Source organism: Cellulomonas sp. P5_C6 (genome assembly GCF_054049635.1).
Genome location: NZ_JBFULZ010000008.1, coordinates 1 through 42,492 on the forward strand (window position 1 = coordinate 1; position 42,492 = coordinate 42,492).

Consider the following 42,492-nt stretch of genomic DNA (forward strand, 5'->3'; position numbering starts at 1 on the left):
ATCGCGCAGGCCGTCGCCGCGTGCGTGCTCGGTGGTCGCGGGGCGCTCGTCGTGGTGCCCGACGCCCGGGACATCGACCGGGTGCTCGGCGCGCTCGAGGACGTCGGCATCCCGCGCTGGGCACCCGGGTCGGTGGGGGGAGCCGTCCGGCTCGCCGCCGACGACGGGCCCGCCGCGCGCTACCGGTCGTTCCTCGCCGCGCTGCGCGGGCAGGCGCGCGTCGTCGTCGGCACGCGCGCGTCGGCGTTCGCGCCGGTGCAGGACCTCGGGCTCGCCGTCGTGTGGGACGACGGCGACCCGCTGCACGCCGAGCCGCGCACGCCCTACCCGCACGTCCGTGAGGTGCTGGCCCTGCGTTCGGAGCTCGAGGGCTGCGCGCTCCTCGTGGCGGCCCACGCGCGCAGCGTCGAGGCACAGGCGCTCGTCGAGTCCGGCTGGGCGAGGGAGGTCGCCGCCGACCGGGCGACGACGCGCGCCCGGTCCGCACGGGTGCTCGCCCTGACGTCCGTGGAGCTGGCGCGCGAGGGTCCTGCCGCTGCGGCGCGCCTGCCCGCGCCGGCGTGGAAGACCCTCCGCGACCGCCTGGCGGACGGACCGGTCCTCGTGCAGGTGCCCCGCGCCGGGTACGTGCCGGCGGTCGCGTGCGGCCGGTGCCGGGCGGCAGCGCGCTGCGGTGTCTGCCACGGTCCGCTCGGGCTGACCAGCGCCTCCGGAGTCCCGACCTGCGGCTGGTGCGGCCGGCTGGCCACCGACTGGCGGTGCACCGAGTGCGGTGCCGGGGCCCTGCGGTCGGTCCGGGTCGGGTCGGAGCGGACAGCTGAGGAGCTCGGTCGGGCTTTCCCGGGCGTCCCGGTGCGCGTGTCGGGCGCACGCGCGGCGGGCGGGGTGCTGGCCTCGGTCACGGACGTGCCGGCGGTCGTGGTCTCGACCCCCGGGGCGGAGCCGGTGGCGCCCGGCGGCTACGCGGCGGCCCTGCTGCTCGACGCGGCGGTCAGCACCGCGGGCGCGTCGCTGCGCACGGGGGAGGACGCGCTGCGCCGGTGGCTCACGGCCGCGGCGCTGGTGCGGTCGGCGTCCGACGGCGGCGTCGTCGTGCTGGTCGGGGACGCCGAGGAGCGGGCCACGCAGGCGCTGGTGCGCTGGGACCCGTCCGGGTACGCCTCCCGGGAGCTGGCGGAGCGGGCCGAGCTCGCGCTGCCGCCGGCCGTGCGGATGGCCGCCGTGACGGGGCCGCGCGACGCCGTCGACACCCTGCTGGCACGGCTGGACGTGCCGGACGCGGAGATCCTCGGTCCGGTCCCGGCCGGGGAGGCCGAGGCGGGTGCGCTGGAGCCGGACGTGCGGGCGATCGTCCGGGTGCCCCGTGCCCACGGTGCCTCGCTCGCCCGGGCCCTGGCGTCCTCGCTCGCGGTCCGCAGCGCGCGCCGCGAGGGCGGGTCCGTGCGCGTGCAGCTGGACCCGACGGAGCTGGGATGAGCGACCGATGAACGGGCGGATCGACACGGTCGTCTTCGACCTCGGCAACGTGCTGGTCCGGTGGGACCCGTACCGACCGTTCGCCGGGCGGCTCCCCGACCGGGAGGTCCAGGCGTTCTTCGCCGACGTCGACTTCATGGCGTTCAACCACCACCAGGACGCGGGCCGGTCGTGGTCCGACGCGCGGTCGGCGCTCGCCGCCAGCGACCCGGTGCACGTCCCGGCGCTCGACCTGTACATCGAGCACTTCGCGGACACGCTGGTCGGGCCCGTGCCGGGCTCGGCGGAGCTGGTGCGCGACCTGTCGGCCCACGGCGTGCGGCTGCTCGGGCTCACCAACTGGTCGGCCGAGACCTTCCACCTCGCCGAGCCGGCCGCTCCCGCGATCGGGCTGCTCGAGGACGTGCTGGTGTCCGGCGAGGTCGGTGTGGCGAAGCCCGACCCCCGGGTGTTCGCGCTGCTCACGGAGCGCTTCGGCCTGGACCCGCGCCGGACGGTGTTCACCGACGACTCCGCCACGAACGTCGCCGCGGCCGCCCGCGCGGGCTTCGACGCCGTCCTGTTCACGTCGGCGGACCAGCTCCGTGCGGACCTCGCCGCGCGCGGGGTCGGGCTCGCCCGCACCTAGGATCGACGCCATGCGACTGCTCTTCGCCGGAACTCCCGCGGCCGCGGTGCCGTCGCTCGAGGCGCTCCTCGCGTCCCGCCACGAGGTCGTCGCCGTGCTCACGCGCCCCGACGCGCGGTCGGGCCGCGGCCGGGCGTCCGCGCAGAGCGAGATCAAGACGCGCGCGCTGGAGGCCGGGCTCGAGGTCCTCACGCCGCAGCGCCCGCGCGACGCCGACTTCCAGGCCCGGCTGGCCGAGCTGGCCGTCGACGCGGCACCCGTCGTCGCGTACGGCGCCCTGATCCCGCCGGCGCTGCTCGACGTCCCGGTGCACGGCTGGGTGAACCTGCACTTCTCCGTGCTGCCCGCCTGGCGCGGTGCGGCGCCGGTCCAGCACGCGATCATCGCCGGGGACGAGGTCAGCGGCGCCTCGACGTTCCGGCTCGAGGCGGGTCTGGACACGGGCCCGGTGTTCGGGTTCCTCACCGAGACGATCCGCCCCCGCGACACGTCCGGCGACCTGCTCGGTCGGCTGGCCACCGCCGGGGCCGGGCTCCTGGTGCAGACGCTCGACGCCCTGGAGGACGGGATCCTCAGCCCGGTCCCGCAGACCACGGACGGGGTCAGCCTCGCGCCCAAGATCGAGGTCGAGGACGCCCGGGTGCGCTGGTCGCACCCGGCGCACGCCGTCGACCGGCGGGTCCGCGGCTGCACCCCGGCGCCCGGTGCCTGGACGACCCTGCCCGACGGGTGCCGGCTCGGACTGGCGCCGGTCGTGCCCGTCCCGGACGTCGACGACCTCACGCCCGGCGAGCTGCGGGTCACGAAGCGCGAGGTGCTGGTCGGCACGGGCGGGCACGCGGTCCGGCTGACCGAGGTGACCCCCCAGGGCAAGCGCGCGATGGCCGCGCCGGACTGGGCCCGGGGCGCGCGGCTCGACGACGCCACGGTGCTCGGGGGTGCGGCATGAGCGGTGAGGACCGGCGCGACGCGAGCGGTCGGCAGCGCGGCGCGGCCCGGTCGCAGGGCCGCACGCAACGCTCGGCCGCGGCGCCGTCGCAGCGCCGCCGGGGCAGCGACGCCGCGCGGACCGCGGCCTACGACGTCCTGCGGGCGGTCGACGGCTCGGACTCCTACGCCAACCTCGTCCTGCCGCCGCTGMTCCGGGAGCGTCGGATCACTGGCCGCGACGCCGCGTTCGCCACCGAGCTGGCCTACGGCACCCTGCGCCTGCGCGGCCGGTACGACGCCGTGATCGCGCAGGCGGCAGCCCGCGCGGTCGACACGATCGACGCACCGGCGCTGGACGTGCTGCGGCTCGGCGTCCACCAGCTGCTCGACATGCGGGTGCCCGCGCACGCCGCGGTCTCCGAGACGGTCGGGCTCGCCCGCGAGCAGCTGGGCACCGGACCGTCCCAGTTCGTCAATGCCGTCCTGCGCGCCGTCGGCCGCGAGTCGCCCGAGGTGTGGGAGCAGCGGATCGCCGACGCCGCGGGCGACGACGTGCTCGCCCGGCTGGCCGTCGTCGAGAGCCACCCGCTGTGGGTGGTCCGCGCGCTGCGCGAGGCGCTCGTGGGCAACGGTCGGTCGGCCGACGAGATCGGCGCGCTCCTGGCGGCCGACAACGTCGCCCCCCGCGTGACCGTCGTCGCGCGTCCGGGCCTCGCCGGGACCGCCGAGGTGGTCGACGACGCCGGAGACGGGACGGGGACACCCGGAGTCCTCGCGCCGACCGCGGTCATCCTGTCCGGCGGGGACCCGGCGGCGCTGCCCAGCGTCCGCGACGGTCGCGCCGGCGTGCAGGACGAGGGCAGCCAGCTGGTCGCCCTGGCGCTCACGGAAGCGCCGCTCGACGGTCCCGACGAGCGGTGGCTCGACCTGTGCGCCGGACCCGGCGGCAAGGCGGCGCTGCTGGCCGCGGTCGCGGGGGAGCGCGGCGCCCGGATCGTCGCCAACGAGGTGCAGCCGCACCGCACGCGCCTGGTCGAGCAGGCGCTGCGCGCGGTGCCGGCCGACGCGGTCGAGGACGTCCGGACCGGCGACGGTCGCACGGTCGGCACCGACGAGCCCGGGTCGTACGACCGCGTGATGGTCGACGCGCCCTGCACCGGGCTCGGGGCCCTGCGCCGTCGGCCCGAGGCCCGCTGGCGGCGCACGCCGGCCGCCCTCGCCGGGCTCAGCGCGCTGCAGCGCGACCTGCTGGTGTCGGCCCTGCGGGCGGTCCGGCCCGGTGGCGTGGTCGCGTACGTGACGTGCTCGCCGCACCTCGTCGAGACGCAGCTGGTGGTCAAGGACGCTGTCCGCGCCGCGGGCCGGGCGGGCATCGAGGTCGAGGCGGTCGACGCGCGGGCCGTCGTCCGCGGCATCGCGCCCGGCGGTGCGGTCGAGCTCGACGACGCCCGCACCGACGTGCAGCTCTGGCCGCACGTGCACGGGACCGACGCGATGCACCTGACGCTCCTTCGCCGCACCTCCTGAGCCCTCTACGCTGGCCGGGTGCCTGCGCTGATCAACCCGAGCATCCTGTCCGCCGACTTCGCCAACCTGGAGCGAGACCTCCGGGCGATCTCCGCCGCCGACTACGTGCACGTGGATGTCATGGACAACCACTTCGTGCCGAACCTGACGCTCGGGCTTCCGGTGGTGAAGCGGATCGCCGAGGTCTCGCCGATCCCGCTCGACGTGCACCTGATGATCGAGGACGCCGACCGGTGGGCCCCGGAGTACGCCGCCGTCGGCGCTGCGTCCGTCACGTTCCACGCCGAGGCGACGCAGGCGCCGGTCCGGCTGGCCCGTGAGCTCCGCGCGCGGGGGGTCCGGGCGGGGATCGCGCTGCGGCCCGCCTCGCCGGTCGAGCCGCTGCTCGACCTGCTCCCCGAGTTCGACATGCTGCTGGTGATGACCGTGGAGCCGGGCTTCGGCGGGCAGTCGTTCATCGAGGGCATGCTCCCCAAGATCCGCCGCGCCCGGGCCGCGCTCGACGCGTCGGGCGGCAAGACCTGGATCCAGGTGGACGGGGGAGTCGCGCGCGACACCGTCGGCCGGATCGCCGCCGCCGGCGCGAACGTGTTCGTCGCCGGCTCGGCCGTCTACGGCGCGACCGACGTCGGCGCCGAGATCGTGGCCCTCCGCACCCTGGCGGACGCGGGCGCCTGACCGGCGGGAATGCCCGGCGGGAATGTGCCGTGTGGCATGATCGTTGGCGCAGTACGAACACATACACGTGCTCCGGGGTCGGTGTAATTCCGAGCCGGCGGTGACAGTCCGCGACCCGCACGATCCGCAAGGATCGGGCGGTTGACCTGGTGGAACTCCAGGACCGACGGTGAAAGTCCGGATGGGAGGATCACGTGGCGGCGCCGTCGCGCCGTGGTTGCGGGACTCTTCCTGCCGCCCTCACCCCGGAGCCCTGGCGCCTGGAGGTGACGCATGGCCAGCACCGACCGCGAGCTGACGGCGATGCGCCGCGCTCTCGAGCTCGCCCGCCGCGGTCCGGCCAACGACCCGAACCCCCGCGTCGGCTGCGTGCTGCTCGGCCCGGACGGCGACGTCCGCGGCGAGGGCTGGCACCGCGGCGCGGGAACGCCGCACGCGGAGGTCGCCGCACTCGCCGACGCCGCCGCGCGCGGCGAGTCGACGCGGGGTGCCACCGCCGTCGTGACGCTCGAGCCCTGCAACCACAACGGCCGCACCGGGCCGTGCTCCGAGGCGCTGATCGCGGCCGACGTGGCGCGCGTGGTCGTCTCGGTCGACGACCCGAACCCCCTCGCGGCTGGCGGCGCGGCACGCCTGCGGTCCGCCGGGGTGGACGTGCAGACCGGCGTGCTCACGGACGAGGGACGCGCGGTGCTCGGCGCGTGGCTGCCGTCGATCGAGCGCGGCCGGCCGTTCGTCACCCTGAAGCTCGCCACGTCGCTGGACGGCAGGATCGCCGCCGCGGACGGCTCGAGCCGGTGGATCACGTCCGAGGTCTCGCGGCACCACGCCCACGACCTGCGCGCGGAGGTCGACGCCATCGCCGTCGGCACCGGCACCGCCCTGGTCGACGACCCGTCGCTGACCGCGCGGAACGCCTCCGGCGAGCTGCACGGGCACCAGCCGCTGCGCGTCGTCGTCGGCCACCGCGACCTGCCCCCGGACGCCCGCCTGCACGGCCCGGGCGGGGAGCTGCTCCACCTCCGGACGCACGAGCCCGCCGAGGTGCTGGCCGTGCTCGCCGAGCGGGAGGTCCGCCACCTGCTCGTCGAGGGCGGGCCGACCCTCGCCGCCGCGTTCGTCCGCGCCGGACTGGTCGACGAGGTGCACGCCTACGTCGCGCCCGTCCTGCTCGGCGCCGGGCCGTCCGCCCTGTCCGACCTCGGCGTGCTGAGCATCGGAGACGCCGTCCGACTGACCACCCGCTCGATCATCCCGCTCGGCCCCGACGTCCTCGTCGTCGCGACCGTCGACCCGCACAGCACCACGGAGGCGCACTGATGTTCACCGGAATCGTCGAGGAGATCGGCACGGTCGAGGCCTTGGAGAACGGCCCGGACGGGACGGACGCGCGCCTGCGGGTCCGCGGACCGCTCGTGGTCTCCGACGCCCACCTGGGCGACTCGATCAGCGTCTCCGGCGTGTGCCTCACGGTCACCGAGCTGCCCGGCGACGGCACGTTCTTCGCCGACGTGATGCCGGAGACCCTGCGGCGCAGCGCGCTCGGCGACGTGGGCGTCTCCAGCCCGGTCAACCTCGAGCGGGCCCTGGCCGTCGGCGGTCGCTACGGCGGCCACGTCGTGCAGGGTCACGTCGACGGCGTCGGCACGATCTTGAGCCGCACGCCGGGACCGCGCTGGGACGACATCGAGATCGGACTTGCCCCGGAGCTCGCGCGGTACGTCGCCGAGAAGGGCTCCATCGCCGTGTCCGGCATCTCGCTCACGGTCACGCACGTGACGGACGAGTCGTTCGGCGTCTCCCTCATCCCCACCACGCTCGAGGCGACGACCCTCGGCACGCTCGCGCCGGGCGCGCGGGTCAACCTGGAGGTCGACGTGCTGGCCAAGTACACCGAACGGCTGCTCTCGGCGGCGGGGGTGCTGCGATGACCGCCCCCGCGGGCGTGCGGCTCGGGACCGTCGAGGACGCCCTCGAGGCGCTCCGGGCCGGCCGTCCCGTGCTGGTGGCCGACTCCCCGGACCGGGAGAACGAGGCGGACGTCATCCTCGCCGCGCAGTCGGCGACGCCCGAGTGGATCGCCTGGACCATCCGGCACTCGTCCGGCTACCTGTGCGCACCCATGCCGGCGTCCCGCGCGGACGCGCTCGACCTGCCGCTGATGGTGCCGAGCAGCCAGGACCCGCGCCGCACGGCCTACACGGTCACGGTCGACGCCGCCACGGGCGTGACGACCGGCATCTCGGCGTCCGACCGCGCCCGCACCCTGCGCGTGCTGGCCGATCCGGCGTCGGGCCGCGAGGACCTGATCCGGCCCGGGCACGTGCTGCCCCTGCGCGCCGTGCCCGGCGGCGTCCTGCACCGCACCGGCCACACCGAGGCCGCGGTGGACCTCTGCCGCCTCGCGGGTCTCGAGCCCGTCGGCGCCATCGCCGAGCTGGTCAACGACGACGGCTCCATGACGCGGCTGCCCGCGGCGTCGGCGCTGGCCGAGGCCGAGGGGCTCGTGCTGCTGACCATCGAGGACATCGTCACCTGGCGCATCGAGCACGGCGACGACGTGACCGCCGAGGTCGCGGTCGCCGCGCCGCCGAAGGACCGGGTGCACGCCACGCACACCGCGTACCTGCCGACGAAGCACGGCGACTTCCGGATCCACGGCTACCGCGACCTGCGCACGGGCGCCGAGCACGTCGCGCTCGTCCCGACGGCCGGGCTCGCGGCGGCACCCGTCGTACGCGTGCACTCGGAGTGCCTCACGGGGGACGCGTTCGGCTCGGCCCGCTGCGACTGCGGGCCCCAGCTGGACGCCGCGCTCGAGCTCGCCGCCGAGCAGGGCGGCGCCGTCATCTACCTGCGCGGGCACGAGGGCCGCGGCATCGGGCTGCTGGCCAAGGTCGCGGCCTACGCGCTCCAGGACGAGGGCCGGGACACCGTCGAGGCGAACCTGGACCTCGGCTGGCCCGCCGACCGGCGGGAGTACGGGGCCGCCGCGGCGATCCTCACGGACCTCGGCGTCGAGCGCATCAGCCTGCTGACCAACAACCCCGCCAAGGTCGCCGGCCTGCGCGCCCACGGGATCGACGTCGCGGAGATCCACAGCCTCGAGGTCGGGCTTACCCCGCAGAACGAGGCGTACCTGCGGACCAAGGCGACCTCCATGGGCCACCTGCTGCACCTGCCCGCGGGGACGGAGCGGGAGCCCATCGCGGTCGCCCCCGTGCACGCGACACCGGCGACACCCGGCGCCGACCACGACGACCACGCGTTCGAGAACCTGGAGGACCTGGCATGAGCGGTGCTGGAGCACCCACCCTGACCGTCGACGGCACCGGCCTGAAGGTGGTCGTCGTCGCCGCGAGCTGGCACACCGTCGTCATGGACGGGCTGCTGGCCGGTGCGCAGCGCGCCCTGGCCGCCGCGCACGTCGAGGACGTCACGGTCGTCCGTGTGCCGGGCACGTTCGAGCTGCCCGTCGCCGCGCAGGTCGCCGCAGCGGGCGGTGCCGACGCCGTCGTGGCGCTCGGCGTCGTGATCCGGGGTGGCACGCCTCACTTCGAGTACGTCTGCCAGGGCGCGACCCTGGGCCTGACGGACGTCGGGATCCGCACGGGTGTGCCCGTCGGGTTCGGCGTGCTCACCTGCGACAACGAGGAGCAGGCGCTCGACCGCGCCGGGCTCGATGGCTCCCACGAGGACAAGGGCGCCGAGGCCGCGGAGGCCGCCGTCGCCACCGTGGTCGCGCTGCGCGCGCTTCGTCCCGACCCGTCTAGAGTGCCCGCGTGAAGACCTTCGACACCCTGTTCGCCGAGCTCTCGGAGAAGGCTGTGACCCGCCCCGCGGGCTCCGGCACGGTCGCGGAGCTGGACACCGGCGTGCACGGCATCGGCAAGAAGGTCGTCGAGGAGGCCGCCGAGGTCTGGATGGCCGCGGAGTACGAGTCGCAGGAGCGGACGGCCGAGGAGATCTCCCAGCTCCTCTACCACCTGCAGGTGCTGATGATCGCGCGCGGCCTGACGCTCGCCGACGTCTACACCCACCTCTGAGGAGACCGACCGTGCTGAGGATCGCCGTCCCGAACAAGGGCTCCCTGTCCGAGCCCGCCGTCGAGATGCTCAAGGAGGCCGGGTACCGCCAGCGTCGCGACTCCCGCGAGCTCGTGCTGCCCKACCCGGACAACGACGTCGAGTTCTTCTTCCTGCGCCCGCGCGACATCGCCGTGTACGTCGGCGCGGGCACCGTCGACGTCGGGATCACCGGCCGCGACCTCATGCTCGACTCGGAGTCCGCGGCCGTGGAGCACCTGCCGCTCGGGTTCGCCCGCTCGACGTTCCGGTTCGCCGGCACGGCGGGGGAGTGGACCGACGTCGCGCAGGTCGGCGGCCGGCGGGTCGCGACGTCCTACCCGGTGCTGGTCGGCTCGTACCTGCGGTCGCTGGGCATCCACCCCTCGGGCGTCGTGCGCCTCGACGGCGCCGTGGAGTCGGCCATCAAGCTGGGCGTGGCGGACGTGATCGCGGACGTCGTCGAGACCGGGACCACCCTGCGTGCCGCGGGCCTGGAGATCTTCGCCGAGCCGATCCTGCGCTCCGAGGCCGTGCTGGTCCGCCGCTCCGACRGCGACGAGCCCGCGGGCCTCGACGTCCTCACGCGCCGGATCCAGGGCGTCCTGACCGCCCGCGAGTACGTGMTCATGGACTACGACGTGCCGCTCGAGCTGGTGGACGCGGCCGTCGCGATCACGCCCGGCCTGGAGTCGCCGACCGTGTCCCCGCTGCACAACCGCGACTGGGCGGCCGTGCGGGCGATGGTCCGGCGCGACCAGACCAACCGCGTCATGGACTCCCTGTACGACATCGGTGCGCGCGCGATCCTCGTCACGTCGATCCACGCGTGCCGGCTCTGACCGGCACCGCCGTGGACGATCTCACGGCCCCGTTCCGGCCCCGGCTGGCGCGCGTCGTCACCCTCACCATGGCGGTCGTGGTGATCGCCCTGACCGTGGCGCTCATGCTGGCGCTGCCGATCCTCACGGCTGGTGACCAGCTCGGGTTCGCGATCGTGGGCGGTCTGATCGCGGGGTTCCTCTGGCGGCAGGCCTCGGTCGTGGCGCGGGTGGACGACGACGGTCTGACCGTCCGCAACCTCGTCTTCACGCGCCGGCTCGAGTGGGCCGAGATCGTGTCCGTGCGGTTCGGGTCCGGACGGCCGTGGGTGCAGCTGGACCTCGCCGACGGCGACACGCTCGCCGTCATGGGCATCCAGCGGGCGGACGGCGCCCGCGCCGACGCCGAGGCCCGGCGGCTGGCGACGCTCGTCGCGATGCACACCGGCACGCCCCGGGACGACTAGAACCCGCCGCTGAGGAAGTTGAACGGGCCGAGGTCGATGTTGTGGGTCCGCACGTAGGCCTGGATGTCGTCCCAGAGGTCGGCGGTGACCCCGGAGGCCAGGTCGACGACGACCGTCTGCGCGACGACCGAGCCCGTGAACCCGGCGACGGCCTGGGCGACGTGCGGGAGCAGGGCCCCGGCGAACTTGCCGGCCAGTCCTCCGCCGGTCGCGCCCAGGGCCTGGCCGACGCTGTTCACCGGCGGAGGCGTCACCAACGGGGGCGGGGGCGGGTTCGGGTCCGCGCGGGCGGCGTTCCTGAGCGAGTCCAGCGGCCCCTCGCCCGCGGGAGGCTTCAGGCCGCTGAGCGCCCCGAGCGCCGCGCCGACCACCAGCCCGATGATCGCGCCGACCAGCACCTTCTCCATGATGTCGCCGATGCCCCCGTTGCGGCCGCCGGCGAAGCCGCTGGCGAAGCCCATCGCGGCGCCGTTGATCGCCCCGGTGACGGCACCCGCGACCGCACCGGCGGCCACGCTTCCGCCGGTGAGCCCGAGGCCGCCCGCGACGGCCGGACCCGCGATGGCCGCCCCGAAGGCTGCCCATCCGCCGACGGCACCGCCGACCAGGACTCCKAGGACGACGTCGCCGGCGTCCCCGCCCGCCCGGGCCGCCGCGATGCCCCCGATGACGCCACCGGCGACGACGCCGATGACCGTCGCCGCGAACACCGCGGTCCACGTCACGGAGATGCCGGTGGCACCGAGAGCGATCGACGGCGCCGCCCCCGCGCCGAACGTGAAGACGGAGACGACGACGATGACCGCGATGATCGCGATGGTGGCCACGACGGCGGCGAAGATCTTCCAGAACTCGCGCCCGCTCGGGTCGATGTAGCTGGTCGGGTTGTCCCGGCAGTAGGCGTAGGAGTTCCAGGCCAGGGGATCGGCGGCGTCGGTCACCATCGGGTCCGGGGAGAGGAACCTCCCGAGCGCCGGGCAGTACCACCGGGCACCGAGCAGGACGAGCGGTGGCGCGTCGACGCCCGACGCGGGACCGGCCAACGCGACGGGGGCGAGCCCGGTGCCGAACGACTGCGGCACGGCCCCGACGCCGGTGCGCTCGAGCACCTGCCCGTACGGCCCGTACCGCACGCGCAGCACCACCTGTCCAGCGCCGTCCGTCAGCGCCACCACGGAGCCGAGGTGGTCGCGGTGCAGCCACGTCGTGCGGGTCCGCGCGGGCGTGGCCGGACCGCCGGTCGGAACCGCGCGGCGCCGCGCGACGATCGCCCGGCCGTCGGTGACCTGCAGGACGAGACCGTCGTCGTCCACGCTCACCAGACCGTCGGGCGACCAGGTGCGTGACGTGGCGCCCGCGCCCGACACCTCGTGGAGAGCCAGCCGGCCGGCGTGGTCGTACCCGTACCGGTGGACCGTGCCGGTGCTGAGCGCGACCCGGCGCAGCATCCCGCGCGCGTCCAGCGTGTGCGTGCCCCACGGCGCGCTGGTGACGTGCCCGGTGTCGTCGTACGCGTACCGGCCGCCGCCGGCCGAGGTCACGCAGCTGGGGGCCGCGCCGTCCTGGCCGTACAGGTACTGGCCGACGTCCGAGGCCGTCGTGAGGTTGCCGGCGTCGTCGTACGCGTAGCTCCACACCTGAGCCACCGGCGGCACCACGCCGTCGGGCGCCCCGAGGCCGTCGGCGTGCACGAGCCGCGACAGCTCGTCGTACGCGTACGCCCAGGTCTGCGCGGGGGTCGGCCCCGTGATCGACGCGACGTTGCCGAGGGCGTCGTGGGTGTACGTCACGTCCCGCACGTCGACGATGGCGCCGGCGGTGACGGCGAGCCGCGACGTGGCGCGCCAGCCGGTGAGCGGGTCGTGGGAGTCGGTCTGCTCGACACCGTTGGCGTACCGGACCCGGGTGCGGTGATCCATGAGGTCGTAGTCGACGGCCACGATGACGTCGTCGATGCCCGTCAGCCGACCGGCCGCGTCGTAGCGGTACCCGACCACCGAGCCGTCGGGGTACGTGACCGCGGAGGTGAGCCCGTCGGGCCGGTACGCCGTCCAGATCGTGAGGACGTCGGAGCCTGGCCTGGTCATCGTCTTGCGGGCGACCCGGCCGCGCTCGTCGTAGTCGAGCGCGGTGCTGCCGACCTCGTCGTCGACGCGGAGCAGGCGACCTCCGGCGGTGTGCGCGCCGGCGTCGGCCGGGGCGGGCGCGGCCGCGTCGTGGTACGTGAAGGTCGCGACGGGGACCGCCGCGGGGTCGTCCTCGCGGATCGCGACCAGGCGGTCGCCGGCGTCGAAGCTGCGCAGCACGCGGTGCGCCCCGGCCCGCGTCTCCACGGTCCGGCCGGCGGCGTCCAGCACGATCACCGAGGCGGCCTCCGGGCGCTCCGTGGCCAGCACGCGACCCAGCAGGTCGTAACGGAACGCCGTCCGGGCGCCCGTCGGACCCTGCTCGACCAGCAGCGACCCGCTCAGCGCGAACGTGAACGTGCTGGTCAGCGTCCGGCCGTCGAGGTGCTGCTCGATCGCGACCGCCTGACCGGTGGCGTCGAGGCGACGGACGGTCAGGTGGCCCGCCTCGTCGGTCTCCTCGACCCGACCGGGCAGGTACCGCACCGTGGCGACCTCACCGTCAGCCCGGGTGGCGCGCAGGAGCCGACCCAACGGGTCGTACTCCATGACCGAGTGCGGCCGCGCCGGGTCGGGCGGGTCGTAGGCCGGGCCCGCCGCGCGGTACGGCAGGTAGGACTCCGTGACCAGCCCCCGGGCGCCGTACGCGTGGGACACCTGGACGATCTCGGGGTCGGCGCCGGCCCCCGCCGGGGCGGACGCGTCGAGCACGCGGCGCTGCAGCAGGCGGCCCTCGCCGTCGACCAGCTGACGCTCCCGCAGGCGCGGCAGCTCGCCGCCCGCGTCCGTGCCCGCCCGCCTGGTGAGCGACACGCTGACGGGCAGTGCGGACGTGTCGTAGGCGTGCGCCGTCGTCGGGGTCGCGGGGGAGTCGCCGGGCTCGATCAGGTGCACCGGCCGGGCGAGCGCGTCGAACGTCGCGACCGAGACCGCGCCCGAGGGCTCGACGACCTCGAGCGGCTGGTACGTGCGCAGGTCGAACGTCGCCCGGACCTCGTTGCCGACGGCGTCGCGCACCCGCGCCGGATAGCAGGCGGTCGGGTCGAGCTCCAGCTCGGTCATCGCGCCCAGCGCGTTGCGGACGGTCCCGTGCACCACGCCGTCGGCCGCCACCGTCCGGGTGTACTCCGCGGAGCGGACCCACCAGCCGGCGGGTATCGCGACGGACTCGATCCCGGTCGCGCCGGCGGTGGGGACGGACGCGGCCCGGTGCTCGTACCCGAGGGCGGCCCAGTCCGGCTGCGCAGCGCCGTAGACATCGCCCACGAGCTCGTCGGGGAGCGCGAACGAGGACCGCCCGGTCGTCAGACCCTGCGCGCCGACCTGCCCGAACGGCCGGCCGTCGTACTCGGTCCGGGTGTCGGCGAGCAGCGCGCCCGCACCGTCGGTCTGGACGATCCGGCACGCCCGCTGGGCGAACCGCCCGGTGGGGTCGACGGCGTACTGCGTGTACGTGTGCAGCTGCCCGGTCGGCGCGGCCCCGGCCTCGAACGTGGACTCGACGGCCTCGGCGACGTTGCCCACGGCATCCCAGGCCAGCTGCTCGGTCACGACGCGGCCGACCGGCACTGCTCCGCCCTCGAGGACCTCGCGATCGGTCCGCACCAGCCGGGGGACCACCGTGATCGCGTCCGGGCTGTCGTCCACGCGCCACGTCTGCTCGATCCGGTGCAGCGGGAGCCCGGCGGCCAGCGGCGTGGAGGGCGCGGCGTCGTCCAGGCCGGCGGCGACCTCGAGCCGGAAGAGACGCCCGCGCACCGCGCGCAGCCGCCGCCGCTCCGCGGCCGTCCCGGGCTCCGCGCCGGTCGACGGGTCGACACCGGTGTGGAACCAGCGGGTGGTCAGCGCGGCAGCCACCCGGGCGTCGCCGTGCGTCAGCTCCTCGACGCGCCCGAACCCGCAGACCTCGCGCAGAACGGGGTCGTAGCGGCCCTCGTGGTACCGGAAGTCGGTGTCCGTCGCCTCCCCGGTGGTCGTCTCGGCGACGCGCACGCCGGCCACCACCGGCAGCACCAGCGGGAACGAGCTCGTCCACGCCTGCCCGGCCACTCGGTCGCGCTCCGACTCGCGGGCGGAGGTCGTGTACCGGATGGACGTGACCCGGCCCACCGAGTTGTCGATCGAGGTGAGCAGCCCCGGCCGGGCGCCCCCGAGGAGGTCGAGCGCGAACCAGCGGGCCCGTCCGGACGGCAGCGGCGTGCTCCACACGACGGCGGGGACGCCCGTGCCGAGCAGGTCCGCCACCCGGACGTCGTCCATGGCACCAGTCGGCAGGTGGCGCACCGTGCGCGGCGACTCGAACCCGTCGCCGGACCGGTTCGGCCACCAGGTGAGCGTGCCGTCGCCCAGCACGACGACGTCCGCGGACCCGTCGCCGTCGACGTCCACCACCAGCACGCGGGAGGGGTCGACGTCGAAGGGGAGCGTCGGTGCACCCGTCATCCGGACCGCGTCGCCGAACGTGCCGCGGCCGAGGTGCGGCCAGTAGGTGACCCCGGCGCCGTCCACCCGGACCACGTCGGGGGTGCCGTCCCCGGTCATGTCCGCCAGGTGCACGTGGGGGTCGGCGAGGTCGGCCGGGGGGCCGTTGGGAGTCTGCGGGACCACGTCGGGACGCTCCACCCAACCCGCCGCGTCCTCGGTGCGCCGGGCCAGCAGCAGCGCGCGCCCGTTGCTCCAGACCAGGTCGCCGAGACCGTCGCCGTCGAGGTCGACCAGGCGGGCCTGCGCCGCGCCGATCGCGACCGACGGGCCGCGCGTCCACGTGACGGGCCGCCCGAGGCCGTCGGCGCCGCGGGGCTGGTAGCCGCGGGCGGGGACGTCGGAGCGGACCAGGTCGGCGAACCCGTTGCCGTCCAGGTCGACGAGCGCGATGCCGGCCGCCGCGTCGGCGAGCTGCGGGAGCTCGCCGACCAGCCGGGGCCGTCCCCACGTCCCGGCCTCGTCGGGCCAGACGCGCGTGACCCCGCCCGGCGACACCTCGACCAGGTCGGGCAGACCGTTGCCGGTCCAGTCGAGCAGCTCGACCCGCGACCGGCGGTCGCCGGCGGCCCCCAGCCCGGGAGGTGCGGACCTCTCGTCGCGGCAGGGCACGGCGGTCAGCCTCGGGGCCGACGCCCCCGCGTACGCGAGGCGCAGCGGCGGAGCGTCCAGGCTGGAGGAGTCCGCCGCGACGCCCGTGAGCGTGACCGAGGCGAGCAACGACACGCCGCTCGGGTCGGCGGCGACGTACCCGAACGACCAGCGGCGCACGAGGGAGGCCTCGCCCGCGGGCGGCGCGGCCAGGTGCAGCTCGACGCTCGCGCAGCGTCGGTCGGTGACCAGCACGAACCCCGCGCGCGACCATCGCAGCACGTCGGGCCGCGGCTCGTGGTCGAGCCGCACCTCGAACGGGCCGTAGGCGACGGAGGCGAGGTACCGCTGCGCGCCGTCGGCCTCCCACGTGAGCTCCGCGGACGTGCCGAGGTTGTCCTCGATCCGCGCGAGCAGCCAGGTCAGAGGCACGCCGCCGACGCCGGGCACCCGGGACTCCGCGGACGTGCCGAGGTGGAAGCGCGTGCCGGACCGGTCGGTCGCGACGAACCCACCGGCGTCACCGGCGGCGGGGTCGGCGTGCGCGACGCGCCACTCCCCGGACTCCACCTCGGGCCGCAGGCCGGCCGCGGTCCGGAGCAGCGGGCCGGCGCCCGCGAGCACGAGGGTGTCGGTCTCGTCGTAGCGCGGCAGACCACCGGTCGTCGACCGGGTCAGGCTCGGCAGCGCGAGCGCCCAGCCGAGCCCGAAGGGACCGTTCGCCGCCGACGAGTCGTACCGCAGGGACAACCGGGGGCCGATGTCGTTCGGGCCGTTGGGCAGGTCGATCGGGACGACGAGCCCGCCGGTGCCGCTGGAGAGGTCCGGCGTGAAGGTCTCGCCGAGGCCGCCCGTGCCGCCCCCCTTGGGCAATGACGGGGTCTGCGTGGAGAAGCCGATCTCGGTGGGCATGACGGCCCCTCAGGCGCGCGGCGTGAAGGAGTAGCCGAGGACGAGCGCGATGTTGTCGACGGCGTCCAGGTCCAGCTCGCCGTCGACGACGAGCGCCGGGTTGTCCGCGGCGGTCACCTGGACCGACCACGGGCCGAGCGCCGAGGAGCCGATCGCCGCCCCCTGGCCCGCAGCGGTCAGCGCGGCCTGGAACGCGTCGGAGTCGACGACGCCGTCCGCGTCGCAGGTCACGGTCACGGGCTGACGTCCCGGGGGAGCGACCCGGAGCACCAGGCCCCCGGCGACGGCGTGCGGCGTCGACGCCACCGTCAGGCCGAGGCTGAGCAGCGTGGGTGCGTCCTCGGTCGCCGCGAAGTCCCCGCGACCCAGCTCCACGGCGAGCGTGCCGGTCTCGTAGAACGAGAAGAACGCGTCGGCGAACAGCCAGCGCAGCGGGAACGGACGCTGCCGCTCGTGCACCGCGGGAGCGGCCTCGAGCTCGGCGACCACCCGCTCGCGCAGGTCGAGGTCGAACCGCGCCTGGTAGGTGAACGTGAGCCGCACGTCGAGGATCGCCGCGAAGTCGAGGTCGTTGGCGGCCGGCGGGATGTCGAGCTCCCAGCTGGACGCGACGCCGGCGCCCTCGAAGACCGCACGGCGACGGGGGTCGGGAGAGACGATCAGGGCGTCGAGCCGCCGGTCGTAGTCGCTCAGCACCAGCGACTCCCGGTTCTGCACGCGGTGCTTGACCCCGTTGCCGCCCACGGGCCACAGCACCGACGGGACCCGGTAGTGCGAGATCCCGCTGTTGGTCAGCGTCCCGCTGAGGCCGCGCGCCGGCACGATGCCGTCGACCTCCACCTCGACCGCCACGATCCGGCCCGCGTAGGTGCCCGGGTAGGCGGAGTCGAAGTCCGCGAGCGCCGTCTGGAACTGCATGTGACCGGTGCGCCGCAGCTGCGTCTCGAACAGGTACGGGTAGCGGCTGGACAGGGAGATGGTCTGCCGGACGGGCTGCGGGTTCGGTGCGGTGGAGGTGATCAGCTGGTAGGTGAAGGACTGCACGTCCGCCAGGAGCGAGTCGGCGGCCAGCAGCCCGTGGACCGTCTGCGCCTGGTAGTCCGGCCGGATGATCGAGAGCTGCACGTCGTTCTCGAAGTTGTACGCGCGCTGCATCCGCTTGGCGATGTCCAGCGCCATCACCAGGTACCGCTGGGAGAGGTTGTTCATCGTCTCGCCCATCGCGTTCCAGACGTCGGGCGTGAACCTCTGCTGGTCGAAGGCGAGCAGCAGCTGCTGCGCCCCGGCCACGCGCACGCCGGCCGCCGCAGCACCCGCGGAGAACGCGGCGACGCGGGCCTGACCGGCGGCCCGCTCCTGCGCCGCCTGCACCCGCGCCGCGTCGAGCTCGTTCGCCTGCCGGTTCATCGAGTCGATCTCGTACTGGCGCTGCTGGCGCGCGGCCGTCAGGCTCTCCGCCGCGGCGAGCGTGCCGCGGTCGCCGGAGATCGAGTACGAGCCGGACATCATCTGGTCCGCCAGCTGGTTCAGCTGGGAGGCCTTCCCGTCCTGGCCGCCGGACAGCTGCGTCGAGAGCGCCTGGTGGACCACCCAGCTGGCGGACTTGCTCGCGTACTCGGCCGCGTTGGCCCGGGCGTCGGCCGCCCGCAGGTTCGCGGCGGCCTCGGCCGCCTGGTAGGCCGCGAGCTCGGCGCGCGCCGCATCCACCTGGCGGTCGGCCGCCTGCTTCTCGGCGGCGGCGAGCTGGACGTTCGCGGTCAGCTGCGTGCGCGTGAGGGTGCCGGAGTCGGCCTTCTCCCAGAACGAGATGGCGTCGCGCTCGGCGCCGATGGCCAGCTGGCTGAACGTGCCGGCCACCTGCTGGAGGTAGTCGAAGGTCCACAGGGGGACGTTGGCCGCCCAGTGACCCCAGAAGTCGAGCCCTCCGGCGATCTTCGCCAGCTGCGCCCACACGTCGAGGACCACGGCCGCGATCGCCGGGCTGACCGCGGCGGCGTCGATGTCGTCGGGCGCGTCGAGGTGGGCGATCACGGCCCGGGCCTGCGTCGCCGCCGGGGCCAGCCCCGCGACCGTGTACAGCGACGTGGCCGGCGCGGTGCCGTCCGAGCCGAGGACCTGCTGGTAGACGTCGAGGGCCCGGACCGGGTCGTCGGCGCGGAACAGCACGTTCCCCTGGTCGAGGTAGCACGTCGCCAGCCGGGCCCAGACGTACGGCGCCTCGGTCGTGGGGTTGAGGTACCGGTAGCCTGCCGCGGCGAGGTACCAGGACTGCGCCTGCTCGAACTCGCCCATCGCGTGGTGCGCCTCGGCCAGGCCCAGGGTGGTCTCGTAGTACCAGGCGTGCGCCAGCCCGATCGCGACGTCGGCCGGTCCGGCGGGCTGGATGAGCACGTCGTGCAGGACGTCGATGGCCCGGCGACCCTCGTAGACGGTGGCGAGGATGTCGGCGCCGTCGAGCGCCTTGCCCTCGGCCCACTTGAGGGTCTTGACGTCGTCCCCGACCTCGACCGCATAGAACCGGCGCGCCGCGGTCAGCTCGTCAGGAATGTCGACCACCGGGGTCGCGCTGATGACGTCCTTGACCTGCAGGTCGGTGCGCTCCAGCCGCAGCGCGACGGTGGGTGCCGCCTCCGCCCCGACGGCCCGCACGCGGCGCAGGCCCGGCACGTCGACGGCCGGCGCGGGGGCGTCCTTCTCCCCGAGCTGCTTGACGAAGTCGGCGTCGAGGCCGGCGGCGCGCTCCCGGAAGAACGTGGCGGACTTCGGGTTGCCGACGGACTCCAGCTGCCGGGCGACCTCGAGGTCGGCGGCGGCGAGGCTCGCGTCCCGGCCGACCTTGGCGGAGTGCAGCCCGAGCACCGGGCCGTCGTCCACCTCGGGCACCACGCGCGGCCGTACCCCGGCCGTCGGTTGCTCGACGGGGAGCAGGTTGAGGAACTCCGCGGCGTACGACGCCAGCGACGGCACCAGGTCCACCGCCAGCACGACCTGCTCCTCGTACGTCACCAGCGGGGCGAGCTGCGACCAGATGAGACGCCGGGCGGCCGTGTAGCCGTCGACGGCGTCGGTGTAGCGCCGTTGCCGGTGGGCGGTGGCGGCGGCGACCAGTAGGTCCTCGATCTGCCCGAGCACCGCGGTCGCGCCGGTCCGGACGCCGACCACCGCCTTGTTCCGCCGGAACGAGTAGGCGAGGTCGGTGTGCAGTGCAGCCATGACGGTGCCCCCTGGTTCACGGTGGTGGCGACGGTGCCACCGGTGATACCTCCAGGATCCTCGCGAGGCGGGCAGTGATACCCGCCTCGACCGAGTTCACCCCCTAGGCGAGCAGGTCCGCCGCGTGCACCCCCGCCGCGGCGGCCGCGAGGAACGCGGCGGGGTCCTGCTCGAGGCCACGGCCCATCGTCGACAGCCGCACCGGGCTGCCCGCGAGCGCGCCCAGCAGGTCGGCCCCGGCGGGGACCTCGACCAGGCGGTGCCGCGACCGCAGCGTCGCCGCCTGGTCCCGGACGCGCTGCCCGAGCTCGCCGTCGAGCAGCGGGACCACCACGTCCGCCGACGCCAGCGCGACGCGCCCGTACGCGGTCAGCGAGTGGTGCGAGACCCCGAGGTGCCGTTCGCGGGCGTYGGCGCCCGAGACCCGCAGCGAGGCGACCGGTCGGCCCCCCAGGGCGGCGGCGGCGTTGACCGCCTCGCCCGCGGCCACGCCGGAGAAGCCCCAGCGGGTCCCGGTGCCGAGGTTGCCGGGCCCCTGCGCGACCACCACGAGGTCCGCGCCGACCACATGCCGGGCCGCCAGCAGCCCGGTGTGCACCGTCACGGCCTCGAGGTCGCCGCCGAACGACTGCCCGGTGGTCACGCAGGCGTCGATCCAGCCGGCCGAGCGCATGCCCGCGACCGTCCGGGAGAACCACGCCGGCAGCGCGCCTCCGTCGGTCATCACGTAGGCGACCCGCGGGGGCACGCGACCGGCGCGCGCGGCGGCGGACCGCGCGCCGGCGACGATCGCGGGCAGCGCCGAGTGCAGGTCCGCGACGACGACGGGCAGGCCGTCGAGGTCGTCGGCGTCGCGCAGCAGCTCGTGGTGCGGGGACTCCTGGTCGTCGACGCCCAGGACCATCGCCTGCAGCGGGGTGTACCGGGCCTTCACCAGGTGACCGGGCCCGGCGGGCGGGTCCGCGGGCGGTCGGTCGGGCAGGGCGATCACCAGGGCGTACCCGCCGGTGCCCAGCCCGCGCGCCAGGGCGGACACGTTGAGCAGGACCCGGTCGCCGATCTCCGGGCTGCCGACCAGCGACGGGAACGCCAGCGCACGGACGGTGTCGCCGGCGGTCGCCGTGCCGACGGGAGCCTCGAGCTCCACCGTCACCTCGGCCGCACCGGGCCACGTGGCCCCGAGCGACACCACGACACCCGCACGCCACGTGATCACGCGACCACGCTACCGGCCACTACGGTGGTCCCCGATGGCCGTCCAGATCGCCCCCGCCGAACGCCTGCTCAACCTCGTCATCGCCCTGGTCAACACCTCGGGCCGGATGACGAAGGAGCAGGTGCGCACCAGCGTGGCCGGGTACCAGGAGGCGCCGTCCGACGACGCCTTCGAGCGGATGTTCGAGCGTGACAAGGACACCCTGCGCGACCTCGGCATCCCCATCCTCACGGTCACCGACGCCGGCCACGGCGACGACATCGGCTACCGCGTGGACCTCGACGCGTACGCGCTGCCGCCGCTGGACCTCACGGCGGCCGAGCTCGGCGTGCTGGCGATGGCGGCGCAGGTCTGGCAGGACCAGTCCGTCCGCGCCGACACGACGCGCGCGCTCACCAAGCTGCGCGCGGTCGGCGAGGCGCCGGAGTCCACCGACCTGGTCGCCGGGCTCGCGCCGCGGGTCCGCGCCGGCGGGGGAGCGTTCGGCCCGCTGGTCGACGCGGTGCAGGCGCGCCAGGCCGTCCGGTTCACCTACCGGGCGGCGACCACGGGCGAGGTCCGCGAGCGCACCGTCGAGCCGTGGAAGCTGCTCGCGCGCCGTGGCGGCTGGGTGCTCGTCGGCCGCGACCGGGACCGGGGCGCCAGCCGGTCGTTCCGGCTGAGCCGCGTCGAGGGCGCCGTGCGCACGGTCGGCGAGCCGGGGTCGTTCACGGCGCCGAGCGCGCAGGAGCTGACGGACGCGCTGCGGACCTGGGGGAGCGGGCCGGAGCGCATCGCGACCCTGGCCGTGCTCCCCGAGCGCGCCAGCGCCCCCCGGGCGCGTGCCGTGCCGCAGCCCGCCGACGACCAGGACTGGTCGACCGAGCCCCTCCTGGCCCATCGCGACCTCGTGCACGTGCCGTTCCGCGCCGAGTGGGAGCTCGCCGAGGAGCTGGTCGGCTACGGCGACGCGGTCGTCGTCCTCGCCCCCGCCGGCCTGCGCGACTCGGTCCTGCACCTGCTGCGCACGGCCGCGACGCTCGACCAGGGGGTGCGGACCGATGCCTGAGCGCGCCAGCGACCGGCTCCTGCGGATGCTCGGAATGATCACCTACCTGGACCGGCACGACGACGTCTCGGTCGAGGCGATCGCGTCGCAGTTCGGCGTGAGCACCCGGCAGGTGATGGACGACATCGACACCCTGTGGGTCACCGGCACGCCCGGCTACTACCCGCACGACCTCATCGACTTCGACGCTGCCTCGTACGAGCAGGGCGTGGTCCGCCTCACCGAGTCCCGCGGGATGACCCGGCCGCTGCGCCTCGGGGCACGGGAGGCCGTCGCGCTCGTCGCCGCCCTGCGGGCCGTCGACGCGGCGCTCGGGGACGCGCTGGACCCTGAGCGCGCCGCGGTGCTGCGCTCGGCCCTGGCGAAGCTCAGCGCCGCCACGGGTGACGCGGCGGCCGCCGTCGACGTCCAGCTCGCGGTCGACGCGGCTCCCGACGTGGCCGCCGCGGTCGCCACGGCCTTGCGGCACGGTCGCCGGCTCCACCTGCGGTACGTGAACGCGTCCGACGTGACGACCGAGCGCGACGTGGACCCGATCCGGCTGGTCACGGACGACGAGCGCTCGTACCTGCTGGCCTGGTGCCTGCTCGTCGACGGGGAGCGCCTGTTCCGGGTGGACCGCGTGCTCGCGGCCACGGTGCTCGACACGCCGAGCGTGGACCACCAGGTGCCCGAGGGCGCCGACGTCTTCTCCCCGGGCGCCGAGGGCGAGCTGGTGACCCTCCACCTGACCAGCCGCGCGCGGTGGGTCGCCGAGACGACGCCGGTCGACGCGGTGCGCAACCTCGACGACGGCTCGTTCGAGGTGGACCTGCGGGTCGTGCAGCACGCGTGGCTGCGGCACCTGGTGCTCCAGGTCGCCGACGACGTGCTCGACGTCCGGCCGGCACGGATCGCGCAGGAGGTGGCGGCGGCCGCCCGGGCGGCGCTGCGCGCGTACGGGGAGGTGGGCTGACCGTGCTGTGGTTCTCGGTCTGGACGGTCCTCGTCCTCGCGACCCTGGTCGGGGCGTTCCTGCTCGGCCGGCGGCTCTGGCGGTCGGGCCTGGCGCTCGGCCGCGAGCTCTCGCGCGCGGCGGACGTCGCGGCCCAGCTGGCGGACCGGGTGGACGAGCTCAAGGCCGCGCGCGGCGAGGTCGAGACCGGGCCGACCCTCTTCGCCGACCCGGAGCCGCTCCAGGCCCGGGTCGCGGAGCTGCGCGCCGCGGCCGCCGAGCGCCGGGTCGAGCGCGAGGTACGGAGGACCGCGACGCGGCTGCGCTGGCGCGCCTACTGGAGCTGACGTGGTGAGCACTCGACACCCAGGTGGCGCGGGTAGGATCGCACGGTCATCGACAATCCGACGGAGGACCCCGACGTGATCCGAAACCTGAGCGCATGGCACGTGCTGATCGTGCTGCTCGTGGTCGTCCTGCTGTTCGGCGCGAAGCGGCTGCCCGACCTGGCCAAGAGCGTGGGCCAGTCGATGAAGATCTTCAAGCACGAGGTCCAGGACCTGAAGACCGAGGACGCCCCGGCGACCACCACCCCCGTCGGCGTCCCGCCGGCCGGCGTCACCCCCGTGGTCGTCACCCCCGTGGTGCCGACCGTGGCAGAGCCGCAGCTCAGCACCCCCGTGCGGCCCGTCGACGAGCCGTCCGAGGGCAACGCCCCGCCGAAGGCCTGACCGTCCTGTGAATGCCCGCCGCGGGGATGAGCCCGGCGGCCGGATGCCGCTGCGAGCACATCTGGTCGAGCTGCGCCGCCGCGTGTTCCTCGCGGCCATCGGCGTCGTCGTCGGCGCGGCCATCGGCTGGTTCCTCTACGACCCGGTCTTCACGGCCCTGCAGCATCCCCTGGTGAACGTCGCGGAGCAGCGCGGCAGCCTCATCGCGCTGAACTTCTCGGGCATCGCCACGTCGTTCGACATCCAGGTGAAGGTCTCCTTCTTCCTCGGCGTGATCCTGTCCAGCCCCTGGTGGCTCTACCAGTTCTGGGCCTTCGTCACGCCCGGCCTCAACCACAAGGAGCGGGTCTACGCGTTCGGCTTCCTCGGGGTCGCCGTGCCGCTGTTCCTGGCCGGCGCCCTCGTCGCCTGGTGGGCGCTGCCCAACGCCGTCCGGCTGCTGACCGAGTTCACGCCGACCGGCGCCACCAACCTCATCGACGCGCAGACGTACCTCGGCTTCGTCATGCGGCTCATGCTGGCGTTCGGCATCGCGTTCCTGCTGCCCGTCGTGATGGTCGCGCTGAACTTCGCCGGCATCGGCACCGCGGCGACGTATCGAAAAGCATGGCGGTGGGCCGTGATGATCGCGTTCGTGTTCGCGGCCGTGATGACGCCGACGCCCGACGCGATGACGATGCTCGCGGTCGCGCTGCCCATCTGCGGCCTGTACTTCGTCGCGCTCGGCGTCTGCGTGCTGCACGACCGTCGGGTGGACCGGCGTCGGGTCGCCGCCGGCTTGCCTCGCCTCGACGGGACGATGGACGACGAGCCCGGCGGGGCGACCGCGTGATCCACCTGGGCGTCGTGGTCAACCCGACGGCCGGCCGGGGTCGGGGGACGCAGGCGGGCCGCCGGGTCCACGAGCTCCTGCGGGAGCGCGGGCACAAGGTCGAGGACCTGTCGGCGGCGACCCTCGCACAGGCCACGGACCGCGCCCGGGCCGCGGCGGTGCAGGGGCTCGACGCGCTGGTCGTGGTCGGCGGCGACGGCATGGTGCACCTCGGCGTCAACGTCGTGGCGGGCACCGGTCTGCCGCTGGGCATCGTCGCGGCCGGCACAGGCAACGACATCGCCCGCACGCTCGCGCTGCCCCGCGGGGACGTCGAGGCGTCGGTCGCCGCGATCGAGCACGGCCTCCTGGACGGCCCGCGACGGGTCGACGCGGTGCGCGTGGGCTCACCGGAGCACGCGGCGCACGAGTGGTACCTCGGCGTGCTGAGCTGCGGGTTCGACGCCGCGATCAACGCGCGCGCCAACGAGATGACCTGGCCCAAGGGCTCCGGACGCTACGTGCGGGCGCTCGCCGCGGAGCTCGGCCGGTTCCGCCCGTTCGGCTACCGGGTGACGCTGGACGACTCCGTCTGGGAGTCGGCGGGGACGCTGGTCGCGGTCGCCAACATCCCCTGGATCGGTGGCGGCCTCAAGATCGCGCCGGACGCGCAGGTCGACGACGGTCTGCTCGACGTCGTGGTCGCCGGCCCGTTCAGCAAGGCGGGMGTCGTGAAGATCTTCCCCGGCATCTACCAGGGCAAGCACGTCGGCCACCCGTCGGTCGAGGTCCGGCGCAGCCGGTCCGTCCTCATCGAGCCGGTCACCGAGCTCGGAGCCGTCCCGCCCGCGGCCTTCGCCGACGGCGAGCGCATCGGACCCCTCCCGTTGCGGGTCACGGTCGACCCCGGGGCGTTGTCCGTCCTCTGCTGAGCGCGGCGCGCCCGCCACCTTCCGACGGTGTGCCTAGGGTGTGCCTGTGGTGTCCCGCTCCCGCAAGACCGGCCCGCCGTCCCCGCCCGAGGCTGAGCCCTCGCCCGCCGAGCGGTTCGCCGCCGCCCGTCGCCGGGCCGAGGTCGACCGCAGCGAGCTCGGCCAGTTCCGGGAGCTGCTGGGCTTTCCCCTCGACGAGTTCCAGGTCGAGGCGTGCCTGGCGCTCGAGCGGGGGAGCGGCGTGCTGGTGGCGGCCCCGACGGGTGCCGGGAAGACGGTCGTCGGGGAGTTCGCCGTGCACCTGGCGCTCGCGTCCGGCCGCAAGGCGTTCTACACGACCCCCATCAAGGCGCTGTCCAACCAGAAGTACGCCGACCTCGTGCGCCGCTACGGCGCGGACAAGGTCGGGCTGCTGACGGGCGACACGACCATCAACGGGGAGGCCCCGGTCGTCGTGATGACCACCGAGGTCCTGCGCAACATGCTCTACGCGGGCTCGCCGACGCTGCAGGGGCTCGGCTTCGTCGTGATGGACGAGGTGCACTACCTCGCGGACCGGTTCCGCGGACCCGTGTGGGAGGAGGTGATCATCCACCTGACCGACGACGTGCAGCTGGTCTCCCTGTCCGCCACCGTGTCCAACGCCGAGGAGTTCGGGGACTGGCTGGCCACCGTGCGCGGCGACACGACCGTGGTGGTGAGCGAGCACCGCCCGGTCCCGCTGGGGCAGCACGTCCTGGTACGCGGCGAGCTGCTCGACCTGTACGCCGGGCACGTGGATCCCACCGCGCCGGGCGTCGACCCCCCGATCAACCCGGACCTGACGCACCTGCTGCGGCGCAGCAACCGCGAGGAGCAGGGTCCGCCGCGCCGCGGCCCGCACGACCGGGGTCACCGCGGCCGACCCGGCGGCGGCAGGCCGGGCGGCGGGCGCCCGACGCCCCGGTTCGCGGTCGTCGACGCGCTCGACCGCGACGGGCTGCTGCCGGCGATCGTGTTCATCTTCTCCCGTGCCGGCTGCCAGGGCGCCGTGCAGCAGTGCCTGGCCGCCGGGGTCCGGCTGACCACACCCGCGGAGTCGTCGGAGATCCGGCGGGTCGTCGAGGAGCGGTGCGCCGCCGTGCCGCCCGAGGACCTCGACGTGCTGGGGTACTGGGAGTTCAGCGACGCGCTGTCGCGTGGGGTCGCCGCGCACCACGCGGGGATGCTGCCGCTGTTCAAGGAGACCGTCGAGGACCTCTTCTCCCGCGGCCTGGTCAAGGTGGTGTTCGCCACCGAGACGCTCGCCCTCGGGGTCAACATGCCCGCGCGCTCGGTCGTCATGGAGAAGCTGGTCAAGTGGGACGGCTCGAACCACGTCGACGTGACGCCGGGGGAGTACACGCAGCTCACCGGGCGGGCGGGGCGCCGGGGCATCGACACCGAGGGCCACGCGGTGGTCGTCGCCCACCCGGGCCTCGACCCGGTGCAGCTGGCCGGCCTCGCGTCCAAGCGTCTGTACCCGCTGCGGTCGAGCTTCCGCCCCACGTACAACATGGCCGTCAACCTGGTCGCGCAGGTGGGCCGGGACCGCGCGCGCGAGGTGCTCGAGACGTCGTTCGCGCAGTTCCAGGCCGACCGGGGCGTGGTGGGCCTCGCCAGGCAGGCACAGGGGCACGCGGAGGCCCTGGAGGGGTACGCCCGCGCGATGGTGTGCCACCAGGGCGACTTCGCCGAGTACGCCGCCCTGCGCCGGGAGATCGCGGCCCGGGAGAAGGACCTCACCCGCGCCGAGGCGTCGGCCCGCCGGGCCGAGGTCGCGCGCACGCTCGAGGGGCTGCGCGTCGGCGACGTGCTCGAGATCCCCGTCGGTCGGCGCTCCGGCCATGCGGTCGTGATCGACCCGGGCGGCGAGCCGGGCTTCGACGGTCCGCGCCCGACGGTCCTGACCGTCGACCGCCAGGTGCGCCGGCTCACGGTCGCCGACGTCGGGACGGGCGTGAGCACGGTGGGGTTCCTGCGCGTGCCCAAGGGCTTCACCGCCCGTGTCCCGTCGGCTCGACGGGACCTGGCCGCGGCTCTGCGGTCGGCCGTCGGCGCCGACCGGGGACCCACCCGGCGCGACCGGCCCAAGGGCGGCCAGCGGGCCGCCGCCGACGACGCGGAGATCGCCGCCCTGCGCCGCCGGCTGCGCGCGCACCCCTGCCACGACTGCCCCGACCGCGAGGAGCACGCCCGCTGGGCGGAGCGGTGGGCGCGGCTGGCGGGGGAGCACGACGCGCTGGTCGCCCGGATCGCCGGGCGGACCGGCTCCATCGCCGCCGTCTTCGACCGCATCTGCGACGTCCTGCAGCGCCTGGGCTACCTGGAGCAGACCGACGACGCCGGCCGCAGCGCGCTGCAGGTCACCGACGACGGCCGTTGGCTGCGCCGGATCTACGCGGAGAACGACCTGCTCCTGGCCGAGTGCCTGCGACGGGGCGTGTTCGACGAGCTCGACGTCCCCGGCCTGGCCGCCGCGGTCTCCACGCTCGTCTACCGCTCGCGTCGGGACGACCAGGGCGAGCCGCGCATCCCGGGCGGGCCGAACAGCCGCCTCGGGGTGGCCCTCGACGCGACGGTGCGGGCCTGGTCGGAGCTGGACGACCTCGAGACGGCGCACAAGGTCGAGACGATCCAGCCGCTCGACGCGGGCCTGGTCGAGGCCGTGCACAGGTGGGCCGCCGGACGCAGCCTGGACGTCGTGCTCAAGGGCAGCGAGCTGTCCGCCGGCGACTTCGTGCGCTGGTGCAAGCAGGTCATCGACGTGCTCGACCAGGTGTCCCAGGCGGCTCCGCACCAGCGTGTCCGGGACACGGCACGGCAGGCCGTCGAGGCGTTGCGGCACGGGGTCGTGGCCTACTCGTCGGTCTAGCGCGGTGACCTGGCCCGGTGTGGCGGCCTGACCTGCCCTATCGTGTGCCGATGTGAGCTCGACCCTCTATCGCCACGGCGCCGTCCACACCTCCGCCGACCCGTTCGCCGAGGCACTGCTCGTCGAGGACGGCACGGTGGTCTGGCTCGGGGCGGACGACACGGCCGACGGGATGGTCTCCCGGGCGGACGAGGTGATCGACCTCGACGGCGCCCTGGTGGCTCCTGGCTTCGTCGACGCGCACGTCCACGTGCTCGAGACCGGGCTCGCCCTCGAGAGCGTCGACCTGACGCCCGAGGGCGGCGTGCACTCGCTCGCCGACGCCCTCGAGGCGGTGCACCGCGCAGCCCGCGACGTGCCGGACGGCTCCCCGGTCCTCGGCTTCGGCTGGGACGAGCTGCGCTGGCCCGAGGGTCGACCGCCGACGCGCGAGGAGCTCGATGCCGCAGCCGGCGGCGCGCCCGTCTACCTGGCGCGCGTCGACGTGCACTCGGCCGTCGTCTCGAGCGCCCTGTCCCGCGACGCCGGGCTCGATCGGCTGCCGGGCTGGAGCTTCGACGGCCGCGTCGAGCGCGACGCCCACCACGCCGCCCGCGAGGCCGCCCGCACGGTCTCCCCGGAGCGCCGGACCGCCCTGTACCGCCGTGCGCTCGAGCACGCCGCGGCGCGCGGGGTCGTCTCGGTGCACGAGCACAGCGCGCCCTCGATCGACACGCGCGCCGGCCTGGTCGAGCTGCTCGAGCTCACCGCCGACCCGCGCGACGGGCTGCCGCACCTCGCCGCCTACCGTGGCGAGCAGTGCGTGACGGTCGACGACGCGCGGGAGATCCTCGCGGCGATCCCCGGGCTCACGGGGATCGGCGGCGACCTCAACGTCGACGGCTCGCTCGGCTCCCACACCGCCGCTGTCCGGGCTCCCTACGCCGACGCCCCGGGCGACGACGGCGTGCTCTACCTGACCGCCGAGCAGATCTGCAACCACCTCACGGCCGTGACGCGCGCCGGGGTGCAGGGCGGCTTCCACGTCATCGGCGACCGCGCCATGGACGAGCTGCTGCTGGGGCTCCGGGCGGCGGTCGACGTCGAGGGTCCCGACGCCATCGCGCGGATGGGCCACCGCCTCGAGCACGCCGAGATGGTCGACGCACCGACGCTCGCCGCCCTCGTGCTGCTGGGCGTCCAGCTCAGCGTCCAGCCCGCGTTCGACGCGGCATGGGGAGGGGCCGACGGCATGTACGCCACCCGCCTCGGGGCAGGCCGTGCCGCGGCCCTGAACCCGTTCGCGGACCTCGCCGCCGCCGGCGTGCCGCTGGCCTTCGGGTCCGACTCGCCCGTGACCTCCGTGGACCCGTGGGCCGGCGTCCGGGCGGCGGTGCAGCACCACGCGAGCGACCAGCGGATCTCGGCGCGGGCGGCCTTCCGCGCCTCGACGCGCGGCGGCTGGCGGGTCGCGGGACTCGACCACACAGGCGCCGGCGAGCTGCGGGTGGGCTCCCCGGCGCACCTGGCCGTCTGGCGCGCGGAGCGGCTGACGGTCCAGTCGGCCGAGGGCAGCTTCTCGTCGTGGAGCACCGACGCGAGGGCGGGCATCCCGCTGCTGCCGGACATGTCGCCGGACGCGCAGCCGCCCACCTGCCTGCGCACGGTCCGCGGCGGAGTCGTCCTGCACGACACGTTCTAGTTCTGGACGCTCGTCCGAGTGGGTGAATTCCGCGAGCTCCGCGGAGTGCTCGTGAGCGACCGGAACCGCCCGCTTCCACCTGTTCCCACGACACGCGCGACGACACGCCGAGCCGAACGGTACAGACAGGACCGATGGTGCGCGGGTGACCTGCAGGGACGGCTCCGACCTGCATCGACGCGACCTTGACAGGCCTGTGGATCTCGGTAGGTTCCTCAGGAGATCCACCGCTGAGACATGCCCACCGACGACGTCGGGCCTGTCGGATGCGGTCGGGGTAGGGCTCCGACCGGGCCCGCGTGTTCAGTAGACAACGGTCCGTGCGCCTGCACGCCGACCGGTACGAAGGACACGCGGGCCRGTCGGTCGGACCTCAGCCGGCTGACGTACCCTCCTGGGGTGCCCGCCCGTGAACCCGCCCGCTGGTGGACTCTCGTCCTCGCCGTCGCGGGCGGCGTGCTCACCCGCCTCGCGTTCCCCGCACCCGGCTGGTGGGGTGCCGCCTTCGTCGGCGTCGCGCTCCTCTTCCTCGCCTTCCGCCGTGACAGCGCGCGCTGGAACGCCCTGGTCGGGCTGGTCTGGGGACTGTCGTTCGTCGCCCCCCTGATCACGTGGGCCGACGAGGCCGTGGGCCAGGTGCCGTGGATCGCGCTGAGCACCCTGGAGGCGCTCATGTTCGCGCTGCTCGGCGCGGCGTGGGCCTGGGCCCGTCGCGGCAACGCGGTGTGGCGCAGCGCCGGCCTGCAGGTGGTGGTGTTCACGATCCTGTTCGTCGCGACGGAGGAGCTGGCCGCCGCGTGGCCGTTCGGCGGCTTCCCGTGGGGGCGGCTCGCGTTCTCCCAGGCCGACTCCCCGCTGGCGCCCCTGGCGTCCCTCGGCGGCACCCCGCTCCTGACCGGTGCGGTCGTGGCGGTCGGTGTCCTGCTGGCCGTCGTGCTGCTCTCCGCACGCCGCCTGTACGTCGGCCGGCTGGTCGTCGCGACCCTCGTCGCCGCGGCGATCCTGGTGCTCGGCCTGGTGATCCCGCTGGACACGCAGGCGCAGACGGGCACCCTGCGCATCGGCGCGGTCCAGGGCAACGTCCCCGGCACCGGCCTGGACGCCTTCGGGCAGCGCCAGGCCGTGCTGAACAACCACGTCAAGGGCACGGTCAAGCTGCTCGACCAGGTGGAACCGGGTGAGCTCGACATCGTCCTGTGGCCGGAGAACGGGACCGACATCGATCCGCAGGCCGACCAGGTCGCGGCCGCCCTCATCGACGGCGCCGCGCGCCTGGTCGACGCGCCCATGCTCGTCGGCACCGTGCAGTACCCGCCCAGCGGTGGCCGGTACAACACCGCGGTGCTGTGGGAGCCGGGCGTCGGGGTCACCGCCACGTACACCAAGCAGCACCCGGCGCCGTTCGCGGAGTACATCCCCATGCGCTCGTTCGTCCGGCACTTCTCCTCGGCCGTGGACCTGGTGACCCGGGACATGATCGCCGGCACCCAGCCCGGCTACATCCCGCTCGAGTCGGAACGCCTCGGGCGGACCGTCGGCATCGGCGACGTCATCTGCTTCGAGGTGGCCTACGACGACATCGTGCGCGAGGCGGTGCGGTCCGGGGGAGAGGTGCTGGTGGTCCAGACGAACAACGCGTCGTTCGGCGTGTCCGACGAGTCGACCCAACAGCTCGCCATGTCCCGGATCCGGGCGATCGAGCACGGCCGCGCGACCGTGCAGATCTCCACGGTCGGGGTCAGCGCCGTCATCGAGCCCGACGGTGTGGTCAGCCAGCAGACCGACCTCTTCACCGCCGCGCAGATGGTGGCTAACCTTCCTCTGCGCGACACGCTGACGCCCGCGACGCGGCTGGGTTCGTGGCCCGCATGGATCATCGACGCCCTCGCGGTGTGCGCGGTGCTCGCCGGTGCGGCCGGGGCTCACCGTGTCCGTCGCTCCGACCGGAACGAGACAGCATGACCTCCCCGCAGCGTGTGCTGGTCGTCGTCCCCACGTACGACGAGCGCGAGAACCTGCCGGGCGCCCTCGAGCGCCTGCGCACGCACGTCCCCGACGCCGACGTCCTGGTGGTCGACGACGGCTCGCCCGACGGCACCGGTGAGCTCGCGGAGAGGATCGCCGAGCGGGAGACCGCCCAGGACGGGTCCCGCCGCATCCACGTCCTGCACCGGGCCGGCAAGCTCGGCCTGGGCACCGCCTACGTCACCGGCTTCGGCTGGGCGCTGGAACGCGGGTACGACGTCGTCGTCGAGATGGACGCGGACGGCTCGCACCGGGCGCAGGACCTGCCCCGCCTGCTCGACGCCATCACCGACGCCGACCTGGTGCTCGGCTCGCGGTGGGTGCCCGGGGGCACGGTGCTCAACTGGCCGATGAGCCGGCACATGCTCTCGCGCGGGGCGAACACGTACACGCGCCTGATCCTCGGCATCCCGCTGCGCGACGCGACGGGTGGCTTCCGCGCCTACCGGGCCGGCCTGCTCGGCGAGCTGGGCCTGGGCGACGTCGCGTCGCAGGGGTACTGCTTCCAGGTCGACATGGCGTGGCGCGCCGTGAGGTCGGGCGCCCGGGTCGTCGAGGTGCCCATCACGTTCGTCGAGCGCGAGCTGGGCCACTCGAAGATGAGCCGGGGCATCGTGATCGAGGCCCTGGTCAGCGTGACCCGGTGGGGGATAGCAGAACGCTCCCGCCGTGTGGCGGGAGCGTTCCGTCGTTCGAAGGGCTGAGAGCCCGTCAGGCGCTGCGGCGCAGCTTGCCCGAGCGGAGCAGGTCCAGGCGCTCGTCCAGCAGCTCCTGGAGCTCGCCGACCGTGCGGCGCTCGAGCAGCATGTCCCAGTGGGTGCGCGGCGGCTTGCCGGCCTTCACCTCGGGCTTGGACGCGTCACGCAGGAGCGCCTCCTCGCCGCACCGGCACTCCCACACCACCGGGACGTCGGCCTCGACCGAGAACGGCAGGATGATGGTGTGCCCGTTGGGGCAGTCGTAGTGAGCCTGGAGCCGGGGGGCGAACTCAACGCCGTCCTCGGTCTCCATGCTGTGGGACCCGATGCGCATGCCGCGCAGGGACCGGTTTGCCATCTTGGGGAACCTCCGTGCCGTTGTACGGCCGTCGAGAGTGAGAACTTCCACCGATGTCAACGGTGGTCGCCCCTCCAGTGTTCCAGGTCGACGTGAAGGTCTGGTGAACACCGGTGGTGCACAGCGGAGAGGCTTAGGGTTGCCCGGGTGAGCATCCCCGCGCCGCAGGCGCCCGCGACCACCTCTCCAGCCTCCCGCACCTCAGCCGAGATGTCCTTCCGACAGCTCGGTGACAGCGGCCTCGTCGTGTCCGTGGCGGGCCTCGGGTGCAACACGTTCGGTGCCACGCTGCATCCCGACGGCGTTCCCGCCCTGGTGGCGGCGGCTCTGGACGCAGGCATCACCTTCTTCGACACCGCCGACGTGTACGGCGGAGTCCCCGGGCAGAGCGAGGAGCTGCTGGGCGCGGCCCTGGGCTCGCTCCGCGACGAGGTCGTCGTCGCCACCAAGTTCGGCATGGACACCGGCGGGCTCAACGGGCCCGACTGGGGCGTCCGCGGCTCCCGGCGGTACGTGCGCCGCGCGGTCGAGAGCTCCCTGGGCCGGCTGGGCACGGACCACATCGACCTGCTCCAGATGCACGCGCCGGACCCGGTGACCCCGATCGAGGAGACCCTCGCGGCGCTCCACGAACTGGTGTCCGAGGGCAAGGTCCGGTACATCGGCTCGTCGAACTTCGCGGCGTGGCAGGTGGTCGACGCGGACTGGGCCGCCCGGAGCGCCGGCGCGACACCCTTCGTGTCCGCGCAGAACCGGTACAACCTGCTGGACCGAGGGGCCGAGGCCGAGCTCGTCCCGGCGCTGGAGCAGACCGGGGTCGGCCTCATCCCGTTCGTGCCGCTGGCCTCCGGGCTGCTCACGGGCAAGTACCGGCGCGACGAGAAGGCGCCCGAGGGCAGCCGGCTGACCCGCATACCAGAGCGGCTGGCGCGGGCGGACTTCGACCGGATCGACGCCCTGGCCGCGCTGGCCGGCGAGTGGGGGATCGACCTGCCGACCCTCGCGCTGGGCGGCCTCGCGGCCCAGCCGGCCGTGGCGACGGTCATCGCCGGCGCGCGCACGCCCGAGCAGCTCCGCGCCAACGTCGCGTCGATCGCCTGGGAGCCCACCCTGGAGCAGCTGGCCGCGATCGACGAGGCGGCGCCCGGTCCGACCGCCTGAGCTCACCACTCGAGGACCCGCGCGCGGTTCGCGCCGAGGGCGACGACGGCCCACACGCGGACCCCGTGGTCGTCGGCCGCCTCCCGCAGCGCGGGCACCCACGAGGCCTCGAACGCCCCGCGGTCCCCGCCTGCCGCGCGCACGCAGACGACGACCACGGAGCCACCGGGGGCGTCGGCCGCGATGACCGAGGCGAGGACGGACATGAGCTGACGGGCGACCGCGCGATCCGCCCGCAGCGGGACGTCGGTGATCGGCAGCACCAGCGGGAGCGTGCGGTCCGACCCGTCCAGCAGCAGGAACCAGAGCGCGGGAGGCCCGGCCCGCTCGGGACCGACCAGGTCGAGCGCGACGGCCAGCGCGTCGCCGGCCGATCCGAGCTGGGCACCGGGCGGGTCGGGGAGATCGTCGTCCGGCCCGTCGTCGTCGACGAGCCACGGCTCGTCGCCCCAGGAGTCGTGCTCGTCGTCGTCCCAGTCGTCCTCGAACCAGCCGTGGTCCACGTTCTCCGCCATGCGGCCAGAGTGGGCCGTGTGCGGCCCGTGGGACGGCGGGGCCGGCCTTCTGTGGACGCGGGCCTGCCCGGCCGGGCTGGGGGCGGCTCAGGCCAGGTGCGACGAGATGGCCTCGACCACCAGGGCGTGGTCGTCGGCCTGGGGGAGGCCCGAGACGGTCACGACGCCCACCACGCCCACGTCACGCACGCGGACCGGGAACGCGCCGCCGTGCGCCGCGAACTGCTGCAGGGGCAGGTCGTGCTGCACCGTGAACGTGGTGCCGGCCGCCTTCGCGCGCAGCCCGACCACGAACGAGGATGCGCCGAACCTCTCGACCACCCGCACCTTGCGCTCGACCCAGCTGTCGTTGTCCGGCGTGGTCCCGGGCCGCGCCGCGTGGAACAGCTGCTGGGTGCCGCGGCGGATGTCGACCGTCACGGGCAGGTCCCGCTCCTGGGCGAGCTCGACCAGCAGGCAGCCGAGGCGCCACGCGTCGTCGTTGCTGAAGCTGCTGAAGACGAGGTCGTGCTCCTGCTGCTCGACCTGGGCGATCGTGCCGACGATGTCATCGAGGGTGCTCATGGCGTCATCGTGGCACGGGGGCCTCGGAGCCCAGGGGAGGGACCCCGAAGTTGCCGTCGAACATGTGTTCGGGGTCGTACACGGCCTTGAGGCGACCGATGCGGTCCAGCGTCCGCGGCGGGAAGACCTCGGTGAGTCGGTCGGGGGACTGGTTCGTCTCGAAGCTCAGGTAGACGCCCCGCAGGTGGGGGGCGAGGCGGTCCCACCAGGCGTCGATCCGGGCGCGACGGCTGGGCCGGGCGGACGCGAAGAGCGAGAAGTTCTGGGTCCGGTGGGCGTAGGCCGTGGCGTCCGGGTCGACGTCGTTGACCGCGCCGCCCACCGCGCGCAGCTGGATCATGTCGGCGTCGCCGTCGGTCACCAGCTCGCCGAGCAGCGCGGCGAGCGCGGGCGTGACGTGCTCGACCAGCCCGCCGCGGGCCGCCGAGTCCGCGCCGCCGGTGTGCTCGCCGTGGTGGGCGGTGACGACCGCGGCGTAGGGGAGCAGCTGCGCCTGCTGCTGGAGCACGGGCGCCAGGTCGAGGAACCGCTCGAGCTCGACGATGGCGGCCTCGGTGTCGTCGTCCGCCCACACGATGATGGCGTAGCCGACGGCCGGGTTGCTCCCGCGGGGCGGCACCAGGGTCAGGAAGCTGGTGAGCCGGCGCGGGGCGTTCTCGACCAGCGCCGCCCAGGCCTCCACGAACGGCGCGGTGTCTGTCGCGTCGTAGACGATCGTCGCGTGCACGACGTTCTGCACCTCGGCCGCCTCGATCTCGACCGCGGTGAGGATGCCGAAGTTGGCACCGGCGCCGCGCACGGCCCACAGCAGGTCCGGCTCGTGCTCGGCGTCCGTCCGGACGATCCGTCCGTCGGCCAGCACCAGCTCCGCGGCGACCACGTGGTCGAGGGTCAGGCCGTAGGAGCGGCCCAGGAAGCCCTGGCCGCCCGCGGTGACCAGCCCGCCCACGCCGACGTCGCCGCTGTCGCCCGAGCTGATGGCGAGCCCGTGCGGGGCCAGGGCGGCCGCGACGTCGCCCCAGCGGGCCCCTGCACCCACCCGCACGATCCGGCGCGCGCGGTCGAGCACCTCGACCGCGTCGAGCGCGCCGACGTCGATGACGACGCCGCCGTCGTTGGTCGACCGGCTGCTGATCCCGTGCCCGCCGCTGCGCACGGCGAGCGGCACGTCCTGGGCGCGCGCGAAGGCCAGGGCGTCGCGGACGCCCTCGGGGTCGCGCGGGCGCAGCACCAGGCCGGGGGAGCCGGAGTAGATGTACGACGACCGCACGCGCCCGTACTCGCGGTCGCCGGGCTCGACGGCGGTGGCGGCGAGGGACGCGGGCACGGCGTCGTAGTCGATGCCGGGTCGCCGCTTGGCCAGCGAGATCGCCGGTCGCACCGATCCCGCGACCGTGCCCGAGGCGCCACGGGCCGCCGCGACGGCCTCGCGCAGGGCAGGCGCGACCTCCTCGCCGAACCTCGCGATCACCGACGGGTCGTCGCCGGCCAGGATGAAGGTCGAGATGCCGTCCTCGAGGACCAGGGGCAGGAGGTCGTCGACCCACCGCTCGGGCGGCCCCTGCAGGAAGCCCGACCCCTCGAACGACCCGCCGCCGAGGTTGAGGAGCCGACGGATCTCGCGGGGATCGCGACCGGCGTCCTGCGCCGCGTCGTCGATGCGCGCGTTCCCGGCGGCGAGGTCGCCCGGCTGGAGGTAGCCCAGGCTCGGCAGCCAACCGTCCGCCTTGCGGCCGACCAGGCCGAGCATCCGCGGCTTGTAGGCGCCGAGCCAGATCGGGACGTCGTGCGCCGGGGCCGGGCCGCGCTTGGCGCCGGCGACGTGGTGATAGGTCCCGTCGACCCGCAGCGGCCGGCGCTCGTCGGCGTCCCAGATGCCGCGGATGATGTCGATCGCCTCGTCGAGGGCGTCCACGCCCTGCCCGGGGGTCAGCCGCGGCGAGCCCATCGCGACGATCGCGTCCCAGAACGCACCCGAGCCCAGGCCGAGTGCGAACCGGCCGCGCGAGAGCAGGTCGAGGCTCGCGGCGGCGCGGGCCAGGACCGCGGGCGGCCGCAGGGGGAGGTTGAGCACGTTGCCGGCGACGTGGACCCGTTCCGTGGACGCGGCGACCCAGGACAGCAGCGTCCAGGTGTCGAGGAAGGCCGGCTGGTACGGGTGGTCCTGGAACGTCACCAGGTCGAGCCCGGCGCGCTCCGTCGCCTGTGCCAGTGCGACGACCTGCTGCGGCTGCTTCGCCGAGGGGGTGAGGAACGTCCCGAGGACGAGGTCGTGGCCGTAGTCGGGCATCCGGGGGTTCCTCCATGCAGATGATTGAGACTTCAACTATAACGCCGCCCGTGAGCGTGTCCGCACGACGTGGCACGATCGAGGAGATGATCGACGATCCCGCACTCGAGCAGCACCTGCGCGACCTCGCGCGCTTGCGCCGGGTCCGCGACCGCATCGACCGGGAGTACGCGCAGCCACTGGACGTCGAGGCTCTCGCGCGCGGCGCGCACATGTCGGCCGGCCACCTGAGCCGTGAGTTCCGGCTCGCGTACGGGGAGTCGCCGTACGCGTACCTGATGACGCGCCGCATCGAACGGGCGATGGCGCTGCTGCGGCGGGGGGACCTGAGCGTCACCGAGGTCTGCTTCGCGGTCGGCTGCTCGTCGCTCGGCACCTTCAGCACGCGCTTCACCGAGCTCGTCGGCATCCCACCCAGCACCTACCGGGCGCGGACCGCTCCCGCGAGCCCCGAGCTGCCGGCGTGCATCGCCAAGCAGGTCACCAGACCGATCAGGAATCGAGAAGCACGGGTCGCGGAGCCCCAACTAGCGTGACTGCCATGGACATCAGCATCCAGTACACGTTCCTCCCGCAGACCGACCCGGACGCGGCGCTGGCCTTCTACCGCGACGCGCTCGGCTTCGAGGTCCGCAACGACGTCGGGTACGAGGGCATGCGCTGGATCACGGTCGGTCCGGTCAACCAGCCGGGAACGTCCATCGTGCTGCACCCGCCGGCCGCCGAGCCGGGCATCACCGACGACGAGCGCCGGACCATCCTCGAGCTGATCGCCAAGGGCAGCTACGGCGCGATCACCCTGGCGACGGACGACCTCGACTGCGCCTTCCGCGACCCCTCGGGCAATCTGGTCCGCATCAACGCGGTGGGCTGAGCCGCCACGCCCACGACGGGGCGTCCCACCCCTGCCACCTGGTTGGATCGAACCAGACGACGCCCTCACGACCTCGTGCGCAGGCCCACCCGACAGACGGAGACACGATGAGCACGGACACCCGGACGGACGCGGCCGCGCAGACGCGGCACCCCGCCGACCGCCACGACCTGATCCGGGTCCAGGGCGCGCGCGTCAACAACCTCAAGGACGTGAGCGTCGAGCTGCCGAAGCGCCGGCTCACGGTGTTCACGGGCGTGTCCGGGTCGGGCAAGAGCTCGCTGGTGTTCGGCACGATCGCGGCGGACTCCCAGCGGATGATCAACGAGACCTACAGCGCATTCGTGCAGGGCTTCATGCCGACGCTCGCGCGACCCGACGTCGACGTCCTCGACGGCCTGACCACGGCGATCATCGTCGACCAGGAGCGGATGGGCGCCAACATCCGCTCGACCGTCGGCACCGCCACCGACGCGAACGCGATGCTGCGCATCCTGTTCAGCCGGCTCGGTCAGCCGCACGTCGGCTCGCCCCAGGCGTTCTCGTTCAACGTCGCGTCGATCTCGGGGGCCGGGGCGGTGACCATCGAGCGCGGCGGCACCACCACGAAGGAGCGGCGGAGCTTCACCATCACGGGCGGCATGTGCGCGCGGTGCGAGGGCACGGGCAAGGTCAGCGACATCGACCTGACGCAGCTCTACGACGACTCCAAGTCGCTCAACGAGGGTGCGCTGACGATCCCGGGCTACAGCATGGAGGGCTGGTACGGCCGGATCTTCGCCGGGTCCGGCTTCTTCGACCCGGACAAGCCGATCCGGGAGTTCACCGAGCGTGAGCTGCACGACCTCGTCTACAAGGAGCCGACCAAGATCAAGGTCGAGGGCATCAACCTCACCTACGAGGGTCTGGTCCCGAAGATCCAGAAGTCGTTCCTGTCCAAGGACGTCGAGGCGATGCAGCCGCACATCCGGGCGTTCGTGGAGCGCACCGTGGTGTTCGGCGCCTGCCCGGACTGCGGGGGCACCCGCCTCAACGAGGGGGCGCGGTCGTCCCGCATCGGCAAGGTCAACATCGCCGACGCCTGCGCGATGCAGATCAGCGACCTGGCCGAGTGGGTCCGCGGGCTCGACGAGCCGTCGGTGGCGCCGCTGCTCGTCTCCCTGCAGGAGACCCTCGACTCGTTCGTGAGCATCGGCCTCGGGTACCTCTCGCTGGAGCGGCCGTCGGGCACGCTGTCCGGCGGCGAGGCGCAGCGGATCAAGATGATCCGCCACCTCGGCTCGTCGCTGACCGATGTCACGTACGTCTTCGACGAGCCCACCGTGGGGCTGCACCCGCACGACATCCAGCGGATGAACGACCTGCTGCTGCGGCTGCGCGACAAGGGCAACACCGTGCTGGTGGTCGAGCACAAGCCCGAGACCATCGTGATCGCCGACCACGTCGTCGACCTCGGTCCCGGCGCCGGCACGGCCGGCGGGACGATCTGCTTCGAGGGCAGCGTCGAGGAGCTGCGGACCAGCGGCACCCTCACGGGCCGCCACTTCGACGACCGGGCGACGCTCAAGGACGCGGTCCGCACGCCCACCGGCACGCTGGAGATCCGCGGCGCCACCTCGAACAACCTCCAGGACGTCGACGTCGACATCCCGCTCGGGGTGCTCGTGGTCGTCACCGGCGTCGCCGGCTCGGGCAAGAGCTCGCTGGTGCACGGCTCGATCCCGTCCGGCGCGGGTGTCGTGTCCATCGACCAGGGCGGCATCAAGGGGTCCCGCCGGAGCAACCCGGCGACCTACACCGGCCTGCTCGAGCCGATCCGCAAGGCGTTCGCCAAGGCCAACGGGGTCAAGCCGGCGCTGTTCAGCGCCAACTCCGAGGGCGCCTGCCCGACCTGCAACGGGGCGGGCGTCATCTACACCGACCTGGCGATGATGGCCGGCGTGGCCACCACGTGCGAGGAGTGCGAGGGAAAGCGTTTCCAGGCGTCGGTCCTGGAGTACAAGCTGGGCGGTCGCGACATCAGCGAGGTCCTGGCGATGTCCGTGGTCGAGGCCGAGGAGTTCTTCGGCGCGGGGGAGGCCCGCACGCCGGCCGCGCACGCCATCCTCGACCGGCTCGCGGACGTCGGTCTGGGCTACGTGAGCCTCGGCCAGCCGTTGCCGACGCTGTCCGGCGGCGAGCGCCAGCGGCTCAAGCTCGCGACGCACATGGGGGAGAAGGGCGGCACCTACGTCCTCGACGAGCCCACCAGCGGACTGCACCTCGCCGACGTCGAGCGCCTGCTCGCCCTGCTCGACCGTCTGGTCGACTCGGGCAAGTCCGTGATCGTCGTCGAGCACCACCAGGCGGTCATGGCCCACGCGGACTGGATCGTCGACCTCGGACCCGGCGCCGGCCACGACGGCGGCAGCATCGTCTTCGAGGGCACGCCCGCCGACCTCGTCGCCACCCGCTCCACGCTCACCGGTCAGCACCTCGCCGCGTACGTCGGCGCCTGACCACCCCACCTGGGCCGTCGGCGCACCACCCACCACCTGAGAGGAACCCGTCATGGCGGAGACGAAGAAGGGCACGACGACCGAGGGATTCTCGGCCGAGGAGCGCGCCGCGATGAAGGAGCGCGCCAAGGAGACGCGGGGCAAGAAGTCCGGTGACGGCGAGGCCGACCTGCTGGAGAAGATCGCCGAGATGGGCGATGCCGACCGCGCGATGGCCGAGCGGATCCACGCCGTGATCACCGAGGCTGCTCCGGACCTCGAGCCCAAGACCTGGTACGGGCAGCCGGCCTATGCCAAGGACGGCAAGGTCGTCGTCTTCTTCCAGGCGGCCTCGAAGTTCAAGACGCGGTACGCGACCCTGGGCTTCAACGACGCGGCCAAGATCGACGACGGGACAATGTGGCCGACCGCGTTCGCCCTGACCTCGCTCACGGCCGCCGACGAGAAGAAGATCGCTGCGCTGGTCACGAAGGCGGTGAGCTGACCGCCTCGGGCTCGACGGCCGCCGGGAAGCGGAGGCCGAGCTCGGTGCGGAGCTCGACGTAGCGCGCGAGGAACGCGCGCTCGTCGAGACGCTTCCGCCGGATCCAGCCGGTGACCTCGTCGTTGCACTTGCTCGTGTTGCACGACCGGCACGCCGGGACGACGTTCTCCAGCGTGTAGCGGCCCCCGCGGGAGATCGGCAGGACGCAGTCGCGCTGCATGGGCCCGTCGGTGGCGCCGCAGTACGCGCACCCGGGCCAGGCCTCCTGCAGCGCGGCCCACTGCGCCGGGGTCAGGTCGTGCTCCACGCCGTCCATGCGGCGCTTGCGGCGCCGCGCCGCGCGGGCCCTGCGACTCCCACCGACAGCCATGCCGGGAGCGTACGGTCGACCGGCCGCAGGTCGGAGCAGGCGCTCCGGCCGCACCACGCAGAGACGACGACACAGTCAGGGGCGACGATGAACCCGATCGAACTGGAGACGGGCGCACGCCTCGATGCGCTCGAGCCGTCCCACGCGGCCGAGTTCGCCGCCCACATGGAGCGCGCTCGCGAGCACATCCGTCCGTGGGTCGGGCCGTCGTTCCTCAGCGACGACGTCGCCGGCGCGCACGCCACGCTGACCCGGTACGCAGGGCAGCTCGCGCTCGACGGGCCGCGCATCTACGGCATCTGGGTGGACGGCACCCTGGTGGGCGGGGTGATGTTCGTGGCGTTCTCCGCAGCCGCCGGCGTCTGCGAGGTGGGCTGCTGGTCGGAGCCCGCGGGGGAGGGGCACGGGCACATCACCGCGGCCGTCGGGCACCTGCTGCAGTACGCGTTCGAGGTGCGAGGGCTCCACCGGGTGGAGTGGCGCTGCCGCACCGAC

36 protein-coding genes and 1 riboswitch are annotated in these 42,492 nt (G+C 74.4%); of the genes, 28 read left to right on the plus strand and 8 right to left on the minus strand.

All coding sequences use genetic code 11. The features are described from left to right. The 12 genes from ACXJKG_RS01865 to ACXJKG_RS01920 form a co-directional block, all read left to right on the plus strand. Positions 1-1,476 (plus strand): primosomal protein N' (locus ACXJKG_RS01865; protein ID WP_456844055.1); only part of this gene is annotated, 1,476 nt, incomplete at its 5' end. Positions 1,477-1,483: 7 nt separating this feature from the next. After that, complete coding sequence (locus ACXJKG_RS01870) at positions 1,484-2,104, plus strand: HAD family hydrolase (protein ID WP_456844056.1); 621 nt, start codon at positions 1,484-1,486, stop codon at positions 2,102-2,104. Between the two features lie 10 nt (positions 2,105-2,114). Beyond that, positions 2,115-3,053, plus strand: a complete 939-nt coding sequence (fmt, locus tag ACXJKG_RS01875) for a methionyl-tRNA formyltransferase (RefSeq protein ID WP_456844057.1) — start codon at positions 2,115-2,117, stop codon at positions 3,051-3,053. Continuing rightward, positions 3,050-4,561 (plus strand): RsmB/NOP family class I SAM-dependent RNA methyltransferase, encoded by a 1,512-nt coding sequence (locus tag ACXJKG_RS01880; RefSeq protein ID WP_456844058.1) that lies wholly within the window; start codon positions 3,050-3,052, stop codon positions 4,559-4,561. The genes fmt and ACXJKG_RS01880 overlap by 4 nt, the downstream gene beginning before the upstream one ends. An 18-nt stretch (positions 4,562-4,579) precedes the next feature. After that, positions 4,580-5,239, plus strand: coding sequence for a ribulose-phosphate 3-epimerase (gene rpe, locus ACXJKG_RS01885; RefSeq protein ID WP_456844059.1), 660 nt, complete (start codon positions 4,580-4,582; stop codon positions 5,237-5,239). Between the two features lie 64 nt (positions 5,240-5,303). Beyond that, positions 5,304-5,436: riboswitch (FMN riboswitch) on the plus strand. A 76-nt stretch (positions 5,437-5,512) separates the two neighbouring features. Next, positions 5,513-6,559 (plus strand): bifunctional diaminohydroxyphosphoribosylaminopyrimidine deaminase/5-amino-6-(5-phosphoribosylamino)uracil reductase RibD, encoded by a 1,047-nt coding sequence (ribD, locus tag ACXJKG_RS01890; RefSeq protein ID WP_456844060.1) that lies wholly within the window; start codon positions 5,513-5,515, stop codon positions 6,557-6,559. After that, positions 6,559-7,170 carry a riboflavin synthase gene (locus ACXJKG_RS01895; RefSeq protein WP_456844061.1) on the plus strand — a complete coding sequence of 204 codons (612 nt, stop codon included), beginning with the start codon at positions 6,559-6,561 and terminating at the stop codon, positions 7,168-7,170. The genes ribD and ACXJKG_RS01895 overlap by 1 nt, the downstream gene beginning before the upstream one ends. Continuing rightward, on the plus strand, positions 7,167-8,534 hold the full coding sequence (ribB, locus tag ACXJKG_RS01900; protein ID WP_456844062.1) for a 3,4-dihydroxy-2-butanone-4-phosphate synthase: 1,368 nt from the start codon (positions 7,167-7,169) through the stop codon (positions 8,532-8,534). The genes ACXJKG_RS01895 and ribB overlap by 4 nt, the downstream gene beginning before the upstream one ends. After that, on the plus strand, positions 8,531-9,025 hold the full coding sequence (ribH, locus tag ACXJKG_RS01905) for a 6,7-dimethyl-8-ribityllumazine synthase (protein ID WP_456844063.1): 495 nt from the start codon (positions 8,531-8,533) through the stop codon (positions 9,023-9,025). The genes ribB and ribH overlap by 4 nt, the downstream gene beginning before the upstream one ends. Continuing rightward, on the plus strand, positions 9,022-9,285 hold the full coding sequence (locus ACXJKG_RS01910; protein ID WP_456844064.1) for a phosphoribosyl-ATP diphosphatase: 264 nt from the start codon (positions 9,022-9,024) through the stop codon (positions 9,283-9,285). Before ribH ends, ACXJKG_RS01910 begins: the two co-directional genes overlap by 4 nt. 11 nt (positions 9,286-9,296) lie before the next feature. Then, complete coding sequence (gene hisG, locus ACXJKG_RS01915) at positions 9,297-10,145, plus strand: ATP phosphoribosyltransferase (RefSeq protein ID WP_456844065.1); 849 nt, start codon at positions 9,297-9,299, stop codon at positions 10,143-10,145. Further along, entirely contained in the window at positions 10,133-10,591 is a 459-nt protein-coding gene (locus tag ACXJKG_RS01920) for a PH domain-containing protein (protein ID WP_456844066.1), read from the plus strand. The genes hisG and ACXJKG_RS01920 overlap by 13 nt, the downstream gene beginning before the upstream one ends. On the opposite strand, the gene ACXJKG_RS01925 is transcribed toward ACXJKG_RS01920, so the two are convergent. The 3 genes from ACXJKG_RS01925 to ACXJKG_RS01935 all read right to left on the minus strand — a co-directional run bounded on the left by ACXJKG_RS01925 (position 10,588) and on the right by ACXJKG_RS01935 (position 21,130). After that, positions 10,588-16,701 (minus strand): toxin TcdB middle/N-terminal domain-containing protein, encoded by a 6,114-nt coding sequence (locus ACXJKG_RS01925; protein ID WP_456844067.1) that lies wholly within the window; start codon positions 16,699-16,701, stop codon positions 10,588-10,590. The two genes, ACXJKG_RS01920 and ACXJKG_RS01925, sit on opposite strands and share 4 nt — an antisense overlap. Before the next feature lie 9 nt (positions 16,702-16,710). Continuing rightward, complete coding sequence (locus tag ACXJKG_RS01930) at positions 16,711-19,914, minus strand: Tc toxin subunit A-related protein (RefSeq protein WP_456844068.1); 3,204 nt, start codon at positions 19,912-19,914, stop codon at positions 16,711-16,713. A 103-nt stretch (positions 19,915-20,017) separates the two neighbouring features. Continuing rightward, on the minus strand, positions 20,018-21,130 hold the full coding sequence (locus ACXJKG_RS01935) for a DUF3866 family protein (protein WP_456844069.1): 1,113 nt from the start codon (positions 21,128-21,130) through the stop codon (positions 20,018-20,020). A gap of 34 nt (positions 21,131-21,164) precedes the next feature. Here ACXJKG_RS01935 and ACXJKG_RS01940 point away from each other — a divergent pair, with 34 nt between their 5' ends. The 10 genes from ACXJKG_RS01940 (at position 21,165) to ACXJKG_RS01985 (ending at position 32,889) form a co-directional block, all read left to right on the plus strand. After that, the gene (locus ACXJKG_RS01940) at positions 21,165-22,178 is read left to right on the plus strand and encodes a helix-turn-helix transcriptional regulator (RefSeq protein WP_456844070.1); all 1,014 of its coding nucleotides are present in this window, start codon (positions 21,165-21,167) and stop codon (positions 22,176-22,178) included. Continuing rightward, complete coding sequence (locus ACXJKG_RS01945; protein WP_456844071.1) at positions 22,171-23,133, plus strand: helix-turn-helix transcriptional regulator; 963 nt, start codon at positions 22,171-22,173, stop codon at positions 23,131-23,133. The genes ACXJKG_RS01940 and ACXJKG_RS01945 overlap by 8 nt, the downstream gene beginning before the upstream one ends. A gap of 2 nt (positions 23,134-23,135) precedes the next feature. Further along, complete coding sequence (locus ACXJKG_RS01950) at positions 23,136-23,459, plus strand: hypothetical protein (RefSeq protein ID WP_456844072.1); 324 nt, start codon at positions 23,136-23,138, stop codon at positions 23,457-23,459. A 75-nt stretch (positions 23,460-23,534) separates the two neighbouring features. After that, positions 23,535-23,843 (plus strand): Sec-independent protein translocase subunit TatA, encoded by a 309-nt coding sequence (gene tatA / locus ACXJKG_RS01955; protein ID WP_456844073.1) that lies wholly within the window; start codon positions 23,535-23,537, stop codon positions 23,841-23,843. A gap of 43 nt (positions 23,844-23,886) precedes the next feature. After that, positions 23,887-24,675: a twin-arginine translocase subunit TatC gene (gene tatC, locus ACXJKG_RS01960; RefSeq protein ID WP_456844074.1), complete on the plus strand. Its 789-nt coding sequence runs from the start codon at positions 23,887-23,889 to the stop codon at positions 24,673-24,675. Further along, a complete protein-coding gene (locus tag ACXJKG_RS01965; RefSeq protein WP_456844075.1) occupies positions 24,672-25,586 on the plus strand; it encodes a diacylglycerol/lipid kinase family protein in 915 nt (304 codons plus the stop codon). Before tatC ends, ACXJKG_RS01965 begins: the two co-directional genes overlap by 4 nt. Positions 25,587-25,626: 40 nt before the next feature. Continuing rightward, positions 25,627-28,479, plus strand: coding sequence for a DEAD/DEAH box helicase (locus ACXJKG_RS01970; RefSeq protein WP_456844076.1), 2,853 nt, complete (start codon positions 25,627-25,629; stop codon positions 28,477-28,479). A 52-nt stretch (positions 28,480-28,531) separates the two neighbouring features. Further along, positions 28,532-30,160, plus strand: coding sequence for an amidohydrolase (locus ACXJKG_RS01975; protein ID WP_456844077.1), 1,629 nt, complete (start codon positions 28,532-28,534; stop codon positions 30,158-30,160). 399 nt (positions 30,161-30,559) lie between these two features. Then, positions 30,560-32,122, plus strand: coding sequence for an apolipoprotein N-acyltransferase (lnt, locus tag ACXJKG_RS01980; RefSeq protein WP_456844078.1), 1,563 nt, complete (start codon positions 30,560-30,562; stop codon positions 32,120-32,122). After that, positions 32,119-32,889: a polyprenol monophosphomannose synthase gene (locus ACXJKG_RS01985; protein ID WP_456844079.1), complete on the plus strand. Its 771-nt coding sequence runs from the start codon at positions 32,119-32,121 to the stop codon at positions 32,887-32,889. Before lnt ends, ACXJKG_RS01985 begins: the two co-directional genes overlap by 4 nt. 7 nt (positions 32,890-32,896) lie before the next feature. On the opposite strand, the gene ACXJKG_RS01990 is transcribed toward ACXJKG_RS01985, so the two are convergent. Beyond that, the gene (locus ACXJKG_RS01990; RefSeq protein WP_055914529.1) at positions 32,897-33,241 is read right to left on the minus strand and encodes an RNA polymerase-binding protein RbpA; all 345 of its coding nucleotides are present in this window, start codon (positions 33,239-33,241) and stop codon (positions 32,897-32,899) included. Positions 33,242-33,451: 210 nt separating this feature from the next. On the opposite strand from ACXJKG_RS01990, the gene ACXJKG_RS01995 reads away from it, so the two are divergent. Then, complete coding sequence (locus ACXJKG_RS01995; RefSeq protein ID WP_456844088.1) at positions 33,452-34,402, plus strand: aldo/keto reductase; 951 nt, start codon at positions 33,452-33,454, stop codon at positions 34,400-34,402. A gap of 2 nt (positions 34,403-34,404) precedes the next feature. Here ACXJKG_RS01995 and ACXJKG_RS02000 read toward each other — a convergent pair whose 3' ends face one another. The 3 genes from ACXJKG_RS02000 to ACXJKG_RS02010 form a co-directional block, all read right to left on the minus strand. Further along, complete coding sequence (locus tag ACXJKG_RS02000) at positions 34,405-34,917, minus strand: hypothetical protein (protein WP_456844080.1); 513 nt, start codon at positions 34,915-34,917, stop codon at positions 34,405-34,407. An 87-nt stretch (positions 34,918-35,004) separates the two neighbouring features. Beyond that, entirely contained in the window at positions 35,005-35,481 is a 477-nt protein-coding gene (locus ACXJKG_RS02005) for a heme-degrading domain-containing protein (protein WP_456844081.1), read from the minus strand. A 4-nt stretch (positions 35,482-35,485) separates the two neighbouring features. Beyond that, positions 35,486-37,771: an LLM class flavin-dependent oxidoreductase gene (locus tag ACXJKG_RS02010; protein WP_456844082.1), complete on the minus strand. Its 2,286-nt coding sequence runs from the start codon at positions 37,769-37,771 to the stop codon at positions 35,486-35,488. 86 nt (positions 37,772-37,857) lie between these two features. On the opposite strand from ACXJKG_RS02010, the gene ACXJKG_RS02015 reads away from it, so the two are divergent. The 4 genes from ACXJKG_RS02015 (at position 37,858) to ACXJKG_RS02030 (ending at position 41,627) form a co-directional block, all read left to right on the plus strand. Beyond that, positions 37,858-38,307 carry a helix-turn-helix transcriptional regulator gene (locus ACXJKG_RS02015; RefSeq protein WP_456844089.1) on the plus strand — a complete coding sequence of 150 codons (450 nt, stop codon included), beginning with the start codon at positions 37,858-37,860 and terminating at the stop codon, positions 38,305-38,307. Beyond that, positions 38,304-38,645: a VOC family protein gene (locus ACXJKG_RS02020; protein ID WP_456844083.1), complete on the plus strand. Its 342-nt coding sequence runs from the start codon at positions 38,304-38,306 to the stop codon at positions 38,643-38,645. Before ACXJKG_RS02015 ends, ACXJKG_RS02020 begins: the two co-directional genes overlap by 4 nt. A 107-nt stretch (positions 38,646-38,752) precedes the next feature. Next, positions 38,753-41,143 carry an excinuclease ABC subunit UvrA gene (locus ACXJKG_RS02025; RefSeq protein ID WP_456844084.1) on the plus strand — a complete coding sequence of 797 codons (2,391 nt, stop codon included), beginning with the start codon at positions 38,753-38,755 and terminating at the stop codon, positions 41,141-41,143. A 52-nt stretch (positions 41,144-41,195) separates the two neighbouring features. After that, the gene (locus tag ACXJKG_RS02030) at positions 41,196-41,627 is read left to right on the plus strand and encodes an iron chaperone (protein WP_456844085.1); all 432 of its coding nucleotides are present in this window, start codon (positions 41,196-41,198) and stop codon (positions 41,625-41,627) included. On the opposite strand, the gene ACXJKG_RS02035 is transcribed toward ACXJKG_RS02030, so the two are convergent. Next, positions 41,608-41,997 (minus strand): HNH endonuclease, encoded by a 390-nt coding sequence (locus ACXJKG_RS02035; protein WP_456844086.1) that lies wholly within the window; start codon positions 41,995-41,997, stop codon positions 41,608-41,610. The genes ACXJKG_RS02030 and ACXJKG_RS02035 overlap by 20 nt on opposite strands. A gap of 87 nt (positions 41,998-42,084) precedes the next feature. Between ACXJKG_RS02035 and ACXJKG_RS02040 the strand changes: the two genes are divergently transcribed. Beyond that, positions 42,085-42,492 (plus strand): GNAT family N-acetyltransferase (locus tag ACXJKG_RS02040; RefSeq protein ID WP_456844087.1); only part of this gene is annotated, 408 nt, incomplete at its 3' end.

What these genes read in the sequence shown, in the direction of transcription:
- ribD (WP_456844060.1), top strand. Translation starts at nt 5,513, where the DNA reads ATGGCCAGCACCGACCGCGAGCTGACGGCGATGCGCCGCGCTCTCGAG.
- ACXJKG_RS02035 (WP_456844086.1), bottom strand. Translation starts at nt 41,997, where the DNA reads ATGGCTGTCGGTGGGAGTCGCAGGGCCCGCGCGGCGCGGCGCCGCAAG.
- ACXJKG_RS01870 (WP_456844056.1), top strand. Translation starts at nt 1,484, where the DNA reads ATGAACGGGCGGATCGACACGGTCGTCTTCGACCTCGGCAACGTGCTG.
- ACXJKG_RS02010 (WP_456844082.1), bottom strand. Translation starts at nt 37,771, where the DNA reads ATGCCCGACTACGGCCACGACCTCGTCCTCGGGACGTTCCTCACCCCC.
- ACXJKG_RS02025 (WP_456844084.1), top strand. Translation starts at nt 38,753, where the DNA reads ATGAGCACGGACACCCGGACGGACGCGGCCGCGCAGACGCGGCACCCC.
- tatC (WP_456844074.1), top strand. Translation starts at nt 23,887, where the DNA reads ATGCCGCTGCGAGCACATCTGGTCGAGCTGCGCCGCCGCGTGTTCCTC.
- ribB (WP_456844062.1), top strand. Translation starts at nt 7,167, where the DNA reads ATGACCGCCCCCGCGGGCGTGCGGCTCGGGACCGTCGAGGACGCCCTC.
- ACXJKG_RS01990 (WP_055914529.1), bottom strand. Translation starts at nt 33,241, where the DNA reads ATGGCAAACCGGTCCCTGCGCGGCATGCGCATCGGGTCCCACAGCATG.
- ACXJKG_RS02030 (WP_456844085.1), top strand. Translation starts at nt 41,196, where the DNA reads ATGGCGGAGACGAAGAAGGGCACGACGACCGAGGGATTCTCGGCCGAG.
- ACXJKG_RS01940 (WP_456844070.1), top strand. Translation starts at nt 21,165, where the DNA reads ATGGCCGTCCAGATCGCCCCCGCCGAACGCCTGCTCAACCTCGTCATC.
- ACXJKG_RS01985 (WP_456844079.1), top strand. Translation starts at nt 32,119, where the DNA reads ATGACCTCCCCGCAGCGTGTGCTGGTCGTCGTCCCCACGTACGACGAG.
- ACXJKG_RS02015 (WP_456844089.1), top strand. Translation starts at nt 37,858, where the DNA reads ATGATCGACGATCCCGCACTCGAGCAGCACCTGCGCGACCTCGCGCGC.
- ribH (WP_456844063.1), top strand. Translation starts at nt 8,531, where the DNA reads ATGAGCGGTGCTGGAGCACCCACCCTGACCGTCGACGGCACCGGCCTG.
- ACXJKG_RS01895 (WP_456844061.1), top strand. Translation starts at nt 6,559, where the DNA reads ATGTTCACCGGAATCGTCGAGGAGATCGGCACGGTCGAGGCCTTGGAG.
- ACXJKG_RS02000 (WP_456844080.1), bottom strand. Translation starts at nt 34,917, where the DNA reads ATGGCGGAGAACGTGGACCACGGCTGGTTCGAGGACGACTGGGACGAC.
- ACXJKG_RS01930 (WP_456844068.1), bottom strand. Translation starts at nt 19,914, where the DNA reads ATGGCTGCACTGCACACCGACCTCGCCTACTCGTTCCGGCGGAACAAG.
- ACXJKG_RS01995 (WP_456844088.1), top strand. Translation starts at nt 33,452, where the DNA reads ATGTCCTTCCGACAGCTCGGTGACAGCGGCCTCGTCGTGTCCGTGGCG.
- fmt (WP_456844057.1), top strand. Translation starts at nt 2,115, where the DNA reads ATGCGACTGCTCTTCGCCGGAACTCCCGCGGCCGCGGTGCCGTCGCTC.
- ACXJKG_RS02005 (WP_456844081.1), bottom strand. Translation starts at nt 35,481, where the DNA reads ATGAGCACCCTCGATGACATCGTCGGCACGATCGCCCAGGTCGAGCAG.
- ACXJKG_RS01945 (WP_456844071.1), top strand. Translation starts at nt 22,171, where the DNA reads ATGCCTGAGCGCGCCAGCGACCGGCTCCTGCGGATGCTCGGAATGATC.